The organism is Gemella sp. 27098_8_92, from assembly GCF_041433685.1.
In the GTDB taxonomy this organism is placed as follows: Bacteria; Bacillota; Bacilli; order Staphylococcales; family Gemellaceae; genus Gemella.
Genome location: NZ_JAPWBZ010000003.1, coordinates 173,014 through 224,552 on the forward strand (window position 1 = coordinate 173,014; position 51,539 = coordinate 224,552).

The 51,539-nt window shown below is 30.0% G+C and carries 45 protein-coding genes, 2 pseudogenes, 1 riboswitch and 1 other annotated feature (1 of these 49 running past the window's edge); of the genes and pseudogenes, 12 read left to right on the top strand and 35 right to left on the bottom strand.

Going from position 1 to position 51,539, the window contains the following annotated elements; genetic code table 11:
- Positions 1-635, top strand: the 3' portion of a protein-coding gene (locus O3802_RS03190) for a UTRA domain-containing protein (protein ID WP_371458274.1). It extends 73 nt beyond the left edge of the window; the window shows 635 of its 708 coding nt (coding positions 74-708); its start codon lies off the left edge, out of view; its stop codon occupies positions 633-635.
- Between the two features lie 88 nt (positions 636-723).
- On the opposite strand, the gene O3802_RS03195 is transcribed toward O3802_RS03190, so the two are convergent.
- The 7 genes from O3802_RS03195 to O3802_RS03225 all read right to left on the bottom strand — a co-directional run bounded on the left by O3802_RS03195 (position 724) and on the right by O3802_RS03225 (position 11,087).
- Positions 724-2,073, bottom strand: coding sequence for a glucose-6-phosphate isomerase (locus tag O3802_RS03195; RefSeq protein WP_371458275.1), 1,350 nt, complete (start codon positions 2,071-2,073; stop codon positions 724-726).
- Positions 2,074-2,095: 22 nt separating this feature from the next.
- Positions 2,096-3,079, bottom strand: coding sequence for a gluconeogenesis factor YvcK family protein (locus tag O3802_RS03200; protein ID WP_004632717.1), 984 nt, complete (start codon positions 3,077-3,079; stop codon positions 2,096-2,098).
- Positions 3,080-3,082: 3 nt separating this feature from the next.
- Positions 3,083-3,943, bottom strand: coding sequence for an RNase adapter RapZ (rapZ, locus tag O3802_RS03205; RefSeq protein WP_371458276.1), 861 nt, complete (start codon positions 3,941-3,943; stop codon positions 3,083-3,085).
- A 179-nt stretch (positions 3,944-4,122) separates the two neighbouring features.
- Positions 4,123-6,552, bottom strand: coding sequence for a transglycosylase domain-containing protein (locus O3802_RS03210; protein ID WP_371458277.1), 2,430 nt, complete (start codon positions 6,550-6,552; stop codon positions 4,123-4,125).
- Between the two features lie 324 nt (positions 6,553-6,876).
- Positions 6,877-9,513 (bottom strand): pyruvate, phosphate dikinase, encoded by a 2,637-nt coding sequence (gene ppdK / locus O3802_RS03215; protein WP_371458278.1) that lies wholly within the window; start codon positions 9,511-9,513, stop codon positions 6,877-6,879.
- A 142-nt stretch (positions 9,514-9,655) separates the two neighbouring features.
- A complete protein-coding gene (locus O3802_RS03220) occupies positions 9,656-10,465 on the bottom strand; it encodes a pyruvate, water dikinase regulatory protein (RefSeq protein ID WP_281665382.1) in 810 nt (269 codons plus the stop codon).
- A 1-nt stretch (position 10,466) separates the two neighbouring features.
- Positions 10,467-11,087, bottom strand: coding sequence for a CBS domain-containing protein (locus tag O3802_RS03225; protein WP_371458279.1), 621 nt, complete (start codon positions 11,085-11,087; stop codon positions 10,467-10,469).
- Positions 11,088-11,326: 239 nt separating this feature from the next.
- On the opposite strand from O3802_RS03225, the gene O3802_RS03230 reads away from it, so the two are divergent.
- Together O3802_RS03230 and O3802_RS03235 are read left to right on the top strand one after the other, a co-directional pair.
- Positions 11,327-11,929, top strand: coding sequence for a hypothetical protein (locus O3802_RS03230; protein WP_371458280.1), 603 nt, complete (start codon positions 11,327-11,329; stop codon positions 11,927-11,929).
- Between the two features lie 12 nt (positions 11,930-11,941).
- Positions 11,942-12,079, top strand: coding sequence for an LPXTG cell wall anchor domain-containing protein (locus O3802_RS03235; RefSeq protein WP_040461483.1), 138 nt, complete (start codon positions 11,942-11,944; stop codon positions 12,077-12,079).
- Positions 12,080-12,140: 61 nt separating this feature from the next.
- Here the strand turns inward: O3802_RS03235 and O3802_RS03240 are convergent, their stop codons facing one another.
- The 21 genes from O3802_RS03240 to thiD all read right to left on the bottom strand — a co-directional run bounded on the left by O3802_RS03240 (position 12,141) and on the right by thiD (position 35,604).
- The gene (locus O3802_RS03240) at positions 12,141-14,783 is read right to left on the bottom strand and encodes a valine--tRNA ligase (protein ID WP_371458281.1); all 2,643 of its coding nucleotides are present in this window, start codon (positions 14,781-14,783) and stop codon (positions 12,141-12,143) included.
- Between the two features lie 107 nt (positions 14,784-14,890).
- Positions 14,891-15,107 (bottom strand) — a binding site (T-box leader).
- A gap of 134 nt (positions 15,108-15,241) precedes the next feature.
- Complete coding sequence (locus O3802_RS03245) at positions 15,242-16,669, bottom strand: alanine/glycine:cation symporter family protein (RefSeq protein WP_371458282.1); 1,428 nt, start codon at positions 16,667-16,669, stop codon at positions 15,242-15,244.
- Positions 16,670-16,923: 254 nt separating this feature from the next.
- Positions 16,924-17,700 (bottom strand): hypothetical protein, encoded by a 777-nt coding sequence (locus O3802_RS03250; RefSeq protein WP_371458283.1) that lies wholly within the window; start codon positions 17,698-17,700, stop codon positions 16,924-16,926.
- 121 nt (positions 17,701-17,821) lie between these two features.
- A complete protein-coding gene (rlmH, locus tag O3802_RS03255) occupies positions 17,822-18,298 on the bottom strand; it encodes a 23S rRNA (pseudouridine(1915)-N(3))-methyltransferase RlmH (RefSeq protein WP_371458284.1) in 477 nt (158 codons plus the stop codon).
- A gap of 50 nt (positions 18,299-18,348) precedes the next feature.
- Complete coding sequence (locus O3802_RS03260) at positions 18,349-19,161, bottom strand: Cof-type HAD-IIB family hydrolase (RefSeq protein WP_371458285.1); 813 nt, start codon at positions 19,159-19,161, stop codon at positions 18,349-18,351.
- Positions 19,162-19,548: 387 nt separating this feature from the next.
- A complete protein-coding gene (locus O3802_RS03265; protein WP_371458286.1) occupies positions 19,549-20,523 on the bottom strand; it encodes a CPBP family intramembrane glutamic endopeptidase in 975 nt (324 codons plus the stop codon).
- 73 nt (positions 20,524-20,596) lie between these two features.
- Entirely contained in the window at positions 20,597-20,782 is a 186-nt protein-coding gene (locus O3802_RS03270; RefSeq protein ID WP_371458287.1) for a hypothetical protein, read from the bottom strand.
- A 1,612-nt stretch (positions 20,783-22,394) separates the two neighbouring features.
- Positions 22,395-22,685 carry a hypothetical protein gene (locus tag O3802_RS03275; RefSeq protein WP_371458288.1) on the bottom strand — a complete coding sequence of 97 codons (291 nt, stop codon included), beginning with the start codon at positions 22,683-22,685 and terminating at the stop codon, positions 22,395-22,397.
- Positions 22,686-22,945: 260 nt separating this feature from the next.
- The gene (locus tag O3802_RS03280; RefSeq protein WP_371458289.1) at positions 22,946-24,637 is read right to left on the bottom strand and encodes a bacterial Ig-like domain-containing protein; all 1,692 of its coding nucleotides are present in this window, start codon (positions 24,635-24,637) and stop codon (positions 22,946-22,948) included.
- Between the two features lie 280 nt (positions 24,638-24,917).
- Positions 24,918-25,250, bottom strand: coding sequence for a hypothetical protein (locus O3802_RS03285; protein ID WP_371458290.1), 333 nt, complete (start codon positions 25,248-25,250; stop codon positions 24,918-24,920).
- Positions 25,251-26,200: 950 nt separating this feature from the next.
- Complete coding sequence (locus O3802_RS03290) at positions 26,201-26,542, bottom strand: hypothetical protein (protein ID WP_371458291.1); 342 nt, start codon at positions 26,540-26,542, stop codon at positions 26,201-26,203.
- A gap of 318 nt (positions 26,543-26,860) precedes the next feature.
- Positions 26,861-27,154, bottom strand: coding sequence for a hypothetical protein (locus tag O3802_RS03295; RefSeq protein ID WP_371458292.1), 294 nt, complete (start codon positions 27,152-27,154; stop codon positions 26,861-26,863).
- A 290-nt stretch (positions 27,155-27,444) separates the two neighbouring features.
- Positions 27,445-27,930, bottom strand: coding sequence for an IS200/IS605 family transposase (tnpA, locus tag O3802_RS03300; RefSeq protein ID WP_371458293.1), 486 nt, complete (start codon positions 27,928-27,930; stop codon positions 27,445-27,447).
- Positions 27,931-28,307: 377 nt separating this feature from the next.
- Positions 28,308-29,084: a RadC family protein gene (radC, locus tag O3802_RS03305; protein ID WP_371458294.1), complete on the bottom strand. Its 777-nt coding sequence runs from the start codon at positions 29,082-29,084 to the stop codon at positions 28,308-28,310.
- Positions 29,078-29,806, bottom strand: a complete 729-nt coding sequence (locus O3802_RS03310) for a prepilin peptidase (RefSeq protein WP_371458295.1) — start codon at positions 29,804-29,806, stop codon at positions 29,078-29,080. The genes radC and O3802_RS03310 overlap by 7 nt, the downstream gene beginning before the upstream one ends.
- A 271-nt stretch (positions 29,807-30,077) precedes the next feature.
- On the bottom strand, positions 30,078-30,935 hold the full coding sequence (locus O3802_RS03315; RefSeq protein ID WP_371458296.1) for a MetQ/NlpA family ABC transporter substrate-binding protein: 858 nt from the start codon (positions 30,933-30,935) through the stop codon (positions 30,078-30,080).
- A 138-nt stretch (positions 30,936-31,073) separates the two neighbouring features.
- Positions 31,074-31,931, bottom strand: coding sequence for a MetQ/NlpA family ABC transporter substrate-binding protein (locus O3802_RS03320; protein WP_371458297.1), 858 nt, complete (start codon positions 31,929-31,931; stop codon positions 31,074-31,076).
- A 563-nt stretch (positions 31,932-32,494) separates the two neighbouring features.
- On the bottom strand, positions 32,495-33,265 hold the full coding sequence (locus tag O3802_RS03325; RefSeq protein WP_371458298.1) for an alpha/beta fold hydrolase: 771 nt from the start codon (positions 33,263-33,265) through the stop codon (positions 32,495-32,497).
- 91 nt (positions 33,266-33,356) lie between these two features.
- Positions 33,357-34,004 carry a thiamine phosphate synthase gene (thiE, locus tag O3802_RS03330; protein ID WP_371458299.1) on the bottom strand — a complete coding sequence of 216 codons (648 nt, stop codon included), beginning with the start codon at positions 34,002-34,004 and terminating at the stop codon, positions 33,357-33,359.
- The gene (thiM, locus tag O3802_RS03335; protein ID WP_371458300.1) at positions 33,997-34,785 is read right to left on the bottom strand and encodes a hydroxyethylthiazole kinase; all 789 of its coding nucleotides are present in this window, start codon (positions 34,783-34,785) and stop codon (positions 33,997-33,999) included. Before thiM ends, thiE begins: the two co-directional genes overlap by 8 nt.
- A 30-nt stretch (positions 34,786-34,815) precedes the next feature.
- On the bottom strand, positions 34,816-35,604 hold the full coding sequence (gene thiD, locus O3802_RS03340; protein WP_371458301.1) for a bifunctional hydroxymethylpyrimidine kinase/phosphomethylpyrimidine kinase: 789 nt from the start codon (positions 35,602-35,604) through the stop codon (positions 34,816-34,818).
- 145 nt (positions 35,605-35,749) lie between these two features.
- Positions 35,750-35,849: riboswitch (TPP riboswitch) on the bottom strand.
- Between the two features lie 211 nt (positions 35,850-36,060).
- Between thiD and O3802_RS03345 the strand changes: the two genes are divergently transcribed.
- The 5 genes from O3802_RS03345 to O3802_RS03365 all read left to right on the top strand — a co-directional run bounded on the left by O3802_RS03345 (position 36,061) and on the right by O3802_RS03365 (position 43,467).
- Entirely contained in the window at positions 36,061-39,165 is a 3,105-nt protein-coding gene (locus tag O3802_RS03345) for a hypothetical protein (protein WP_371458302.1), read from the top strand.
- Positions 39,166-39,329: 164 nt separating this feature from the next.
- Positions 39,330-40,652 (top strand): heme-binding Shp domain-containing protein, encoded by a 1,323-nt coding sequence (locus tag O3802_RS03350; protein WP_371458303.1) that lies wholly within the window; start codon positions 39,330-39,332, stop codon positions 40,650-40,652.
- A 3-nt stretch (positions 40,653-40,655) separates the two neighbouring features.
- Positions 40,656-41,609 carry a heme ABC transporter substrate-binding protein IsdE gene (gene isdE / locus O3802_RS03355; protein ID WP_371458304.1) on the top strand — a complete coding sequence of 318 codons (954 nt, stop codon included), beginning with the start codon at positions 40,656-40,658 and terminating at the stop codon, positions 41,607-41,609.
- A 118-nt stretch (positions 41,610-41,727) separates the two neighbouring features.
- Complete coding sequence (locus O3802_RS03360) at positions 41,728-42,702, top strand: FecCD family ABC transporter permease (protein ID WP_371458305.1); 975 nt, start codon at positions 41,728-41,730, stop codon at positions 42,700-42,702.
- Positions 42,703-43,467 (top strand): ABC transporter ATP-binding protein, encoded by a 765-nt coding sequence (locus O3802_RS03365; RefSeq protein ID WP_371458306.1) that lies wholly within the window; start codon positions 42,703-42,705, stop codon positions 43,465-43,467.
- 201 nt (positions 43,468-43,668) lie between these two features.
- On the opposite strand, the gene O3802_RS03370 is transcribed toward O3802_RS03365, so the two are convergent.
- Positions 43,669-43,806 carry a hypothetical protein gene (locus O3802_RS03370; RefSeq protein ID WP_197712498.1) on the bottom strand — a complete coding sequence of 46 codons (138 nt, stop codon included), beginning with the start codon at positions 43,804-43,806 and terminating at the stop codon, positions 43,669-43,671.
- A gap of 106 nt (positions 43,807-43,912) precedes the next feature.
- Between O3802_RS03370 and O3802_RS03375 the strand changes: the two are divergent.
- Positions 43,913-44,140, top strand: a pseudogene (locus tag O3802_RS03375) (transposase); the annotation flags it as partial.
- Between the two features lie 146 nt (positions 44,141-44,286).
- Here O3802_RS03375 and cadX read toward each other — a convergent pair.
- Both cadX and O3802_RS03385 read right to left on the bottom strand, forming a co-directional pair.
- The gene (gene cadX, locus O3802_RS03380) at positions 44,287-44,625 is read right to left on the bottom strand and encodes a Cd(II)/Zn(II)-sensing metalloregulatory transcriptional regulator CadX (RefSeq protein WP_003146735.1); all 339 of its coding nucleotides are present in this window, start codon (positions 44,623-44,625) and stop codon (positions 44,287-44,289) included.
- Positions 44,626-44,636: 11 nt separating this feature from the next.
- Positions 44,637-45,251, bottom strand: coding sequence for a CadD family cadmium resistance transporter (locus tag O3802_RS03385; protein WP_371458307.1), 615 nt, complete (start codon positions 45,249-45,251; stop codon positions 44,637-44,639).
- A 715-nt stretch (positions 45,252-45,966) separates the two neighbouring features.
- On the opposite strand from O3802_RS03385, the gene O3802_RS03390 reads away from it, so the two are divergent.
- The 3 genes and pseudogenes from O3802_RS03390 (at position 45,967) to O3802_RS03400 (ending at position 48,869) form a co-directional block, all read left to right on the top strand.
- Positions 45,967-47,688: a cation:proton antiporter gene (locus O3802_RS03390; protein ID WP_371458308.1), complete on the top strand. Its 1,722-nt coding sequence runs from the start codon at positions 45,967-45,969 to the stop codon at positions 47,686-47,688.
- Positions 47,689-48,172: 484 nt separating this feature from the next.
- A complete protein-coding gene (locus tag O3802_RS03395) occupies positions 48,173-48,478 on the top strand; it encodes a rhodanese-like domain-containing protein (protein ID WP_371458309.1) in 306 nt (101 codons plus the stop codon).
- 112 nt (positions 48,479-48,590) lie between these two features.
- A pseudogene (locus O3802_RS03400) lies at positions 48,591-48,869 on the top strand (rhodanese-like domain-containing protein).
- 127 nt (positions 48,870-48,996) lie between these two features.
- On the opposite strand, the gene O3802_RS03405 reads toward O3802_RS03400, so the two are convergent.
- From O3802_RS03405 to O3802_RS03420, 4 genes are all read right to left on the bottom strand, one after another.
- Positions 48,997-49,197, bottom strand: coding sequence for a metal-sensing transcriptional repressor (locus O3802_RS03405; protein WP_371458314.1), 201 nt, complete (start codon positions 49,195-49,197; stop codon positions 48,997-48,999).
- A gap of 200 nt (positions 49,198-49,397) precedes the next feature.
- A complete protein-coding gene (locus O3802_RS03410) occupies positions 49,398-50,426 on the bottom strand; it encodes a HAMP domain-containing sensor histidine kinase (RefSeq protein WP_371458310.1) in 1,029 nt (342 codons plus the stop codon).
- Positions 50,427-50,446: 20 nt separating this feature from the next.
- Positions 50,447-51,136, bottom strand: a complete 690-nt coding sequence (locus tag O3802_RS03415) for a response regulator transcription factor (RefSeq protein ID WP_371458311.1) — start codon at positions 51,134-51,136, stop codon at positions 50,447-50,449.
- An 82-nt stretch (positions 51,137-51,218) separates the two neighbouring features.
- Positions 51,219-51,539: LPXTG cell wall anchor domain-containing protein (locus O3802_RS03420; RefSeq protein ID WP_371458312.1), on the bottom strand; the 321-nt coding region annotated here is incomplete at its 5' end.

Here is a 51,539-nt window from a genome sequence, read left to right on the forward strand (position 1 = left end):
AATTACCTAGTGAAAATGACTTAGTAAGAGAATATGGTTATTCAAAAGATACAATAAGAAAAGCATTATCACTTTTAGAATTAGATGGATATATACAAAAAATAAAAGGAAAAAATTCTTTAATTCTAGGACATGGACGTATTAAAAACAATTATTTAGGAAATATTAAAACTTCAGCAGAATTAAATATAGATGGAAAATACGAAATAAAAACAAACCTTGAAAGCCTATATATAATTCAAGGTGATAGAAAAATTATGGATATCTTTGGAGCAAATGAAAGCAATGATTTTTATCGCGTCAGTCGAAGCAGAACAATTAATGGAGAACGACTTGAGTATGAAGTTTCATATTTTGATCGTTCATTAGTCCCTTTTTTAAATAAAGATATAGCGGAAAATTCAATTTATAAACATTTAGAAACCGAACTTGGTCTTAATATCACACATTCACGTCGTGAAATTTCATTCAGATATGCTACTGATGAAGAAAAACAACATATGGATCTTGGAAACTATGATATGGTTGCTGTTGTTGAAAGTATTACTTACTTATCGAATGGTAATATTCTTCAATACGGCGTTTTAAGTTACCGTCCAGATAAATTCACCTTTGTTACAATGGCGAAAAGGTAAGATAAAAAAATTAATTAAATACACCTCAGAGGTTAGAACTTTCTCTTATCTAACCCCTGAGGTGTGTTTTAAATTTATATATTAGCTTTTATTTTAATCTTTCTTCTAATTCTGCTTTTAATTCTTCAAATCCTGGTTTTCCTAGAAGTGCAAACATATTTTTCTTGTATGCTTCCACACCTGGTTGATCAAATGGATTTAATCCTTGCATATATCCAGAGATTCCTACTGCTTTTTCGAAGAAATATACTAAGTATCCAAATGTAAACTCACTCATATCTGGAAGTTCAACTACAAAGTTAGGTACTCCTCCATCTGTATGTGCAAGCAATGTACCTTCAAATGCTTTTGTATTAACAAAATCCATAGTTTTTCCTGCCAGGTAATTAAGTCCATCAAGATTATTTTCAGCTTCTTTAAGTTCAATATCCTTGTTTGGTGTTTTAACTTTTAAGATTGTTTCTAAAAGAATACGACGTCCTTCTTGAACATATTGTCCCATTGAGTGCAAGTCTGTTGAGAAACATACACTTGATGGATATAATGCTTTCCCATCTTTACCTTCAGACTCTCCATAAAGTTGTTTCCACCATTCATTAAAGTAAACCATTGACGGCTCATAAGAAACTAAGATTTCAATTAATTTTCCTTTTTGTTGTAAAATGTTACGCATTACTGCATATTGGTATGCGATGTTTTTGCTTAAATCTGGTGTAGAAAGTTCATCCTGTGCTAACTTAGCACCTGCCATCATTTTATCAATATCAACACCACTAACCGCGATTGGTAATAATCCAACAGCTGTAAGAACTGTAAAACGTCCTCCAACATCGTCAGGTACTACAAAAGTTTCATATCCTTCATCGTCAGCAAGTGATTTTAATGCCCCACGTGCTTTATCTGTTGTTGCATAAATTCTTTCGCGAGCTCCTTCTTTTCCATATTTTTCTTCAAGTAATTCTTTAAAAATACGAAAAGCTATTGCTGGTTCAGTAGTTGTCCCTGATTTTGAAATTACATTTACTGAAAAATCTTTTCCAGTAGTTTTTAGGTAATTCACTAATTCTTGTGTATAAGTTGAAGAAATTGTGTGACCTACAAAAAATACTTGAGGAGTTTTGCGATCTTTTTCATAGAAGTTGTAAAAACTATCATTTAACATTTCTATAGCTGCACGAGCTCCTAAATAAGATCCACCTATTCCGATAACAACAAACACATCAGAATTGTTTTGAATTTTTTTACTAGCTTCTTTAATACGCGCAAATTCCTCTTTATCATAATTAGTCGGTAATTCCAACCAACCTAAGAAATCATTTCCGATCCCTGTTTTGTTATGCAGCTGATTATGTGCAACTTTCACATAATCCTCCATATTTTTCACTTCTTGTTCATTAAAGAAATTTAACGCTTTCGAATAATCAAAATTTAAGTGCATTTTTGTTCTCCTTTGTTTGACTTTACCTTTTATTATAAATCATTGTTGGCTTGTCGTCTATAATATAATCATAAATTAATTCAGAAACTTTTTCTGCATTGTGTCTAATCACATTATTTTCAACGATTCCAACATCTCTATTTTCTATTAATTCAATTCCCAATTTATTTATTTCTTCATAATCAATTCGAACAGCTTCTTGTTTTTCTTTGTGATATTTTTCTAAAACTTTCGAATCGAACTCACGTGAATTAGCAATAACTATATCGAAAATATTTTCTTCAACATGTTTATTTATAGCCTTTATATGATCTGAAACAGTATAATTATCCGTTTCACCATGTTGTGTCATGACGTTGCAAACATATATCTTCTTAGCTTCACTCTCGCGTATTCTTTCTGATACATTAGAAATTACTAAATTTGGAATTATAGATGTATATAGACTACCTGGCCCCATGATAATATAATCCGCCTCTTCAATTGCTTTTAACACATCCTCATTAGGTCTGACTCTAGACGGGGTTATATAAACATGATCAATAATCCCACCGGCTTCAGTTATCGATGACTCACCACGAATAATTTCTCCAGTAGACAACACTGCATTAAGTGTTGCAATATCATTTGTTGTTGGTAATACCTTACCACGTACATTTAGTATTTTACTCATTACTTTTACCGCTGTTGTAAAATCACCATGAATATCCGTCATTGCGGCTAACATTAAGTTTCCTACTGGATGGCCTTTTACTTCTCCAGAGTCAAATCTATATTGAAACATCTTCTCCAAGTACGGCTCAACATCTGATAAAGCCGCTATAACATTCCTTATATCTCCAGGAGATGGAATATTCATATCACTTCTAATTTTTCCAGAACTTCCCCCATCATCTGCTACAGTAACTATTGCTGTTATATCCAGAGGATACTTCTTTAATCCTCTAAGAAGAACAGATAAGCCTGTTCCTCCACCTATAGTTACTACTTTTACTTTTGTTCTCATTTCCTACCTACCCTTGTCTATATCTCGATGTTCAAGATAAACTTTATATCCTAATTTCGAAATATCTTCATGTATTTTTCGAGCAATACTTACTGAGCGATGCTTCCCTCCAGTACAACCTATTGCAATCGCTACTTTATCTCGCCCTTCATACTGATACTTATCAATCATATAAACTATTAAATCTTTATATTTCTCATAAAATTCCTGTGTTATACTATCTGAAAAAACATAATCGAACACTTCTGCATCTTGTCCAGTTTTTTCACGAAGCTCATTTATATAAAATGGATTTTTTAAAAATCTAACATCCACTATGTTATCAGCATCAATGGGTAACCCATATTTATAACCGAAACTAGAGATCGTTATATGATAACTATCTTTCTTTTCTATTCCAAAATCTGCCAATATTTTTTGTTGCAAATCTTTTACTTTTAAATTAGTAGTATCATAAATATAATTTGCAATATCTTTAACTTCATCCATAACATGACGCTCTTGTTTTATTCCTTCAAGAAGACTAAACTCTGTCGATAATGGATGATTTTTTCTCGTTTCTTTATAACGATTAACCAAAACTTGATCTTCACTATCTAAAAAGATAATCTTTAAGTCAAAATATTCATTATGCTGAATTTTTTTAAATAACTCTTTTAAATCAACATGAAGATGCTTACTTCGAATATCTATACTAATAGCCGTTTTGTCTATCTCTTTTTCTTCAATTATACGTAAAAAATCCTCAACTAAAAGTCCAGGTAGATTATCTGTACAAAAATATCCTTGACTTTCAAAAATACTTAACGCTGTATTCTTACCTGCTCCACTTATTCCTGTAATTATTACTAATTTTTTTTTCATAGCTTCACATCCATCTTATAATATATCTGCATCATTCAACAATTTGATGTATTTTCTAGATAATCATCAAATTCTAATTTCTATTGTACACTAAAAAAAAACTTTTGTGTAGTATTTTCAAAATTAAAAAAGATTAACTCTATCACATATTATATATAATAGAGCTAATCTCTTATCCTTTATCCATTATTTGAATTATTGTTATTTCTGTTTGATCTATTATTAGAAGCGGTATTTCCACTATTATTTGAGTTGTTATTTCTATTGTTCGTCGTGTTAGAATCATTATCATCGTTATCTGAATTATTATTCTCAGAACGATTTCTTTCTTCTTGCGCTCTTCTTTGCTGCTCTTCTATTTGACGGCGTTCACTATCTGAAATAACCCTTACACCACCATCTATTGAACCAACATTTCCTGGAACATTAAATCCTCTAGGCGGATGAATACGAACTATATTTTGCATATTCAATCTATATAACATTTGTGTTCTTTGTGTATCTTGTTGTGTCATAAATTTAGTTGGTCCATCTATAGCATCAAACCCTTGCCATACAGCTAAAGTATAATTACTCGTGTATCCTATTGTCCAAGAATCTTTTGAATAGTTATTTATATCAAAGCCATATTTTTGTGCTTCAGCTTCTCCAAAAGTTGTAGTTCCTGTTTTAACCGCCATATCTGCTCCACTTATACGTGCATAAGCTGCTATCCCATTAACTACGTTACGTAACATTGATGTCATTATGTAGGCAGTAGATTCTTTTATAACTCTCTTTCTGTCATCAGTACTAAAACTTTTTATTTCAGTACCTTCACTATCATAGACCTTTTTAATAGCTTTTGGTGTTGCATAATACCCACCATTACTAAATGGTACATATGCTGCTGCCATTTGAAGTGGTGAATAACCATCACTACTTCCTCCTATCGGCGTTGTTATAGAATCATCTTTTACTTCCATACCTACATTAGCTGCATATTGCTTAACTCTTTCAAATCCAACTTGCTGATATGCTTTAATCGCTGGTATATTATATGACCATGTTAATGCATTATTCATCGTAATATTACCATGGTATTGTCTATCCCAGTTTTGAATTTGAGTGCCAGGTATTGCTTTATCTTCTATTGTTTGCCCTGATCCCCAATTTAAGTACTCAATAGCTGGTCCATAAGCCAAAATTGGTTTAATTGATGATCCAGCTTGTAACTTCGCTTGCGTTGCTATATTATATCCATGGAAAGTCTGATTTTTCCCACCATATAAAGCCGCAATTCCACTATTTTCATTATTTAAAACAACCATCGATACATTACTTGCCTGTTTTATACCTACTAAATTACTACTCATACTTGTACTTAATGAATCTTGGATTTTCGGATCGAAATTAGTGTAAATCTTAAGTCCTAAGTTTAGCACGTCTCCTTCATAATCCTTATATTCTTTACTATTCTTAAGTTCTCTAACTATTTCATTCATATATGAAGTGTATTTACTATCAAACTCACTAGAAAGAATAACACGTTCATTTTCATTTCTTTTCACTATACCTGCAAGTACATCTGTGTTTTTAGCAGCAGTTGCTTCTTGTTCAGTAATTTTCCCGTGGTATTGCATTAAATAAAGTACTGTATCACGACGTGTTTTAGCCGCTTCTGCATTATCATATGGATTATAAGTATTAGGATATTGAGGTAATCCGGCAAGTAATGCCATTTGTGGCAATGTTAATTGACTTAATTCTTTACCATAGTAATACTTCGCTGCTGTTTTCAATCCATAAACACCATCTGAATAATAAATTCTATTTACATACATAGTAAAAATAGACTCTTTATCATAATTTTGTTCTAATTTATAAGCTAAGTATGCTTCCTGAACTTTACGTTTTACACTCTTATTATCATCTAGAAACGTTCTTTTAATAAGCTGCTGTGAAATTGTAGATCCCCCTTGAGAACCAAAACCACTCGTAAGATTAGAAAAGACAGCTTTTACTAATCGACGATAGTCTACTGCTCCATGTTCGAAGAATCTATTATCCTCCGTTGCTAATATTGCCTCCTGCATTTTTTCAGGAATATCAGATGTTTCTAAATTTTCACCAACTTGATTACCAAGTTTAGCTACCTCATTGTTATTTACATCATAAACAACTGTTCTACTATTGTTATCTAATATTTTCGAATCAAAAGCTGGCGCTTGATAAATCCAAAATACACATAGTAAAAATATTGAAATGATAGCAATACTTGCGGCATATAAACCATATCTCAAAATTTTTAGCCATAGTCCTTTTTTTCCGTTATTGAAATTTGGTTTACTTATTCTTCCTGGTGGTAGGGGTCTTCTTCCGTTAGGATTACCTCCTCTTCCTCCTGAGCCTTGTTGCCCTTGAGGTGAATTTGATGATATTTGCTGACCACTTTTAGATCTTTGAGCTCGTCTTCTCATCATTTCCTCATTTATTGCTCGCCTTTGTTGTTCATTTGTTTTTGAACTACTAATATTTTTTCTAGATATATATCCACCTGGCATAACGGTTTTTTTCTCTGTTGAATGCTTATCTCTTCTAGATAAACGCTCATTATTATTTTCTACCATAGCATATCCTTTCTTTACATAATATTTAAACTTTCTATTTCTTAACTTTTACTTTCATTTTGAAAATAAAATTCAATAATACTAAATTAATTTTAATGTATATTTTAAAAAAAATCAATTTACTTAACTAAATATTATTAATATTTACAATTATTTAATCTATTTGTAACATAATTACATCTTAATAATATCATATGCTCATATGAAAAATAAGTTACCAATTAGCACTTATCTATTAAATTATATTTATTTTACCTTATATTAAACTTAAAAAAGCGACTTTGAAAATTATAATTCAAAGTCGCCCTTACTAAGTTCATTTAATTATTTTGTTGAAGAAGCTTCTACATCACCTATTGCTGCTTTAGCTGCCGCTATACGCGCAATTATCACACGATATGGAGAACAAGATACATAACCTAAACCTAGTTTAGAACATAGAAGAATTGATTTTTCATCTCCTCCGTGCTCTCCACAAATTCCAAGTTTAATAGCTGGTTTTGTCTCACGAGCTTTTCGAACCGCAAGTTGCATCAACTCTAATACTCCACTCTCATCTAAATGAACAAAAGGATCAGATTCTAGAATATTTTTCTTTTTATAAATATCAATAAATTTCTCTGCATCATCTCTAGAGTAACCGAAAGTAAGTTGAGTTAAGTCATTTGTACCAAAACTGAAGAAATCTGCATGTTTAGCAATCTTATCCGCAATTAAACATGCGCGTGGTATTTCTATCATGGTACCGACTTTATAAGTGAATTCTGTTTTGTATAAGTGAATTTCTTTTTCAACTAACTCTACTATTTGTTCTCGAAGTACAGCCAATTCTTTTTCTAATCCAACTAACGGAATCATAATTTCAACATTAACATCTACACCCTCTTTTTTAGCTCTTATTGCTGCTGAACTAATCGCTTTAGCTTGCATCAGATAAATTTCTGGATATGTAACACCTAAACGGCATCCACGATGTCCCATCATCGGGTTAAATTCTGCAATGCTAGCTACTTTAGACTTCAATTGAGACACTGTTACATTTAGCTCTTCTGCAATAACTTCTATTGTTTTATCATCTTTTGGTAAAAATTCATGTAAAGGTGGATCTAACAGACGAATATTAACTGATTTTCCATTAGCTGCCTTGAATATTTTATAGAAATCTTCACTTTGAATAGGTTGTAATCTTTCTAAGAATTTTACCCTTTCAGCTGTATCAGCTGCTAAAATCATTTTTCTTACTAGGCTAATTCTATCTTCTTCAAAGAACATATGTTCCGTTCTACAAAGTCCTATACCTTCAGCTCCGAACTCAAAAGCAACTTTAGCATCAATTTCATTATCTGCATTTGCAAAAACGCTCATTTGACGAATTTCATCTGCCCAACTTAATAATTTTTTAAATCTAGAACTAAATGTTGCATCTACCTTTTCCACTTCACCAAGATAAACTTTACCACTACTTCCATCAACAGAAATTGTATCACCTTCACGTAAAACTAAATCAGAAATTCTTAGAGTTTTTTCTTTATAGTCAATAATCATGTTTTGACAACCACAAACACAACATTTACCCATTCCACGCGCTACTACAGCAGCATGCGATGTCATTCCTCCCCTAAGTGTAACTATCGCTTCCGAGCTAACCATTCCTTCAATATCTTCTGGTGAAGTCTCTTCGCGTACTAATACTACAGCTTCTGTTTTTGCAGCCTCTACCGCTTCTTCTGCAGAAAAGTATATTTTACCTACCGCAGCTCCAGGAGATGCAGCCAGACCTTGAGTAAGTTCTTTAGCTCCTTTTAAGCTTTTCTCTTCAAATGTTGCATGTAGAAGTTTATTGATTTCCTCAGTTCCTACTCTTAAAATAGCTTCTTCCTTGCTTATAATACCTTCTTCTACCAAAGATACCGCTACTTCAACAACCGCATTAGGTGTTCTTTTAGCATTACGAGTTTGAAGTATATATAATTTCCCATCTTCAATTGTGAACTCGATATCTTGCATATCTTTATAATGTCTTTCCAGTTTTTTAGAGATATCAACAAATTCTTTATAAAGATGTGGCATATCTTCTTCTAAGATACTAATATTTTTAGGTGTTCTGATTCCTGCTACTACATCTTCCCCTTGAGCGTTTATCAAGTATTCACCAAAAAGTTTATCCTCACCTGTTACTGGGTTTCTACTGAATGATACCCCAGTCCCACAGTTGTCTCCCATGTTTCCAAATACCATTGCTTGAATATTAACAGCTGTCCCTAATTTGTCACTGATATTATGCAATCTACGATATACTTTTGCTCTATTATTATTCCAAGATTTGAATACCGCTTCAACAGCAAGCATAAGTTGTTCTTTTACACTCATTGGGAAGTCACGGCCTACTTCTTTTTTGTAAATAGCTTTGAATTCTTCCACTACTTTGAATAAGTCTTTTTCATTCATGTCACTATCTTGAGCATAACCATTTTCTTCTTTAACACGTGTTAAGACTTCTTCAAATTTATATTTTTCAACATTCATAACAACATCAGAAAACATTTGAATAAAGCGGCGGTAACTATCGTATGCAAAGCGATAATTATTATTCTTTTTCGCCAAAACTATTGTAGTTTCATCATTTAATCCTAAATTTAAAATTGTGTCCATCATCCCTGGCATTGAGAATACCGCACCACTACGTACAGACACCAATAATGGATTTTCTAGACTTCCTAGTTTTTTCCCAATTTCTTTTTCTAATATTTCTAATTGGTCGTTTATTTGTTTTAAAATTTCAGGTTTTATTCTTTCCCCATTTTCATAATAACTGTTACAGCTTTCTGTTGTAATAGTAAATCCAGGAGGTACATTTATCCCTAAACTCTTCATTTCCGCAAGGTTTGCACCTTTTCCCCCTAATAAAGATCTCATATCTTTATTACCTTCACTGAAATTATAAACATATTTCTTTGTCATTGTATTTTCCCCCACAAAATTGTTTGTATATTTTTAAAACTTTTATAATTTTTATTGTTAGTGTATTTAAATCAAAAGATACTATATCTTTTATTTAAATACTTCTATAACATCCGTTAATTAAAATAATTAATTATTTTGTTTAAACCTCTAGTCCTCTTTCTCTCATAATTCCAATAATTATTTCTGCTGTTTCCTCTATTGCTTTATTATGAACATCAATTACAGGACATCCAATTTTTTCCATAATCTCCAGTGCATATTCTAACTCTTCAAAGATTCTCATCTCATCTGTATAATCTGTTCCTTGGTCAACCCCAAGAGCTTTTAATCGTTCTTCCCTTAACTTATTAAGCTGTTCAACAGAATTAGTTAGTCCAACAATTTTACGCTTAACTTCATATAGTTCTTCTGGTAAAATTAAATCTCGAACTATAGGAACGTTCATAACTTTGATGTTTCTATTTGCTAAATATAAACTAAGTGGTGTTTTTGAAGTGCGCGATACTCCCAAAATTATCACATCTGCCTCCCTAAACCCATTTATATCCTTACCGTCATCATATTTTACAGCAAACTCTAATGCATCTACCCTTTTAAAATACTCCGTTCCCATTTTTCGAATTAATCCTGGATTATTCTCTGATTTTACTTTTAATTTTTCTTCAAAAATATCCAACATATCGCTTAATAAATCGATAACTTTGATATTTCTTTCTTCTGCAAGCTCTCTTGCATATTTTGCAAGCTCTTTGTCTACTAACGTTTGAACTACTACATCTCCCTCAGCTATATTAGTCATAATAGAGTCTATTTTTTCCTTCGTACAAACATTAGAGTTTTTTAGAACTTTATACTTAACTTGTCCATATGAGAACTGAACTAATGCAGCATCCACTACATCTTTTGCAGTATTCCCTATGGAATCTGAAATTATGTGTACAGTTAGCATATTATCCCTCCAGTATCTCTAGTAATAATTTTATCAATGTAGTTTTTGAAACTTTACCTACGATTATTCTATTACCATTGTCATCCTCCCTAACAACCGGTAAACAATCAATCTCATGCAAAATAATCTTTCTCAATGCATCACTTACTAATTCATCCTCATAAATATAAATTACATTAGGAACGCGTGTCATAGCAAGTGCTATAGGTAATGAATCAGCATCAGCATTTCTCGCTAGTTTCAACATATCTTTTCTAGAAGTAACACCAACTAAATGATTCTCTTCATTAACTATAAAAATAGTACCTACATCGTAAATAAATAACTTCGATAATACTTCTGAATAACTTGCTGTACTTTTAGCTGTTATAGCTATCCCCATTATTTCTTTAACAGATTTCCTTTTTACTTCTTCCCTTTGCTCCCCTGGTGAAAAGTTATAATTATAATAGTATCCGACATTAGGCTTTGCTTCTAACACTTCTAACATCCCTAAAACTGCTAAATTATTTCTAAGTGTAGATTTACCTAAAGACAGTTTTTCCGCAATTTCATCACTAGTAATTGGTTCAAACTCTTTTACTATTTCAATTATAGCTTTATGTCTGTCGGTTAATTTCATTGTTCCTCCTTTATTACGTTTTACAACTATAATTATATAATATATTACACATTATTTCAAGACTAAAAAATAAATAATGTGTAATATATACTTTTTTAAAATATAATATGACAATAAAATGCTATACTTATATTATTCAAAATAAATAAAATACACCTTCTTAACTATTATTTGTAAAACTTAATTTATATTTAAAGCTATATATGATATAATAGAATAAAAAAGTAACGAGGTGTATTATGTCAAAATTATCAAAACTTTTAATAATTGGTTCTGGAATCGCAGTAGCTAACTATTACACTAAAAACTCAGAAAAACTAGAAGAACATTTTAACTTTATAAAGAAAAAAGCAAAAGATTCATACGGTTATACTAGATGTATGATTCGTTATGCAGAAAAAAATGGAATTGTTGAAGCTGCTGATTATTTATGTAAAGATGCCATTAAAGTTGCTAATCGTACAAAAAATAAGCTAACAGAAACTTACAACGATGCTGTTTACTATGGAAAAAAGTTATCTGACAACGCATGTGAAATAAAAGAACACGCTAGTAATATCCGTGAGTATTCTGCCGAATTCAAGGAAAATCTAGGCTCTGCTAAAAAAGTTGCTGAAGAAATCAAACCGAATATTTCTAATTTTGTTGAAACTGCAAAACAAAAAGTTAATTCAATAAAAGAAAAAGTGGAAGATATTAAAGAAGAATTAGAAGAAAATAAAGTTAAAGAAAAAATTCAAACTTTCTCTGAGAATGCGGAAAAGAAAATAGACGAAGTTAAAGAAAAAATAGAAACTGAACTTTTAAAAGAAAGCTCTGAAACAGAAAACAACGAACAATAGTGAGGTGTATTTATGAATTTATTATCTATTGATACATTACCTAATACCGGTGAAGTAGTTAAAAATTATGGAGCGTATATCGGTATTGCTATTATTCTCCTAATTATAATCTTCCTTTTTTGGAAAAAGAAAAACAACAAAGATGAATAAACTTATCTATAAAATAAAAATCCTTAAACTTAAAAATCATAGTTTAAGGATTTTTATTTTATTATTTTAAATTATCTAATGCACTAATACGTTCTTTAACACTATCATATTGTTCTTGATATGCTACTTGTTTTTCTTTTTCTTTAGCTACAACGGCTTCTGGAGCAGAACCAACAAATTTTTCATTAGAAAGTTTTTTGTTTACTCTATCTAATTCTTGTTGTAATTTCTCTAGTTCCTTTCCTAGACGTTCTTTTTCTTTATCTACATCGATTAAATCACTTAATGAAACGTAGATTTCAGCACCTGGTAAAATACGACTAATATCAGTTTCGCTTGCTTCTACTTCACGTTCAATAATAAGTTCGCTAGGACGTGCAAATTTTTCTAGGTATGCACTTCCACTTAATAATACTTCTTTTACGTTTTCTTGTGCGTATTTAATCTTAATAGGTATTTCGCGTGACATAGGTGCATTAACTTCACTACGGATATTACGTACTGCTGTAATTACATCTTGGATAAATTGCATATCTTCAGTTTCATTTTCAAATACTAAGCTTGCATCAACTTTAGCAAATTCGCTAGTTACAATACTATCTCCTGTGTGAGGAATGTGTTGCCAGATTTCTTCAGTTACGAATGGCATAAACGGATGTAACATTTTTAGAGAAGCATCAAGTACATATACTAAAATAGATTTAGTAGTTTTCTTAGTAGCTTCATCTTCACCATTTAATGAAATCTTAGCAATTTCAATATACCATGAACAGAATTCTTCCCATACGAAATTATATAAAATGCGGCTTGCTTCACCGAATTCATATTTTTCAAATAATCTTTCGAAGTCTTCAATAGTTTTAGCAAGTTTTGTTAAGATATATTTATCAGCTAGTGTTTTTTCTCCTGATAAATCTATATCGCTGTATTCGAAACCTTCAAGATTCATAATTACAAAACGAGAAGCATTCCAGATTTTATTGATATAGTTCCAACTTGCTTCAATTTTTTCAGTTGAGTAACGTAAATCTTGTCCTGGTGTTGAGTTCGTAGCTAAGAAGTAACGCAAGCTATCGGCTCCGTATTGTTCAATTACTTCCATCGGATCTACACCATTACCAAGAGACTTACTCATCTTACGGCCTTGTTCATCACGAACTAAACCGTGGATTAAACAATCTTCAAATGGACGAGTTCCTGTAAATTCTAATCCTTGGAATACCATACGAGCAACCCAGAAGAAGATAATATCGTATCCAGTTACTAGACAGCTGTTTGGATAGTAACGTTTGAAATCTTCACTTTCTAAATCTGGCCATCCTAATGTTGAGAATGGGAATAATGCTGAAGAGTACCAAGTATCAAGAACATCTTCATCTTGAACATAGTTTTCGATATCTTTTGGTGGATTTACATCAACATAAACTTCACCAGTTTCTTTGTGATACCAAGCTGGAATACGATGTCCCCACCATAATTGACGAGAAATACACCAGTCTTGAATATTTTCCATCCATGTATTTAATGTATGCTCAAAACGTGGTGGATAAAAATTAACTTTTCCATCTTCATCTTTTTGATTTTCTAAAACTTTATCAGCAAGAGGTTTCATATCAACAAACCATTGTTTAGAAAGATATGGCTCAACAACCGCACCACTACGTTCTGAATGCCCTACTGAGTGAAGATGTTTTTCAATTTTGAAACAAACTCCACTTTCTTGCAAGTCTGCAATAAGTGCTTTTCGACATTCAAAACGATCCATACCATTATATTTGTCTGCATGCTCGTTCATTACAGCACCTTCATCCATAACGATAATACGTGGTAAGTTATGTCGTTCACCTACTTCAAAGTCATTTGGATCGTGCGCTGGAGTAATCTTAACAACGCCACTTCCAAAATCTTTTTCAACATATTCATCTGCAACAACTGGAATTTCTTTATTTGTCACTGGTAGAAGAACTGTTTTACCAATGTATTTTTGATATCTCTCATCTTCAGGATGAACCGCAACAGCAGTATCTCCAAATAGAGTTTCTGGACGTGTAGTTGCTACTTCTAAATAATCTCCACTTTCGTCAGCTAAGAAATATTTAAGATGATAAAATGCACCTTCTACATCTTTATGAATTACTTCAATATTAGATAACGCAGTTCTTTGAACTGGATCCCAGTTAATAATTTTTTCTCCGCGATAAATAGTTCCATTATTATAATGGTCTACAAAGATTTTTGTTACAGCTTTGTTTAATCCTTCATCAAGGGTAAATCTTTCACGAGAATAATCAAGACCCAATCCTAATTTTGCCCATTGCGCACGAATATAACCTGCATATTCTTCTTTCCATTCCCACGCACGCTCTAAGAATTTTTCACGACCTAAGTCATAACGTGAAACTCCTTCTTCACGCATTTTTGCTTCTACTTTCGCTTGAGTCGAAATACCAGCATGGTCCATCCCTGGAAGATAAAGTACATCAAATCCTTTTAGACGTTTGTAACGCGTTAACATATCTTGTAATGTTGTATCCCATGCATGTCCAATATGTAATTTCCCAGTTACGTTTGGTGGTGGAATTACTATTGTATATGGATTTTTATTACTTTTATTGTCGGCTTTAAAAACTTCTTTTTCTAACCACCAATTGTAACGATTTTGTTCAACTTCGGTCGGATTATATTTTGTAGACATTTCAGTCATAGCTTTTCCTCCTAATTATTAAATATTTTTTATTTCTCACTTTATTTACTATCTTTATCTGTGGTTTTTGCATTGATTTTTAGATAAAAAAATAACCCTCATCCTAACATAAGGACGAAAGTCTCCGTGGTACCACCTTTATTCTAATTATAATTAGCACTTAATAAGATTAACGCTCTAACCACGTTTAAAGCTACTTACTTTCACTCTAAATGCTCACCGTCTACTTCAAAGTCCTGCCTAGGAGAAATCTCTCAACCACTGATTTCTTTTCTGTATCCTACGGTACGCAAGAACTTCTACTTATCGGCTCATCGCATATATTTTATAATTAAAATACGTTTAATATAATATCACAATTCACAAAAGAATGCAAGGAATATATCACCTGCCTATGCTAAACATTTAGATATTTTTCAAAAAACCAGCCTACTATTTCTAATAGACTGGTAATTTTATTAATCTTCTTTTTTATTTTTCCACGCAGTTGCGTTGTCAATTTTTATTGGCAAATTATCTAAATAAAATTCTGGATCTTTTCCTTGTTTATGTTGTTTAACATAATCTTTCAATACAACATAAACTACACCAGAAAGCCCAATAATAGCTATCAAGTTTAGTAAACTCATAATACCCATTGTTACATCAGCAAGACCCCAAACTAGATCTAAGTTCATTACACTTCCGATATATACAAATATGCACACAATAACACGATATACATTTACCGCCCATTTTTTAGGTAGTAAATATTGGATATTTGTTTCGCCATAGTAGTAGTTTCCAATAACTGAACTATATCCAAATAAAAAGATTGCTACGATTAAGAAAACAGTACCTATACTTCCAATTTGTGAAGTAAGCGCAGCTTGTGTAAGTCTAATACCTTGTAAGCTACCTTTCCCATACTCTATACCTGGATATAACAGAATTAAAAATGCTGTTGCTGTACAAACCAAACAAGTATCAAAATATACTCCAAGTGTTTGAATAAAACCTTGTTTAGCAGGATGAGTACTATCAGCTGTTGCTGCTGCGTTTGGTGTAGAACCAAGACCCGCTTCGTTAGTAAACATTCCTCGTTTTACCCCAAGTAAAATTGAAGTTCCCATACCAATTACACCACCACCAACTTGTTCAAGACCAAATGCTGATTTTATAATTTGTCCAAGTAATCCTGGAATCTTATCAAAATTAATAATCATAATTATAAAAACTATAAATAAGTAAATAACGGCCATAATAGGCACTAACCATTGAGTAATTTTTACAACTTTTGTCACTCCGCCAAAAATAACAAAAACTGTAAGTACTAAAAGTGCAATACCTGCAACTTTAGAATTAATATTATAAATCTCTAATGATTGAGCTATAGTATTTGTCTGTACTGAGTTGAATGCAATACCATAAGTTATTGAAATAACAATCGCGAACAGTACACCCATCCATTTTTGACCAAGACCTTTTTCCATGTAATATGCTGGTCCCCCACGATAAACACCTTTTCTATCGCGCACTTTATATACTTGGGCAAGCGTAGATTCCGCAAAAGATGATGCTCCTCCAAAAAGCGCAACAATCCACATCCAAAATACTGAACCGGGACCACCCAGCGCTATCGCAATAGCAACACCAGCAATAGTCCCTGTCCCTACACGCGATGCAGCAGAAATAGTAAAAGCTTGGAATGCTGATACTCCTTTTTGTTCTCCATCTTTTCCTACTTTTGGCTTTTCAGAAATTAATCTGAACATTTCTTTTATGTAAGTAAATTGAACAAATTTCGTACTAAATGTAAAATAAATACCTGTAACAATTACTAATCCGATTAAAAAATATGACCACATAAAGTCATTCAGACTAGTAAGTAAATCCATTATATTCATAATAACGTCTCCTTAAAATACTAAAGTAAAGCTAATAATTATAAATTATATTTATTAACTTTATTATTATACTTGAATATACTTTATTATATAAATATATGTTATATTTTCTAACATTCTTTATTAGAGATATTAATACTTTTAAGAAATACATTAGTTTATATTATCCTCTATAACAAATAAGTACGTATTATGAAAGTTTTTATAATAAAAAATCTTTCAAGATCCAATACACCTTGAAAGACTTTCTATTTCTATATATAGTTTATTTCATTAACTTGATTTCCTTTTTGAACACCATTAGAATGTATAAATCTTTTATTATCTTTATTCAGAACAGCTAATCTACGACCTCTTTGCTGTAAAATCGTATTTATCTCATCACTACTTAATAAATTATAATCTAATTTTTCTTGTATGATATATTCTCCACTCTTAACTTTGTGCCGCATATTAGATGCAGCTGTAAGATACGTTACTATAAAAATAATTGATATAATAAAAGTCGTAATATTTAACATAGCCCCTATTGTATCTACTTCATTACTCCCTACTAATGCACTGTCGCTTTCAAATATATCTTTTAACAATTTTATTTCAGTAACTACTATAGTTAATGCTAAGATGATTTTCTGAAACTTTGTTTCAAAAATAGGATAATATAAAGTTATTGGGATAACAACATTTGTCATAATTGAAACTATTCCTAATACTAGCAATGCAGCTACTGATAATAAAAGTGCATAAATATTAATTCCCATTAAATCATCAACTAGAATAATATATATAACTACACTCATTATTATCATTAAAGCGAATATAAGCGTTCCTGCATAAAGAACTCCCCAATTTTTCTTCCATACTCGCCCTTTATATTCTTTATAGACAAGATATGTATTGTAGAAAGGAATAAATGCTAAACTAGTTTTAATCCCAAACATATCAAACATTATCATTGAAAAACATACGGATATAGTATAAAAAATTAAAATCACTACAATGAAAAATATTACAAATAATCCACTTAACATAATAAACGCCTCCTTTATAATTAACTATCATAAAAGTCATCTAATACATCAACAAATATTCTCCTCTATCTTTATTATACCAGATAATCTTTACTATTAATATTAATTATATTATAGCCAACTACTTATGATAACTAGCTCCTGTTATTATGCGATATGCACGGTATACCTGCTCAAGTAAAATTACTCTCATCATTTGGTGTGGGAATGTCATCTTACTAAAAGATAGTGCATAATCGCTACGTTTTTTCACTTCATTAGATAGGCCGTAGCTCCCACCAATTACAAGAACAACATCACTGTTTCCTGTTAGCATAAGGTTATTAATTTTTTCTGCAAAATCTTCACTTGATAGATTTTTTCCGAGAATCTCTAACGTAATAACATATTGATTATCTTTAATTTTCGAAAGAATATTTTTCCCCTCTTTGTCCATAGCAATAGCAATCTCCGATGAATTTTCCACCTTTACTTTTTCATCGTTTATTTCTATTGTATTTAATTTTATATATGCTCCTAATCGCTTTTCATATTCTTTTATCGCATCACGATAAAATTTTTCCTTTACTTTTCCAACACATATTAATGTTACTTTCATTTTTTCCTCTTTCTAAAAGAAAGGGCGATACTTTGTATCGTCCGTCTATCTTAATTTTCATTATTTAAAATAAATTTTTCAATCGCATAAGCAAAGCCATCTTCATCATTACTCTTTGATATAAAGTTCGCCGCTTCTTTTAAAACTGGGTTAGCATTATCTACTGCAACGCCCATACCAGCAAACTCTATCATACTTAAATCATTAAGTCCATCTCCAAGAGCCATTACATTGTTTTTAGTTAAGCCTAGTTTTTTACATAGTGCGTCTAGTGAGTCCCCTTTAGAAATACCTTTGTCGTTAACTTCTATGAAAAATGGTTTTGAAGTCGCTACTTCATACTCATCACCTAACTCTTTTTGGAGTTTTTCTTTAACAGCTTGTGCTTCGTCAGGATGTTTTAATATAATTACCTTAGCCGCACCTTCTTTTATGTGCTCTTTCATATTTTCAGCAATTATAAGTTTTGCTCCTACCAACCCTACTTCTACGCGTGCATATTCATTATCACGATTTGTTAACACATCACCATTTTGATAGGTTAGAATATCACAATCGTTTTCCAGTGCTATATCTATTAAAAATTTAATTCTTTCCGGTGATAAGAATTTTTCATAAACAACTTCTCCAGTTTTTAGATTAGCTATTCTTGCTCCGTTATATGATAGTAGATAATTGTCATAACTATCTAGTTTTAAATCTTCAACTATCTTCATCATACCAAAATCTGGTCTTCCTGAAGCTAGAATAACTTTTATATCTTGCTCTTTACATTTTTCTATTACTTCTCTATTTTTTTTAGAAATTTCGTTTCTACTATTTACTAGCGTATCGTCTATATCTGTAACAATCAGTTTTATCATACAATTATCTCCTTTTTTTATTTAGGGGTGTGCAAAGGGGGTTTAGGGTGTGCAGCGGAACAGTTCTATTGGATAATAAATTATCTCAATAGAATACGCTTGCCACTATTTTGTGGACAAGCTAGTTCCCTTACTAACTCCGTAGCGATATTTTTCGTTTATCGCTACTTCGTGTCGCACTTTTCAACGATTTTTCTAAGCCCCTTTATAATAGCCTTTCTGTTTAATCTTTCTTATTATACCACAAACTTCGTGTTTCGCTCTACAGATAAAAAAGCCAGATTATATTTCTATAACCTGACCATTTTTGAAGTGAACTTCTACATTTTTCTTTAAATCTAAATCAAAATCTTTAAAGTTTGACATACTCTACTTTATTTGAATACTCTACACTATACTTTCATTTTCTACTTTCCCACTATATTCTTTAGTAAAGAGATATGTACTAAAAATTATAGTTAAAATTAATATAACTACAGTGAACTTCATTATTTGTGAATTATTCATTATACTCTCATAAGTCCAAACAATTTTATCTGACGTATATAAACTTGCAGTACCCATTGAATTATTTATAGCATGAATAATTGCGGTAGCCCAAACATTTTTTGTTTTCATATATACATATCCCATCATAATAGCTAGACTTATAATAAAAATAAACCTAACTATGTATCCAAAAATATCTAGTACAAATAAGTCCTTTTGCCATATTATTTCTATTGGAAAATGCCAAAGTTCCCATATTATTCCAAGTAATATTACTCCTATTCTCTTTCCAAATCTTATTTGTAAAATTTCTTGTAAATACCCTCTCCAGCCATATTCTTCTCCAAAAAGAGATGAAACGGCTCCAACAGAAAAAATGATACCCGCAAAAAATTTTCCTAACGATAAAATATTAAATCCACTAACAATAAGTGTAGCTATTGAATATATTATAAAAATTGGAAAAACTAGCTTTCTGCATTTACTTATATTGTTATTTATATACATATTCCCACTAGAAGGATTAAAAATAGACACCGCAATTAGCCATAAACTTATTATAAGAGATGTTATAGCAACTAATATTTCCATAACATCGCTATTTAAAATAGCAAAATAAGTCAACAGCACTTCAATAAATGTTATAGTAAATCCTAACATAATTATATAATTTTGTTTTTTTAATTTTTCTTTCTCGAAAAAATATAACCCTAAAGACACACCTAAAGCAGGCATATAACAATAAATCATACTTATGGAAACAGAATCAAATATTTCCCTTTGTTTTTCCATATACAAAAATAAATATGGTAAAATTATTATAGTCGCAAAAAATACTATCAATTTGTATTTCTCTGTCTTCTTCATTTTCATTGTTTTCACCCCTTTAATATAAATAAGGAGGTGAGGATACCCCCACATCTCCACCTATCTAGAGTATTCATTTTTATGTGAAATTTCCATTTACTTGTAAAGAGTTTAAAATTTTTTGTGTTACCAACAAGGTAATCGGTGGGGATATCCCTGAAATTATCACAGAAATAATCAAAATAAGAATATATTTTCTATCATAAGCATTAACTTCTTTTATTATCCAAAATAAGTTTTTGAATATGATACTTTCTTTTTTCATATTATCCCCCTATTATAAGTACTTCTACTGTAGAAAAACTTTTCATCTGTTATCTTCATTATACTCTTTTTATTTAAAGTAGTCAAGAAATCATATGAAAATAAATTTATCTTTTAAATAATTCTAAATAATATTTTTTTATATTATCTATAGCTTTTTATATTGATTAAGAAAATATTATAGTATATATATCTGAAAAATTAAAATTCACTTATTATTAACCGTAATTTTTAAATTTATTTATTTATTTTATTTTGCATATATTTTTGTATAACTTTATTTTAACTTTATAACTTTTATGAAGCTTGCAAAATTACACACTCCTTAACCTTTTATATTTTTTCAATAAAATAAAATACTAATACCACTTATTTTAAAAGCGAAAAAATTTAAATAAATAATAGAATTAACACAAGATAAATACCTTTTGAAATCAAGAAATTAAGAAAATTTTAAATACAATGATTAAAATGGATAGGAAAACAATTTAAGTATAATGTGTTGACATAAAGCGAATTCCTCTTTTTAAAAGCGATAGTACCTTTCTTACTTTACATTCCATTTCTCTTACTAAATGTTAGTGATTCCCAACAATAGTATATTCTCTTTCAATATAACTTGATATAACTGGAAACATATTTTGAATTAACAATATACTTTCTTTTCTATATATCCAACTTTGCTATATGTAAAATATCACAATTTTTCTCTGATTTTATTTGTCTGTCTATTATAAACCGATATTTTTATTCTACTTGATATGGGAATAATCCAATAAATACCTGTTTTGTATCTTCAACATAGTAATAATGCAACCTATTCCCTTCTTTATTTTCTTTTAAATAAGGTCATTTACCTTGTTAAAAAAATATCTTTTATAATATAAAATCCTATTTTCTTCATTTCAGTTACCACTCAATATAGAAAAATCCCTCGCTTTATGCGAAGGATAAACTTTCAACCCAACCATTTATATACCGCATATCGATCAGTGATATCTTTAATGCGTATGCTGTAACATTAAGTATTTATTTTTATCAACAACAAAGCACATACGTTTCTAGTCTTGCAAACTATAGAATTAAATTAGCAAATAAATAGACAAAACTCATTTTCATGCTATACCTTTAATCTATTTTACAGAACAAACCCTTTAACGATTACTAACTTTTTAACGTTTTTATTTTCAACTATTACATATCAAACTACATCGTTACATCAAAAATCTCACTCTAACTCCCATCTTCTTTATTTCAAACTATTTGGATATTTTATTGTATTATCCACTTCATTCCTATTTCTGTAACAACTAATTTTATCATACAAAAACTCCTTTTTTTTATCACTATGCATTGTACGTTTGCAAAAGCAACTCTAATCTTAACGAACAAAGTGAGGAAAAGATTATTAGTTGCCACTGCCAAACGATTTATTCTATCCTTGATTTAATCATATTCTACAAATCTGTTTAGTCCCAGTTTACTCAATATATTATATCAGATAACCTTAATCTCTCATAGTAAAAAAGAAAAAATCATATCAGATTGATATGACTTCTCCTTTTTTTTAAAATAAATTTCTACACTTTTTCCCTTATGAATTATTATCTTTTCTACTTAAATAAATAACTTAAACCTAGAAATAAAACTACTATCCCTCCAATAAAAATTATATATCCTATTATTTTTAAACCTTTATCATACTTCATCTTAACTTCTATATCTTCTTGGATACGTTTCAACTCTTCTTCAGTCATTCCTGCTAATAAATTATAGCTTTTTTTTAATAAAAAAAGATACGATGTATATATAAAGAATATACCTAATAAAATACAAGTTACCATCGCCCAAATATTGATATCCCCTATAAAAAAATATGATACAAAATTAACCACTCCTACCATTGCCGTTAAATAAATATATTTTTTTTAGTCATTAGTTATCACCCACTTAATTATATCTTAAGAATATATATGTAAAGGCCTTAAATTATACTTCTGAGACACTAACTCTTTTTTCATTTTTTCAGCAGATTCTTCTAGTATAAAGGCCCTTTGTTAAATGCGGCGCATGAGGAGATAGTACTGAGAAATGCCAAGCAGCCTAAAGCTACTCAGCATTTTATAAAGTTATTTTCTCATTCTCCACATTTGATGTAGAATCTTTATTTTTCTCGACGATATTTAACTATTAGAGTCATCAATAATAGAGCTACTCCTCCAAGAATAGCATAATTATCATTTGGTATACCTGTATTTGATAATTTTTTAGAGTCTCTTATATCTTTTGTATCTTTCGTGTCTTTTGATTTATCTTTATCTCCTGGATTTGAAGAACCCACTACCGTTATTTTTGCAGTTTTTGTTATAGTTTGGCTATTATCACCTTTAATATTATAGGCATATTTTACCATATATTCCCCTGGTTTTGTTGTATCGACATTATGTGTAACCATTATTTCGTCTTTAGGAATATCACGTTCATTTTTAGGTGAATCTGCAATTGTTTTACTATAAATCAAATTATCAAATTTTGACCAACTATCTCCAACATTTAATTTTAGGTCTTTTGTATCTAATACTTTATGTAATTCTACATAATATTTTGATAGTAGTACTCCTGATTTAGGATCAACTTTACCTGGTATAACCTTTGTTCCATCAGCAGTGTAAATATCTTGTTTACCATGCATAGCATAATGATATTCTAATTTTACCCCTAACTCATCAGTGGCCATTAATGAGAATCCTTCATCTTTTATAGCATTGAATACTCTATTTAATTTAATACTATATTGACTTCCACTATAAACAACCCCATTTTTTTCTTCTTGCTCTAGTTTTGATTTATCAGAACCTACAGGGATGTGTCTAAACATTTCATAATATAAATCACTTTCAGAAACACCAGGTAACATTTTTTGAACTTTTTCTTCAACTTGAACATATTTTTTGGTCCCATCTGGTTCTACAGTATGATATGTCCCAATGTACTTACCAAAGGTATTTTCTTTTACAGTATACATAAAATTCTGGAACACTAATGTTGCACTACTAGTTATTTTTTTATTATTTATAGTTATCTCATTGATTGTTTCTATAATATTATTTTTATTGTTTTCAGCAACAGAAAAGTCCCTTACTGTTGCCAATGGTGCATTAATTATTATTGATTTTGAAGGGTCTAAGTTTCCTTTAAATGATACGGCTGTAACACCAGACCAACTAAAACCTGATAATGAATTTAATTCTTGGAATGTATAGAAAGTATTATTATATTTATATTTAACTTCTATTTTCGTATCATCGAAATCACCCGAAATAATATTTCCTGATACGCGACTAGCATCTATTTGAACATCTCCACTTTTGGCAAATGTAATTTCTTGATCAATTTGTTTAACTTCATTACTTGTATTTGTTGTCTTACTTATTGATGTTAATTCTGAATATAATTTTGTATCAACAACATCTCCATTAGCATAAGTTAGAGGGATAGCTTTATATAGTACATCCCAAGGTTTTTCATAAGAAAGTCCTGATGACTCAACTTGATTAGTTTCTTTATTAATAACTGTATATTTTGATGAGAATTGTATACCATCATTTAACATTGGAACATTTGGAGTTGTGTTATTAAAATTATTGGCATAGATTGCATGTCTAACACTTTTATCTAACTGAGCATTATTTTCAGCAGTAATTGAACTACTGTTAGAATAATTTGCAATAGCTTTTTCTGTATATACATTGTTTGACACTAAAGGTAGTAATATTACTCCTGCTGTCAAAAAAGCTCCCACTGTCAGTTTTTTGTGCGAAAATTTATATGACTCTCTTAATACTCTTTTTTTCATTTTTATCCTCCTAAGTTAACTATAAAATTTAATTACTAGTATTCATTAAGATAAGAAATATGCAAATAGTTATATTATATTATTAAATATCTATTAGTTACTATTTATTTTCTTATAGAATATAATAACACTAAATCATATATTTATCAAATTAGTCTAATATATTTTTTAGTAATAAACTACACTAATATTATATATACTTATACTATATATTTCAAATACCGCCTTTAAATCATATATATTTTTTGTTAACTTTTTTAATACTGTTAATTTATCTCATTTATTTCATTACATTGTACTTATAAATAAGATAAATTAAAAATAAAGCACCTACTAAAATAGTAACTCCAATCACTTGAGTTATTCTCTCATATTTTTTTAATTTTTCTGGATCTCTTTGTATTTCTACAGCTTGTTCTTCTGTCATTCCAGCTAAAAGATTTATACTTTTTTTTACTATTGTAACATAAGCTGCATGCAATAAACTAATCAATACTATTAACATACTGATCGTCATCCATAATTTACTATCCAACATAGATCCTATAACCATTGCCCCAATCCACAATATACTTTCTATTATACTAAGTATCATAAAATTTTTTCTACTCATATATTACACCTCTCATTTCATAATTTTTTTGTATATACTAATAATCAAAAGTATTTATATGAGAATAAATTGAATAGGTTAGTATCCTACTGGCAAATCTAGCCGCATATGTGTAAAACTCTTTTTACTGATATTCTCTATTTCCTCCATTATTAATTTCAAATACTTAGATTATTTAAAGATATTTTATAACTAGTTTTAAATTACCTCGTCACTTTTATTAGTATTATGATACAGCTAAAAATCACAGTCAAGGTAAGAAAAAACACACTAAAATTCGATAAATTTTCAAATGCTTTTTACGCTTATTTTTCTAAAAAATAAAAAAATAAAACTGACTCAAAAATATACTTTTTTTGAAATCAGTTTTTTTAATTATCACCCGTTGTTTAATCTTACATTAAAATACCCTTATTTGATAAAATTTTGCCCTTCTAAGGCGTCTCAGAATATTTTTAGCAATTTTTTTTTATCAATTCCAGGTTTAAAACGTTCAGAATAAATTTAAATTGTATAATTTACTTATTACACATTAAAGTATAAATAAAATTCTCCATATCATTGATAAAAAAGCATTTTTTATGTTTTTATATTATACTTTTTTCATTCTCTCCCCTTATTAGTTAGTTGGAGGTTATTGATTTTTGCCAAAGGCAAAAATCGCCCACATCAGGTCAGTAAAAAGCTTCCTGTGTGTGGCTTAACACCATACTCGAAACTTTTTACTGACCTCTTAGGCATTTTTAAATATCATTTAACCAATATGCTAATTTATAGTATATATAATAGCATATTTTTCCTACTTTATTGAGCTTTTCCAATTCTTTCTCTTTTTTTGACTACGAAGCAGAAGAAAAATTTAAGTTCTATTCTGCTTCTCATATAATTTTAAAGCGAAAAAATCACCCTTTTAATTTGTTTCTTTTTCTTGCTCAGCTCCGGAAAGAATTCTATTCTTCTCTGTACTCTATTTTGTCAATATCCAAAACTGACGCTGGATTTGCTGTTCTATATTTTAAAATACGGTCTTTATACTCAGAATTTTCTACTTCTTTCATATCGAAAGTTAATCTATGACGGTCTTCTTCGTCAACTGTAACTGTAATTTTAGAACCTATTTCATATTCAGCCAAAACACGTCCTCTAAACAATAATAAAGCTCTTTTTACTCCTTTTATTCTCCCTAAACTAATTCGCCATGCTCCATTTGCTCGCTCTATTAACCCCTCTTTATTTCCAAATGGAATAGTGCGATCAGTATCACTAAGTTTTAAAATCAACAATTTATTCATTGTTTTTCTCCTTTCAAGAATTATATTTATTTCATATTATATCACACCTATCTAAAATTGTCAATAAATATATTTTTTCTATGTAAGATGGATTATCTTACCTAAGAGAAATTCATGAAAATATTTTAACACCAATGTTTATTCAAAATAGAGAAAGACGACATTTTTAAAAAATGTCATCTTTCTCTACTTTATTAATTTTTTGTTTTATTTTTCTTCTGCTTCGACTTTTTATTTTAAAGCAAAAAAATCGCCTGCTTATTTTATTTTCTTTTTTTGCTCACTCCGGAAAAAATTAATTAATTCTTTTCAATATTTTTATTCAATATATTCATAATATTCATTTAATAAACCTATTATTTCTTGTTTTATAATCTCCTCTTTTTCTTTTCTACTCATATAACTATGTCCATGTTCTAAAATATTAAAAGAACTATCTATTTGTTTGTCACCCAATAATACTAAATAAACAGCTTGATCTCCTATAACATCTATATCTCCCTCCGTTATTGAAACCATTAAATCTTCTTGCCTACCTTCACAATTACAAAAAACAAGAGCTTCTCCTAATTCCCAATCTATACTTATTTCAACATCATTAATACTTAACATTGTTTTTTCCCCTTTTAAATTTTATTCATTGTTTATTTCAAGATTTATCTTTATTTCATATTATATCATACCTATCTAACATTTTCAATAGGTATTTTTTTTCTGTATAAGATAAACTGTCTTACCTGAAAAGAATCTGTGGAAAAATTTTAATACTAATGTTTATTAAATAAGGACCACCCCTGAAACGGGGTGGTTTCCTCTGGGGGGGTATAACCCTTTGTTACTAACACGCATCTCAAGGCACTAGCTTTCACATCCGTTCAAGCCCTATTATATTTTGACGCCCGCTACCCATTAAACGGATTTATTTTATTTTTCTTATTTCCAAATGGATTTGTATATTCTTTTGTTATCAGTTTATCCATCACAATATCATGCGCTTCTTGTTCTCTTATGTATTTTTTTATCGTACTTTCATTCAATCCTACTGTACTCACATAATATCCTTCTACCCAAAACTTTTTATTCCCATACTTATATTTTAAATTTGAATGCATATCAAATATCATCAACGAACTTTTTCCTTTCAAATATCCCATTATACTTGATACACTATATTTTGGTGGTATTGACAACAGCAAGTGTATATGATCTGGCATTATATGTCCTTCTATTATTTCTACTCCTTTATACTTACATAACCTTTGTATTATATTTACTATATCTCGTTTGTATTGATTATATTCTATTTTTCGTCTATACTTAGGTGTAAATACAATATGGTATTTACATAACCACTTTGTATGCGATAAACTATTATGTTTATTTGCCATATAAAAAACATCCTTTCTTTTTTTAGAGCTTGAACTACTCTTATTTTATCAAGAAAGGATGTTTTTTCAATTGTTTAACTTTTATCTCGCACCCGCATAGCGGGTGGTTTTTTGTTTCGGAGACTCCGCCCACTCAACTGGCTAAAGCCATTAATAGAAAAAGATGACTTTGTCATCTTTGATATGTACCCCTTTTACTGGACAAATCAGTGGAAGGGGTACATATCATAATAGGTTTTTTCAATCTATTATAAAGCTTACCTAACTGCTTCAGATTAGATTGTAACACTACACAGATTGACTATATTTTTGGGTGATTCTTATTCATTTTTATCTTTCTTTTCTACACCTATACACTTTATAAATTATCTTAATATTTAAAAGTTATTAACTATCTTATATTTCTTCAAAATAAATTGAAGTTGTTCCCTCGTAACTTCTTTACTTTTATAATCAATATTCTCTAAATTAAAATAATTTAAAACTTTTCTTATACTTACATATCCTTCTTTAGCTACTACAATATGATCTAGCATTTCTATTCCTACTACATCCCCAACTTCCAGCAAATTAATTGTAGTAAGCAAATCTTCTATTGAAGGTGTAGGATCTCCACTTGGGTGATTATGTATACAAACGATACTTGCTGCACTATTTTTTATTGCATTTTTGAAAACTTCTCGAGGATGTACTACCGACATTGCCAAGCTTCCTTTAAATACCTCTCTTTTTTCTAAGATTTTCCCTTTAGTATCTATATCTAAAACAATAAAAAATTCTTGTGTTAAATTTTCTAAGGATGATTTTAAAAAACTTGCTATGACTTCCGGACTATTGCACTTTATATCCGGTATATCAGTTGAATAAATGCGCCGTGCAAACTCAATATTTGCCAAAATATGAATCGCCTTTTCCTCACCTATTCCTTTGTGTTTTGCAAGTTCATTAAACGTTGTTTCTCGTAATTTTGTTATACCCCCAACATCTTCTAATATTGATGAAGCTAACTCAATAACATTTTTATTTTTTGTTCCTGTTCTAAGTAAAATAGCTAAAACTTCCTTATCACTTAAAGAAAATGCGCCATATTTTTTCAACTTTTCGCGTGGTCTATCTTCTTTACAAAATTCTTTTATCGTATATCCTTTTACCATAATATACCCTCCCTTATTAAAAGTATGCTGAAATAACCCATTGCTATAAATGGTACTAATGGAATTTTTGTCCCTCGTTTTACTTTCTTAAAAACAAGTATCCCTAATGCAAAAAATCCTGCATACAAAAATGTAAAAGCAAATAAATATATCCCTTCAAAAAAATTTAGATTAAGTACTAAAACGCAAAAAACTTTTATGTCTCCATAACCTAGACTTCCTCGTGCAATAAAGTATAAAACATGATAGATTACAACTAATAGTGACCATTCAAAAATATCAAAAAAATGAAAATTAAAGATTAATAATCCTATATTCAATAACAAAAAAATATAAAATAACTCATCTACTACTTCTAAACATCTAACATCTTCTATCGCTATAAATATTAGATATATTAGAATGCTAATATAAAATAAATTTAGAAAAATAAAATACTTATTAAAAATAAAATAAAAAATTAAAACAATTAATGTGAAAAATTCATATAAAAAGATATCAAAAGGTATCCTACTTTTGCAGTAACTACATCGTCCCCTCTTAAATAAGTAACTTGCTATTGGAATTAAATCTAGAAAACTCAATTCTTTTTTACAAGTCGAACATCGACTACGCCTAGTTAAAAAACTTCTTTTTTCTTCACTATCGACTAGACATTTAGTTGCACTAGCAAAAATAAGGCCTAAAATTAAAACTGTAACGTTATTAATATAAACTTGCAATTATATCACTCCCTATTTTAAAACTCCCTACACTTTTATTTTATCATATACAATAGCAGTATTCTACCTTATTTTATTTTTCTACTATTATAATATATACTTATTTTTAAACAATAAAAAAGAGCAACCCGAAAATCATGATTTCAAATCAATTTTTCCGAGTCACTCGTTAAAGTTTATTTAAGATATTAACATACTTATATCTAAATATAGGTATATTTATTTTTTGGAATTTGCTTTCTATACGAACCTATAGTTTTCCTAACTAACCTTATTTAACAGGCAATACTGCTCCATTCCATTTTTCTTTAATGAATTTTTGAGTGTCTTCTGATCTTAATGCTGCTAAGATTTTCTTAACAACTAGTTTATCTTTATCACCTTGGCGAACTGCTAAAATATTTCCATATGGGTTATCATCTGTAGCTTTTTCTACTAAAATTGGTTCTGTTGCCGCATTTAGTCCTGCATCAACTGCAAAGTTAGCATTGATTGATACTAAATCACCTTCTCCATTTTGGTAGAATTGAGTCATTAATGCTGGATCATTTTCATAACTGAATTTTAAGTTTTTAGGGTTTTCTACTACATCATCAAAAGTAGCATTAACTGGGTCTACTCCGTCTTTAATTTTAACTAAACCTTCTGCTGAAAGAAGTTTAAGAACTCTTCCCCATTCAGCTTTGTTATTACTTACTAATACTTTCGCTCCATCTTTAAGATCTTTAACATTTTTAACTTTTTTAGAGTAAAGACCGATTGGCTCTAAGTGAACTGCACCAGCGTCCTCAATTTTATAACCATTTTCTTTTATAGCGTTTTTCAAGAATGGTACGTGTTGGAAATAGTTAATATCTATTTCTTTATCATTTAAAGTTTTATTTGGAATATAGTAGTCTTGGTATGTAATGATATCTAATTTAATACCTTCTTTTTCAAGTTGTGGTGCAACATGCTCTAATAATACTGCGTGTGGAACATTAGATGCTCCTACTTTTACAGTTACAGGATTTTTTGGATCTAATTTTTCAACATCAATTCCTTTTTTTTCTTCCTTCGATGCACTAGAGCATCCGATTAATACAAATCCAAGCACAAAGCTTGTTACTAATAATAACAATTTTTTCATTATCATTTTCTCCTTTTATTTTTTATTTTATCTTTTACAAAAAGATTACTTGATATGAACTAATTATCGCACTAAAACGCGATTGTATTGTTCAAACTTTTGAACTTTTAAATTATAGTTTAGATTTTATAATTTACTCTATTTAACAGGTAATACTGCTCCGTTCCATTTTTCTTTAATGAATTTTTGAGTGTCTTCTGATCTTAATGCTGCTAAGATTTTCTTAACAACTAGTTTATCTTTATCACCTTGGCGAACTGCTAAAATATTTCCATAAGGATTGTCGTCAGTAGCTTTTTCCACTAAGATTGGTTCAGTTGCTGCATTTAACCCTGCATCAACTGCAAAGTTAGCATTGATTGATACTAAATCACCTTCTCCATTTTGGTAGAATTGAGTCATTAATGCTGGATCATTTTCATAACTGAATTTTAAGTTTTTAGGGTTTTCTACTACATCATCAAAAGTAGCATTAACTGGGTCTACTCCGTCTTTAATTTTAACTAAACCTTCTGCTGAAAGAAGTTTAAGAACTCTTCCCCATTCAGCTTTGTTATTACTTACTAATACTTTCGCTCCATCTTTAAGATCTTTAACATTTTTAACTTTTTTAGAGTAAAGTCCGATTGGCTCTAAGTGAACTGCACCAGCGTCCTCAATTTTATAACCATTTTCTTTTATAGCGTTTTTCAAGAATGGTACGTGTTGGAAATAGTTAATATCTATTTCTTTGTCATTTAAAGTTTTATTTGGAATATAGTAATCTTGATATGTAATGATATCTAGTTTAATACCTTCTTTTTCTAGTTGTGGTGCAACATGCTCTAATAATACTGCGTGTGGAACATTAGATGCTCCTACTTTTACAGTTACAGGATTTTTTGGATCTAACTTTTCAACATCAATTCCTTTTTTCTCTTCTTTTGATGCACTAGAGCATCCGATTAATACAAATCCAAGTACAAAGCTTGTTATTAATAATAATAGTTTTTTCATTATCATTTTCTCCTTTTATTGTTTAGATTATAATTTTTTGTTCAAGCTTAAGTAAAATAAAAACGCCCTTATCCTCCTAAGAGAATAAGGGCGAAACTAATTTCACGGTACCACCTTACTTTTTCGTAAATTACGAACTCATTTCACTACAATGGATACGTCTAGAATTATCCAGAATAATGTGCGTTTGTAACGTAACGCCTACGAAAAAAGCTTGTGTTTTAAAACTCACTTTTTTTACCATTCAAACCATTTTCTCATATCATCTGCATTGTGTGCTTTCACCTACTCACACTCTCTGTAAAAGTTCGTATATGATACTTATTTGAATATCGGTAATTTTTGAACTTGAGTAGATAATAACATTTATTTTTTTTTATGTCAACACTTTTTATAAAAAATTTTTTTTATTTTTTTGAGTTTTACTTTTTAGGAATCGTTTACAAGTTACAACTGTATGTGTATAGAGGACAAAAAAAGAAAATAAAATTAAAACTGTTAAAAAGAGCTTTCAATTATTTTTAGTAAGCACTATTCTTTTGTAACAGTTTTTAATTTTTATATTAATTTTTTAATGAATTCTCCTCTAACCAAGTATCTATTATTTTTACAGTAACATCTCTAAATTTTGGTGCTTCGTACATATGATCTGAACCTTGTATGATTTCTAGTTTAGAATTCTTATATCTTTTTGCAGTTGCTCTAGCAATGTTCGGACTAACCATGCGATCATCAGTTCCTGTGATTACAAGCACTGGTTCATGTATTTTATTAAAATCAACATAAGCTCCTTTTTGTTTATCTAAAAAAGGTAGTGCCATTTGGAAATATGTGAATCCTGATTCTGGAACTAGTTTAGCAAACTCTAGCTCCTTGTCTTTTGGATCTTGATTATTCATGCAATAATCGCAAAATGCATGTTTATACGGTGGCATAGGTTTTTTCCAAAATCCCCATCGTAAGAAATGTTTATAGAAACAAATTACCATACTCGGATAAAAAGCAAATATTCCTGCAGCAGGAGCTGTTCCCATTAATATAAGTCCAGAAACCTTTGTTTTAACAGCAACAAGTTGTGCTATTAATCCACCTAAGGAATGACCTAATACTAAAGGTGGTTCATCTAAACTCTCTACTAATTTTACAATATCATCTGTATATTCTCCTAAACTTACACGTCCCACTTTTTGTTCTACTTCTTCATAAGGTAAATCATGATAACGTAATGAAGGAGTATGAACACACAGTCCTAATTCCTCTAATTTATGTTTGAACTCTCCCCAAACACTCCCGTCACACCATGTACCATGAATTAATACTATATCCTTCATCATTTTATTCCTCACTTAGCGAAATTATTTCTACACCAATTATACTTAAAAACACTTTGTTTTGCAAATTCTAATAAAACTATACACTCTTCTCTTATTCTACATAAATTTTATATTCATTAATCATTTGCTCTACTGTCTGTTTTATATGCTCTGAGTAAGAAATTGCTGAAATAATAGATACTCCTTCTACTCCGATAGCTGCTATACTTCTAATATCTTCTTTTGTTATCCCCCCTATTGCAACTATTGGTATATTAGGAACTAATTTACGCATTTTTTTTATCCCTTTATATCCTATAGCTCCTCCAGCATCATTTTTTGAAATAGTACTATGAACAGGACCAACCCCTATATAATCTACAAATTCTATCTTAGACTTTCTTAGTTCCTCTTCATTTCCAACTGATAAACCTATTATTTTGTTTGGGAGTAACTTTCTAATTTTTTCAACATCTGCATCTTCCTGACCAACATGCACCCCATCTGCATCAAGTTTTATCGCAAGTTCTATGTCATCATTTATAATAAACGGTACTTGATAAATTTTGCATAATTCTTGGATTTTTTTTGCTAATTCTTCTTTTTGGAAACCTACAAGTGCACCGTCTCCTTTTTCTCGAAATTGAAAACTTGTTATTCCTCCACGAAGTGCTTCTTCCACTACTTGTTCTAAGTTTTTATTATTACATGTTGTCGTTCCACATATAAAATATAGCTTTAATATTTCTTTATTAAACATATTCTTCTACCTTTTTATATTTTTCAATATCACTATCCGAAACTGTGTATAAAGCATTAATAAATTCTTCTTTAAAAGTTCCTGGTAAAGTCGCACGTGGTTGTTTTTCTGCCATTTCACCTGCTATATTATAAGCTAGCATTGCAGTCTCTAGATTTTTCATCATATCATTATTCAAACCTACAAAGCTGGCAACAACTGCGCCCAACAAGCAACCCGTTCCTATTACTTTTGGCATCATAGCACTACCATTTTTTATCAATTTTACTTTTCCATCCACTGCTATTGCGTCAATTTCACCCGTAACTACTATTGGGATATTTAACTCCTTATTAGCTTTCAAAGCTAATGCTCCTACATCTTCTACTGTGGCACTATCTACACCTTTAGAAGCAACATTCCCTCCTATAAGAGCTGCTATTTCTCCTGCATTTCCTCTTATAGCAGATAATTTATAATTAGTAATTAAATCTTGGGCTACCTTTTTTCTATATTCTCCAGCTCCACAAGCAACTGGATCCAATACAGCTGGTACATTGTACTCTTCTGCAATTTTCAATGCATCTTGATATAACTTCCAATTTTTATCTGTCAACGTCCCTATATTTATTAAAAGTCCGCCTGCATATCTTAGTAAATCTACCAAATCTTTTTTATATTCACTCATAGCTGGTGAAGCACCTAATGCTACCAACCCATTGGCAGTAAAGTTTTTAACTACATCATTTGTTATACAAATAACCAACGGATTCTTTTCTTTTAATAATCTTAAGTTACTCATCCTTATTCTCCTTTATATAATTATTTATTTCTAATCCTTATATGCAAAATGGTTTACCGGTCCATTTCCATGCCCTAATTCAGGAGTATATTTAATAGCCTCTGTTATAAATTTTTTCCCTATTATTACTGCCTCTTCTATACTTTTTCCTTTAGCTAGTTCTGCTGTAATTACTGCTGAAAGTGTACAGCCTGTCCCATGTGTATGCTTTGTTTGAAATTTCTCACTCGTGAATACTTTCTTTGTACCATCTTTTATATACAAATAATCGGTAGCTGTTTCTAAATGACCACCCTTTATAAGAACAGATTCACTACCAAATTCATTTAAAATAATTTTCCCTGCTCTATCTATATCTTCTTCAGTCACCACATTGAAACCGACTATTTCTTGAGTTTCTGGAATATTAGGTGTAACAATTGTCGCTTTAGATAATAATTTTTGCTCTAAAGCATCTTGTGCCTTCTCATCAATTAATCTATCTCCACTCGTTGCTATCATTACTGGATCTAGTACATAAGGAATCTCATTTGTTAAATACTTTTCTATTACTTCCATATGCTCTAATGTTGGAATCATCCCCGTTTTTAAGGCATGCGGGGTAATATCATCAAAAACACTTTTTAGTTGTGCATCAAATATTTCCAAATCTAAATTACAGATTTTTTGAACTCCAAGGGTATTTTGTGCCACAACACTTGTAATAGCAGCCATTCCATAAACTCCCCTTGCTTGAAAACTTTTCAAATCTGCCATGACTCCTGCTCCACCGCTCGGGTCTGTTCCTGCAATAGTTAATGCAATTGGTAATTTACTCATAACTTACATCTCCCCTCACTAACTTTTTCATAAATTTACCTCCTTAAATGTATTTATAAAAAATTAATAATCAAAACTTAACAACAAAAAATCCCAAATGACAACACTTGGGATTTCTATGAATTTTTATATTATGCATAATTACCATATTTTAATTTCACATTCCCTACGCAAGCATTATCTAGTTCAGGTCAAAGGGTCTTACAAAAAAGTAATCTCAGCTTAAAGCACCCCTAGTGGTTTATTATTAAATTATATTTCCATCATATCAAAGAAAAAATAATAAGTCAATAAATTGAGAAAACGCCTTCTCTATAACTTAATAAGCATTTATAACAATAGTAAAAGTTATTACTTTTTTAATAAGTGATAATGATTATTGTTTACAAACACTAATATTTGTCGTATAATAGTTATTAATGATAATCACTTTCAAATAAAGGAGACATATTAACTATGAAAAAAAATAACTTGTTAAAAGTTCTTTCAGCTGCAGCAATAGTTTCTACGTTGTCAACAGCTGGGCTAATTAACACACAACACGAGCAAACAGCATATGCAGCTAATGAAGTGACCTCTAAACCTATTGATGTTCCTTCTACGTTGCAACATTATTATGAAAATCGTCCATCTATGGGGAACGGTGCTTTACACAAAGTAACAGTTCAAAAAGTTGGAGATCAATACAAGTATACTGTTATTTGGAAAGATCTTACTTTTGCAGGTAAAAATGATGGTGTTTCTAAATTCTGGGTAGAAGGAAAACAAGTAGAATTAACTCCTACATCTATAGACGGGCTTGTTAATCCAAGAATTGCTGAATTTACACTGCCTGAATTAAAATCAAAAATAGAAGTCGAAGTTTTTGTTCAAGTAATGGAAGACCTTTCGCCTGGTGGTGGACGCCAAAAAGCCTACTTACAATTAGATGTTACAAAAGCTAAGGAAGAATTTAATAAATCTACTAAACCAGCAGAGGGAACAAATCCTGCTGTTACTCCTGGAGAAAAGCCTGCTAAACCAACAACACCACCTACACAAGGTCTTGTTGACCACGTAGCCGATAGTAGTATTGTTCCAAAAGAATTTCCAGCTACTGCTAAAGGTAGTTTTAAACAAGCTGGTTCAGATACAAAAGACTCAGCATATAATGCTGCCTTAGATTCTGACGTTAAGATAGAAAAAGTTGGCGATAAATATAAATATACTTTTAAAATACATCCTGGAACATTTTCTATGGGTGGGAATGCTATGAACTTTGAATTAGAAGAAATTCTTTATAAAGATAAAGTTCTAGATACTAAAGTGCTAGATGCAGAGAAAAAAATTAAAGAAGTAACTCTAACAACTAGTGAATTATTTGATAAAATTCAATTAAAAGGCTCTACTACATATCCAGGAATGGGTAAAATGACTCACCCAATGACTTTCGCCTTAAATTTCAATAAAAAGAATGATTTATCTGATTACAATATATCTACGGATAAAAATATTTACCCAGATGTGCCATATACTAAAGAATTGAAAAAACAACTTCCTATAACAGTCCAAGGTCATTTTAGAAATGCTATTGATAATAAAGAAGAATCTCTTTACAATGCTGCTTTAGACCATGATGTTAAAGTAGAAAAAGTCGGAGAAAAATATCATTATACTATAAGAGTTAAACCTGGAGTGGCATCAGTTGGTGGAGAACTATATGCTTTTGAATTGTCTTATCTTCAATACAAAGATGTTACTTTGCCTGAGAAAAAACTTACACCTTCTGGAAAAATTAGAGAAATCACTATAGTAGCTGATAAACTATTACAAAAAATTCAACTTACTGGTGCTAATGTTTATCCAGGACAAAAAAATCCTACAAAACATGACACTACATTAGAGTTGTACTATGAAACTGCTAGAGATTTTGTAGAAAAACCTGTTGTTGAAGAAAAACCTACAGTGCCTACTAAACCATCTAAGCCTACACCTCCAACTAAACCAGAAGAAAACAAAAAACCAGAAGCACCTGCAGTTCCTGATCATGAAGTAGTATATGACAAAGTACCTAATACTTTACCTACTACCGTTAAAGGTGAGCTTAAATATCAAAAAGATAATTCTCAATTATCTACATACGCTAATTTATTTGAAAAAGATGTTACTATAGAAAAAGTTGGCGATAAATATAAATATACTTTTAAAGTTAAAGAAGCAAAAGGAAATACATTTGTTACAAAAATGACAAATTTCCAATTTTCTAAAATTGTTCATAACGGTACTGAAGCTACAATAACAAATCTAGAAAAAAATCAAAAAGAAGTATCATTTACAACAGATAAATTATTAGATAAAATCCAATTAAAAGCTACAGTCGTTTCTAAACAAAATAAAGGGGGGAACGAGGTTGATGTAACACTAGACCTTAATTTCCCAAATTCTCCTGCCGTATTCTTAACTGAAGGTAGAGGAGTTGAAAGTTCAAAAGATGGTGCTTATGTAACTTTCTCTGATAATGATAACTCTACTCCTGTTAAAGTAACTATTCCTGTAGCAGGATTAGATAAATCTGTAAAAGAGTTAGCGGTAGAACCAAAAGAAGTACCTGGAATTGATAAAAAAGATAATAGTATTTTCGATATCCACTTCCTTACTAAAAACGGAGAAGTTAAACAAATAAAACAAGCTGCCAAAGTATTAATACCTGTAGATAGAGAAGTCGTAGAAGCTTATCATATTAATGAAGATGGTAGTAACAAAGAACCTCTTAAATTTGAAAATAAAGTTATTGATGGTAAAAAATATGTAGAAGTTGAGGCAAAACACTTTAGTCTAGTTGGAATTAAATTTGCTACAAATAATAACAATGGAAACAACGGAGATAACGGAAACAACGGAGATAACGGAAACAACGGAAATAACGGAAATAACGGAAATAACGGAAACAACGGAAATAACGGAAACAACGGAAACAACGGAGATAACGGAGATAACAGAAAAACTATTAAGAATACTGCTACTATATTTAAAGGTGTAACTGCTAAACTTATGCACGCTCACCAACCTGGTAAACTTTCTATGGGTAATGCAGCTCTTGATCGTGTACAAGTTTACGAACAAAATGGGGTTTATCACTATGTTGTTTACTTTAAAGATATAAAATTCCTTGGTCAAACAGATGGTATTACTAAGTTTTGGGTTAATGGAACTGAATATCCATTGTATAAAACAGGTGGAGCTAACAATGAAGTTCGAGCTCACTTCACTAGTAAACAAAAATTAACTCAAGTTTCTGTATCTGTATTTGTTCAAACTATGGAAAACATTATGCCTGGTGGTGGTAAACAAAATGCTATCTTAACTTTTAACTGGTCTAATGTTACAGAAGAAAAAGAAGAAGTTCCTACTATACCTGGAGGTACACCTGTTGGTGATAGTGGGGCTGATACTGGTACCGGTACTTTAAATCCAAATGGTAAACGTCTAGCAAGAACTGGATTAGAGTCAACAAGCTCTATCTTTGCTGGTATTATCACACTAGCTAGTGCTGTATTCCTTGGAAGAAAAAGACAAAAATAAAATAACAATTTGAGGTTGATAATAACCCGCTCTTTATCAGCGTTCATCCATATTATCAACAATAAAGCGGGACGATAAGTTTTTCGTCTCGCTTTTTTTAAATATTTTATAGACACTATCTAATATTTCTATAAAATTAAATAAATGAAAGAGAGATTTTTAATATGAAAAGAATATTTAAATTTGTTGTAATAATTTTTGCAACTCTTGCTTTTATATTTTCTTCTTCTAAAATTAACACTATCGAAATTGCAAAAGCTGATGGGAAAAAAGTTTATAATGTTCCTATCGAATTATGGCATTCTGAAAATAGCGGTAGACTTTCTATGGGGAATAATGCCTTAGCTACTACTGCCTCTGTTACTGAATATGAAAATGGAACATCTAATATTACTGTTCAATTTGTTCCAATGGATTTTAATAATTTACATGGGCATTTACTATCACTTGACGTCTACTCTACGCCAATATTTTCCGGTTCGTTAAGCGCCGCATCAGTTACAAGTACTTATAATGATACAAATCTTAATGGTGGAACAAGTACCTACCCTAGTACTCTAAACTTTAACTACTCTGCAATAAAGCCAGATAAAATTGGTGTTAGAGTCGCAGTTGATGCTATGAATCAAATTATGGGAGGCGATGCTTCTCAAGACGCTATCTTGAAGTTTAATTGGAGTGCTGCAACCCTTGTTTCAGGATCAGAAGATAATAAAAAAAATGATAACAAAAAAGAAGAAGAAGAAGAAAACAAAACCTCTGACAATAATGATAAAGACAAAGCCCCTGATGGATTTGTCGCTAAAAAATTAGAAGATTACTTTAAAGATATAAATAAAACTAAAAAAGTTGGAACTTATAATCTTGATATTACCGGTTCTTATTTAAACCCATTAACAGGAATCACTGCTGATGGTGGAACAAAAAATGCTTCTATCGGTGAAGGTATGGTTCAAGGGGTTATAGCACCTATCAATTCTGGAGGAAATCTAGATGAAGCTATGAGCAACCAAAAGGCTGGTGGAGAAAAACGTTGGGCTAAAGCACAACTTCAACGTACAAAAGATGGTAAACTATATGCTACTGTGCGTATTCATCTTATGAATTGGATTGAGCGTAGTAAAGAGCAAGGTCCGTTCATTAAGGTATTACAAAGTAATGGAGAATTTAAACAAGTTGCAGCTACTGAGACTAAAGTTAATATCGAGCAATATAAAGATAGTTATGTAGATTATCGCTTTGAAGTTCCTAATGAAAATTTCCTTGCTATGGCGCAGATGTACGTTAAACCTATGAATCGTCCAGTAAGATTTTTTATAGAAGTTAATACTGATACAATCAAAGAAGGAAACATTGATATGGATGTTCTTAAAGAAAAAAATTATACTCCATACTATATTGGTGGAACTATTGGTGTGCTTATTTTAGTTGGTGGAGCTTATATTTTAAAAAGAAATAAAAAAATTTCTAATAATACTGAGGAATAACTTATGAAAAAAAAATTAAACCTAATATTTATTCTTCTCACTAGTTTAATTATTCTTCTTAGTGCTTGTTCTAATAATAATTCTGGAAATACTACTGGAACAGATGCTTCACAAGCAGATAAAGCATTTAGTGAAACAATCGATTTAACTGGCGTTAATAAAGATAAAAAGTCAGAAGAAGAAAATGGCAAACGTATTGTTATGGATTCTGTAGCACTTAGCAGCATAGCTGATAAATTAGATATTAAACTAGCTGGTGTTCCTACAAGTAAACTAGGAAAAATGCCCGCCCGTTATAACAATATTATCCAAATCGGTCTACCTATGAATCCTAATATGGAAGTAATAAAATCTATAAAACCAAGCATGGTCTATGCTCCTGATAATCTATCAGATTGGCTTAAAGAAGGTTTTGATAAAAATGATATCCCTTATAAGTTTGTTAATTTACGTAGTGTAGATGGCTTATACAAAGTAACAGAAGACTTGGCAAATGAATTTAATAAAAAAGAAATTTATAATAGACTCAAACAAGAACGCCAACTTTTTGATAATCAATTTTCTAAAAAACTAGAAGGTAAAAAGAAACCTAAGGTTTTAATCTTAATGGGCTTACCTGGTAGTTACGTAGCAGCAGGTGAAAAGTCTTATGTAGGAAATCTTGTAAAACTTGCTGGTGGGGAAAATATTATAAAATCTAATGAAGAATTTAGTCAACTAAATCTAGAAACTGCTCTTGCTGAACAACCTGATTTTATTTTACGTACTGCTCACGCTATGCCTGATGAGGTTATGGATATGTTTAAAAAAGAGTTTTCTTCTAATAAAAGTTGGCAACACTTTAATGCTGTAAAAAATAATAAAGTAATCGATCTTGATAACAAAATTTTTGGTATGACTGCTGGTTTTGATTATAATGACGGATTAAACTTCTTATATGATACTTTTTATAAATAATTAAAATTAGGGAAAAACATTGACTATAATACTAACGTTGATATATCAGTGCTTTTCCTTAACTTATAAAATTGTTTTACCTTAATAAAACTTTAACTATATTGGAAAGGAAAAAACTATGTTAAAAGATAAAAAAATTATTTCTTTTGTCATTATCACTTCATTACTTATATTTACTATTTTTATTTCTGCAAATAGTGGTAGCATTAAAGCCAATTTTTCTGAACTTATTGTTGGAATTTTTTCTAAAGAGTACGCTAATGTGAATGCTATCATCGATGTCCGCTTTCCAAGAATTATTATTACTATTCTTGTAGGTGCTGCTCTTGGAATAAGTGGGCTGCTTTTACAAACTGTTTTAAAAAATCCATTAGTTGATCCTAGTCTTATTGGTGTTTCTAGTGGGGCTGCTCTATTTATGTATTTTGGTATTGGTTTATTTCCAAATTTAATTATCTTTAAATCTATTTTTTCTATTATCGGAGGAATGCTAGGTTTTGCAATAATTTATTTTCTAGCTGGTAAGACAAAAAATAATATAAAGATAATTTTAATTGGTATAGCCATTAGCTACTTTTTTACTGGTATTCTAAACTTCCTACAATATTTAAATCAAAGTAATTCTTCCACCTCACTTTCTTTTAAAACTTCATCACTGGGAACAAAGAATTGGGAAGATGTTAAGTTACTAGTAATCTGGCTTCCTATATTGTTTGTAGCAAGCTTCCTTTTGGCTAAACTATGTAATATATTTACTCTAGATGATAATATTATCTCATCACTTGGAGTAAACATTAATAGAGTTAGACTACTTATTTCATTCGTTGCTGTAGCTCTAGCGTCTATTGCAACAACGGTTGCTGGTGTTCTCGTTTTTCTTGCATTAATAACCCCTCATATTGCCAAAATAATTATCGGTAGAAATCACATATTTACCATTCCATTTACTGGATTATTAGGTGCTTTTATTCTTTTACTATTTGACACGTTAGGTCGTGTCGCATTTAATCCAGTGGAAATACCTGCTGAACTTATTATGATGATAGTTGGTGGCCCAGCCTTTATTATTCTTGTGAAAAGAGGTGTAAATTAGATGGAAAATATTATCGAAATAAAGAATCTATCTTTTAAATACAATACTACTAAAGCTATCTTTAGTGATTTGAACTTAACTATAAAAAAAGGAGAAATAACTACTTTTTTAGGCAAAAATGGTTGTGGCAAGAGTACTTTAATAAAACTATTATCAAAAAATATCACTAATTATACCGGTAATATTTTTTTAGAAAATAAAGAATTAAAAAGCTATTCTCTAAAAGAGTTAGCGACAAAACTTTCAATAGTTTATCAAAATAATATTACTCCACAGGAAATTACAGTCTTTGATATGGTTAGTTTTGCACGATTACCTTATCAAAATATATTCTTCTATAAACAAACAAAAGAAGATATAGAAAAAATAAATTTTGCCTTAAAAGAAACAGACCTAATAGACTATAAGAATACTATAGTATCAGAGCTTTCTGGTGGTCAATTACAACGTGTTTATATTGCAATGTGTCTAGCCCAAGATACTGAAATAATTATCTTAGATGAACCAACAACATTTCTTGATATAAAATATCAAAAATCTATTATGAAACTTGTGAAACGACTTAATCAAGAGCTACATCTTACAATCATTATGGTTCTTCATGATATCAATCAAGCCATAACATATAGTGATAACATAGTAGCACTACTTGATGGAGAAATAATAAAAAATGATAAAGCTCACACATTGCTTGATGAAGAATTACTTAATAAAATATACGATACAGCTATTAAAATAGAAGATGGAAAAGTGATTAGTTGGTAAATTTACTAACAATGTATGAAAAAATTAAATCAATCGCTATGTCTAAGTATTAATATTTAGATGTGGCGATAATTTTATATCTGTAAAGGTTGTTAATGTTATTTCAGCAATCTTTAAATACTGTTATATCAACGTTTATGAGAATTTACCCTTCAAATGGTAGAGCGAAAGCTAGAGTAGTTAATAAGTTAATTCAGCAATCTAATCTAAATAAATGCTGACTACTTCTAGCTTTCTTTGAGGTGCTAACTCTGCGCAAGTATCCGTAGTAGTTAACATTGACTTATGCCCCATTCTGACTTGGAGTTCTTTCCAATTTGTACCTACATTAAGCAACATTGAATCATGAGTGTGTCGGAACAAATGGAAACCATAATCTGGTGATCCTAGACTTACTAATTGAAAATGATAAAATAAAAATGTACAAATAGGTTATAATAGTGCATATTATCAGTTTCACTACCAGATTTGGCACAGCATTTATTCGACAAACCTCATTGAGTCTCTTAATAAAGAAATCAAACGTCAAACGAAAAAGAAGGTTTTTCCTAACGAGGAGTCTCTGGAACGTTACCTAGTTACTTTGTTTGAAGATTATAATTTCAAGCAAAGTCAACGAATCCATAAAGGGTTTGGCCAACGTTATGACACACTCGAAAGCTTATTTGATTAATACTCCGTAACTCTATTTGAGCGTTTACACATACTTATTGACAGTATCAACATGATACGAGTAGGTATTTCTTGTGAGTAAATTTCATCAAAAAATTTCATAGATAAGTCGTATATATAATCATAGTAAAGTAGTAAAAATAGTTGTTATCCTAGTTGATTAAAAAAATCTCTGATTTCCTCATCTTTTATAAAATAATATATAATTTTCCCCTCTCTTCTAGTGTCCAAGATGTTTTCATTGGCTAGTTTACGAAGATGGTGGGATGCAGATGCCATACTGAGATCTAGTAAACAGGCTATATCACAGACACAGAGTTCTTCAACAGCAAGGAGGTAAAAGATGATATTTATCTGTTTATTATCGGTAAACTTTGTTAAAATGCGAAGTGATTTTTGGACTTTTTCCTTTTCAAGGTAGTTCATTGCGGTTGTAACATTTTGTTGATTTATAATATTCACTTGGCAGATACTATCTTTTTTCATAATATTTTCTCCTAGCCTAACATAGTCCATAGCATGTCAAGACTGTTATTTTCAATCAGGATATATATCCCCAATCCTAAATAAACAACGGCAATAAACCATCTGCTATATTTTTCCAAAGTTTCTCCAACAGATGGGACTTGTACCAATTTTTGGGCAGAAAAAACCAAGAGATAAATCATGACTAGAAATGTAAGTAAAGCCACTATCAAATCCACTAAATTTAATGTAATAAAATATGGGACAAAGATACCAATATTGTCGGCACCGCAACTTGCAAAAGTAATCATAGCGACTAGAAAAATCAGGTTTTTATTATCTTTGCGCAACCCTTCTTTGGCAATAGCTTCTCCATCAGAATCTCCTAAAAGCAAAACTTTGAGACCTAAGAAAATTGGAATCAAACCGAGCAAACCTAAAATCTCTTTACTAGGAATATAATGTAAGACAAACGCAAAAAGTAAACTTAGCAATATTAGACTAACAGAGCCTAGAAATTGTCCTAAATAGATGTTAATGATGTCTTTTCTGCTTTTTCTTTTGGCAAAAAATAACATTAGGATAATAAGTAAGTCTACGGCTGTCCCAGAATACAGGATTATTGAAGTAACAACATTTTGAATCATAAAACACCTCATTCAAATATATTTTTGAATATATTGTAACATTGAACTTTGTAGATGTCAACTTCAACTTCACCAAAATATAGATAAGAGTTAGTGTACCAAATATTAAAAAGTCCTGCCATCGAAATGATAGCAGGACTTAACTTCAATATCCAACTGATATATTTATCTAAAAAAGGTAGAGTTTTTATTGATTTATAGTACGATGTAATGAGTTTCAAAAAATCAAAAATCAATTAAAATCAATATTTTGACATCTATTGACGTGTACTGAAGCTATTACCTAACCTCTAAAAAATAACAAATAACACCTCTTCTAAAACTATCAAAATTAATGTTTTACAATATTCATTAGTAACTTCATTAAAATTGTATAATCGTTGATTTTAATATTAAATAATTGTAAAATACATTGGTACAAATAATAATAATAATAAAATAATCACAAAGGAGTTTTTTATGGAATTACTAACTACCCTAGGTATATTTGTCATAATTGTAATACTTGGTTCATTTTTAAATAATCTTTTTCCACGTATTCCCGCAGCCTTATTCCAAATAATACTTGGTGCTGCGGTAACATTTATTCCTAACCTCCCACTTCATTTTGAGTTTAAATCAGAAATGTTTATGATGTTAGTTATCGCTCCCTTATTATTTACTGACGGGTTCAACTCGTTCTTAAAGAATATCTGACAAACGACCAATTATATATATGGCAATATTTTTAGTTCTTGTGATGGTAATTGTTGTCGGTAGCATAATTCATTTATTGCTTCCAATGATTCCATGGGCAGCATGTTTTGTTTTAGCTGCTATCTTATCACCTACAGATGCTGTTGCTGTTAAATCAATAACTAAAGGAATGAGATTACCTAAAGGACTTATGGCTATATTAGAAGGTGAATCACTTCTTAATGATGCTTCTGTGCTTGTATCATTTAATATAGCTCTAGCAGCCGTTCTTACTAACACATTTTCTGTCACGAATGCTAGTTATAAATTTTTAGTAGTTGCAGGAGGTGTAGCGATCTTTGGACTTATTATTGGGATAGCATTCTCTTATATTAAATTTATATTCTCAACAAAGTTTGCTGACGAATTTAATATTTTAGTTATTTTTCAATTAATAACACCAGTTATAGCATTCTATCTTGCAGAACATATTGGTGTCTCTGGTATCGTAGCTGTAGTAATTGCAGCTCTAGTTTACAACTACCAAAGAAAACTTCACTTACTTACTGTTGTAAGTAGTGATGCTGCAGTAACTATAGACAGTACTCAACAAATTACGAGTTATGTACTAAATGGTTTCGTATTTACCTTTTTAGGATATTTACTCCCTGAGATATATCATACTATATTTAACAATAGAGAGATTGATATTGTATATGGATTCATAATTTCATTAGTTATTTTTTTAGGTCTAATGATAGTCAGATTGACCTTTGTATATTTCAACTACATATCATTCCAACCTCATCTTTTCACTACTGCTAGAAAAACAGCGAAAATAATATTAAATAGAAAATTTGACAAAGGTAACTATTCTAGATTTAGTTACTCATTAATTACTAGTTTATGTGGTATTCATGGTACAGTAACACTTGCTACAGCACTTATGATTCTGGTTATAACTGCCACTGGGGATAACTTCCCACTTAGAAATACCATCTTATTTATTGCAAGTAATGTCGTTTTATTAAGTATTATTATCGGTACAATCGCCCTTCCTCTTGTTGTTAAAGATGAGGATGAAGAAAAAGAATATAATCAATACTCTCTTCGTGAGAAAATCCTAGAAGGGACACTTGAAGAATTAAAACAGCGTGATATTTCTAAAAAATCTATTGAAGAAAAAGTTGCTTATGCTTTTGAAATAAAAAGTTTACACGAATTAAAAACATATTTCAGAAATATGCAAACTGGAGAATTTAAGAATACAAAAGGAGCTCTAGCATTACACAAAAAAATAATGAAAGCTCAAGATAAAGCCCTTCCTGAAATTCTTAAAGATAATCCAAACATTGAGCAAATTTTAGAAATTTCTAAACTTATGCAACTTAGAAAATCTTTATTGTTCACATATTCGATACCAAAAAACTTATTACTTAATTTAAGAATATATATAAAAGAATCCAATCTAAAACGCCGTTTAATACGTCATTTTGTTGCTGAAGATTTAACTCCTGAATTTTATGAGAAAATTAAAGAAAAAGTTCCAAATAGAAGAAAAGAGAACTTTGCGAGTAAATTAAATGAAATTAAACAAAGAGCCGAATCTTCTTCGAATCAAATTCAAGCTATAATTGATTGCTCTCCTACTATAAGAGACGCACTTCTTAAGATAGCTTATGATGTCATTGAAGAAAAATGTTCGAATGAAAATACTGCAGAATTTGTTAAAAATGTATATAGATATTACTTATTTACTTAATTTGAAGTATTTTTAGAAGACATAGATTTTGAAGAAGAACTTAAAGAGCTTCAAATGGAATCAGTTCGACTTTTAAAATATAGAGTATTAACTATGAGAAAATTAAACTATATTTCTCTAGAAGATTCTTACACAGCTCTTCGCAACTTGAACTTTAGTGAATCAATGATTTTCCCTCGTGAGACTGAAGAAGAATAAAATATAAAAAAGCTGACCTCAACTTAGATTATTATCAAAACTCTGAGGTACGTTTTATTTTTTTAAAAACTAATTATCCATAAAACATAAAAGAATTATATTTACATCTTTTTTATGATATTTTTCAAAATCTTTTCAAAGTATAATTAATTCTCTTCTTACTTTCTCTAAAAATTTTTTGTAGGACTATTATTATCTTATTACTTTATAATAAATCATCATCCTTGACAAAGATTTCAATTAATATTTTAATATACCCTATAAGGGTATATAGGAGGTAAACAAAATGTTTTTTTTATTCACAAAAATTGACAGTATTTCTACTACTGAATCAGAAAATAAATTAAAGGAAAATATTCAATTAATTGACGTAAGAACACCTGGTGAATTTAGAAGAGGCCATATAAAAAACGCAAAAAATATTCCACTAAATGAAATCGGCAACTTCACTCCAATAGCTGACAAAAAAATATATGTAATTTGTCACTCTGGAGCAAGAAGTAAACTTGCCACAAAGAAACTTAAAGAAAGAGGTTTCGATGTTGTTAATGTTCAAGGTGGAATGCATGCATGGCGAGGTAAAATAGTTTAAAATCAGACTATAAATAATTTAACTCTGTTAAAAACATAACAATTTATCAGACTAATACAGTAGTTAAATTTAGTAATATTGAAAGGAATCAACTATGAAAAATAATATTTCAATGAAAGATTTTTATGAAAAGTATAATAATGAGGAACTTACAATTCTCGATGTAAGAGAAAATCACGAATATGCAGCTGGTCATATACCTTCTGCTCAAAATTTTTCTTTAAGTAGTCTTGGTATAGAATTCACTAAATTAGATAAAAATTAAAAATACTATGTAATATGTCAAGCAGGTGGACGTTCAGCTAGGGCATATGATTTTCTAGAGGCTCAAGGATTCGATATAATAAATATCGAAGGTGGTATGAATAATTGGCCTGAAGAAAAAAAATAAAATATTAAACAATAAAAACAACCAAATTTTACTATATTGAAATTCTCTGTAATACAAAATTAATACATCATCAAAAAACTTGTTCCTAAGATTAGTTAGAAACAAGGCTTTTTATTATTTCTTTAAACTATTTACTCTTTACTATATATTTTATAGCTTTTTCTATTTTTTCTTTCTGTTCAAAGGGATTTTCTAAAGGATTATTAATACATTCCATAAGATTCTCTGTTATTAGTAACTCAATAACACGATCAACGCTTGAACGAACTGCACTTAATTGAGTTATTATATCAATACAATCTCTCTCTTCTTCTATCATTTTTTGAATCCCTCTTAGTTACCCTTCTGAGCGCTTAAGACGTGTAATATACTTTGAATTTGCCATATTTATTTTCCTCAGTAAATTTTTTTTAATTATACCTTGAATAATTTATTTTGTCAAAACTTTGAAAATCCTGAAAATCTAATTTCTCTTGTTATTTCCAAAAAATCAAATCAATTAAAATACATTATTATATACTCGGTATATTAACAATTAATTTTCAAAGTAAATTTACTACCCTTTCCATACTCACTTTCTACTAATATGTCTCCATTTATTTGTAAGGCTAACTGTTTCGCTATTGCCAAACCTAATCCATAACCACCAGTTTTCATATTTCTTGATGCTTCAACACGATATAATCTTTTAAAAATATTATCAATCTCTTCTTCTTTTATACCACAACCTTCATCAATTACAGAAATAGATAATTCTTGATTTTGTATTTCAGCAACTATTTCTATTTTTGTACCACTTGGTGAATATTTAAATGCATTACCTATCAAATTTACGATAATTCTTTGTATTTTATTGTAATTACTTACTATTTTAGCATTCTCAGGAATAACTTTAATAAAAATATCTCTATTTTCCTTTTCTGCTCGCAACTTAAACTCTGACATACAGTCAATCAATAATTTGTCTAAAAATATTGTTTTATTTTTATCATCTTCACTAGTATCTTTTACACTTAAAGTTAAATAATTTAATTCTTCAACAAGTTTATTCAATCTTGTTGTTTGACGACAAATTGTTTCTAGATAATATTTATATTCTTCTCCTTTTATTATTCCGTCTAACATTCCTTCTGCCGTTGATTGAATTGAAGTTATAGGAGTTTTAATATCATGTGATAATTGGGCTATCATAAGGGATTTTTCTTTTTCACTTTCTTCCAATGATTCAAAACTTTCTTTTAAATGTTTTGCCATTTCATTGAATGATAACGATAATTCTCTAAACTCAGTAGGACCTTCTACAGGATTACTAATATCAAAATTTTTCTCACTTATACTAATCGTTTGTCTCTTTAGAACACGTAATGACTTAAATACACCTTTTAATAATATAATGCTAATTGTAGCTCCAATTAGCCCCGCAATTATTGTAATCACAACTATAAAATATGTATCTTTTTTTTCAATTAACATTAAATTTGAAGCCCAAAAAACAGCCATAATAGTTATTAAAAATGATAAAATATATCCAACAATAATATAATCTCTTAATTTCATACTATATTTCCTTTCCATTTTTAAACTTGTTTTTCCATTTTGTATCCTAGACCCCATACAGTTTTTATACTTGGTGTTTTTTTTGTCGAATGTTTCGTTAAAATTCTTCTTAAAGAGTGTATATGCACATTTAGCGTATTTGCATCTTCTACATATTCATCTTGCCAAATTTTTTCATACAATTCTGTTTTAGAAAAAACACGATCCGGATTATTAGCCAGTAGCCATAATAATTCAAAAGATTTCACGGTTAGTTCTAATTGTCTATCATTTACCATAGCAATTCTACTACTATAGTTAATTTCTAAATCACCTAGAGTTAAAATATTTTCACTACTATTTTTTTCAATTCTACGTAGTATATTTTTAACTCTTAAAACTAATTCTCTTGGACTAAATGGTTTTACTATATAATCATCTGCTCCCAAACTTAAAGCGTAGATTTTATCTGGCTCTGTTATTTTCGCTGTTATGAATAAAAATGGTTGTTCCTCATCTAAATACTGTACTTCGCTGATTAAATCATAGCCATCCATATTTGGCATCATTATATCTGTAATTATTAAAGAATATTTATTTTTCTTGTATTTCTCTAAAGCTTCTTTACCATCATTAGCGATATCAACATCATATCCACCTTGCTCTAAATATCGTTTATTTATCTCCGTTATTTCTATTTCATCATCTACTAATAAAATTTTATTAACCATATTTAACTCCTCTTATCAAAATAGTACTATACAATAAAAGTATAGCACTATTTCGATAAAATCTACAAGTTTATTTTATTTATTAATTATTTTTTCTTCTGAATCCTAATAGACCTAAGAAGCTTGCAATGATTAATCCTAGTATTCCAGTATTTGATGAATTTGTTGAACTCATTGTTCCTTCAGGTGCCGCACTTGTTTTTGGTAGCATACCTTTTTTCATCATTCCATTACTCATATGAGTATTCATAGTCATATTATCTTGCGTAATATCTTTATCCATATGAGAATCCATAGTCATATTTTCTGGCATCATATCTTCACCTGGTTTCATATCCATTTGCTTAGTTTCTTTATGTAGATTTATAGTTACTTCTTTTGTTGCTACTACGTTTGTTAGATC

Coding starts and splice junctions, on each gene's coding strand:
- rlmH (WP_371458284.1), bottom strand. CDS start 18,298: ATGAAAGTAACATTAATATGTGTTGGAAAAGTAAAGGAAAAATTTTAT.
- O3802_RS03290 (WP_371458291.1), bottom strand. CDS start 26,542: ATGAATAAATTGTTGATTTTAAAACTTAGTGATACTGATCGCACTATT.
- O3802_RS03370 (WP_197712498.1), bottom strand. CDS start 43,806: ATGTTGCTTAATGTAGGTACAAATTGGAAAGAACTCCAAGTCAGAATG.
- thiE (WP_371458299.1), bottom strand. CDS start 34,004: ATGTTTAATAAAGAAATATTAAAGCTATATTTTATATGTGGAACGACA.
- O3802_RS03285 (WP_371458290.1), bottom strand. CDS start 25,250: ATGAGTAGAAAAAATTTTATGATACTTAGTATAATAGAAAGTATATTG.
- O3802_RS03230 (WP_371458280.1), top strand. CDS start 11,327: ATGTCAAAATTATCAAAACTTTTAATAATTGGTTCTGGAATCGCAGTA.
- O3802_RS03295 (WP_371458292.1), bottom strand. CDS start 27,154: ATGTTAAGTATTAATGATGTTGAAATAAGTATAGATTGGGAATTAGGA.
- thiM (WP_371458300.1), bottom strand. CDS start 34,785: ATGAGTAACTTAAGATTATTAAAAGAAAAGAATCCGTTGGTTATTTGT.
- O3802_RS03385 (WP_371458307.1), bottom strand. CDS start 45,251: ATGATTCAAAATGTTGTTACTTCAATAATCCTGTATTCTGGGACAGCC.
- O3802_RS03245 (WP_371458282.1), bottom strand. CDS start 16,669: ATGAATATAATGGATTTACTTACTAGTCTGAATGACTTTATGTGGTCA.
- ppdK (WP_371458278.1), bottom strand. CDS start 9,513: ATGACAAAGAAATATGTTTATAATTTCAGTGAAGGTAATAAAGATATG.
- rapZ (WP_371458276.1), bottom strand. CDS start 3,943: ATGAAAAAAAAATTAGTAATAATTACAGGAATAAGTGGAGCAGGTAAG.
- O3802_RS03195 (WP_371458275.1), bottom strand. CDS start 2,073: ATGCACTTAAATTTTGATTATTCGAAAGCGTTAAATTTCTTTAATGAA.
- isdE (WP_371458304.1), top strand. CDS start 40,656: ATGAAAAAAAAATTAAACCTAATATTTATTCTTCTCACTAGTTTAATT.
- thiD (WP_371458301.1), bottom strand. CDS start 35,604: ATGAGTAAATTACCAATTGCATTAACTATTGCAGGAACAGACCCGAGC.
- radC (WP_371458294.1), bottom strand. CDS start 29,084: ATGGTAAAAGGATATACGATAAAAGAATTTTGTAAAGAAGATAGACCA.
- O3802_RS03360 (WP_371458305.1), top strand. CDS start 41,728: ATGTTAAAAGATAAAAAAATTATTTCTTTTGTCATTATCACTTCATTA.
- O3802_RS03350 (WP_371458303.1), top strand. CDS start 39,330: ATGAAAAGAATATTTAAATTTGTTGTAATAATTTTTGCAACTCTTGCT.
- O3802_RS03240 (WP_371458281.1), bottom strand. CDS start 14,783: ATGACTGAAATGTCTACAAAATATAATCCGACCGAAGTTGAACAAAAT.
- O3802_RS03315 (WP_371458296.1), bottom strand. CDS start 30,935: ATGAAAAAATTGTTATTATTAGTAACAAGCTTTGTGCTTGGATTTGTA.
- O3802_RS03415 (WP_371458311.1), bottom strand. CDS start 51,136: ATGGTTAATAAAATTTTATTAGTAGATGATGAAATAGAAATAACGGAG.
- O3802_RS03410 (WP_371458310.1), bottom strand. CDS start 50,426: ATGAAATTAAGAGATTATATTATTGTTGGATATATTTTATCATTTTTA.
- cadX (WP_003146735.1), bottom strand. CDS start 44,625: ATGAAAAAAGATAGTATCTGCCAAGTGAATATTATAAATCAACAAAAT.
- O3802_RS03320 (WP_371458297.1), bottom strand. CDS start 31,931: ATGAAAAAACTATTATTATTAATAACAAGCTTTGTACTTGGATTTGTA.
- O3802_RS03390 (WP_371458308.1), top strand. CDS start 45,967: ATGGCAATATTTTTAGTTCTTGTGATGGTAATTGTTGTCGGTAGCATA.
- O3802_RS03395 (WP_371458309.1), top strand. CDS start 48,173: ATGTTTTTTTTATTCACAAAAATTGACAGTATTTCTACTACTGAATCA.
- O3802_RS03345 (WP_371458302.1), top strand. CDS start 36,061: ATGAAAAAAAATAACTTGTTAAAAGTTCTTTCAGCTGCAGCAATAGTT.
- O3802_RS03270 (WP_371458287.1), bottom strand. CDS start 20,782: ATGAAAAAAGAAAGTATCATATTCAAAAACTTATTTTGGATAATAAAA.
- O3802_RS03250 (WP_371458283.1), bottom strand. CDS start 17,700: ATGTTAAGTGGATTATTTGTAATATTTTTCATTGTAGTGATTTTAATT.
- O3802_RS03210 (WP_371458277.1), bottom strand. CDS start 6,552: ATGGTAGAAAATAATAATGAGCGTTTATCTAGAAGAGATAAGCATTCA.
- tnpA (WP_371458293.1), bottom strand. CDS start 27,930: ATGGCAAATAAACATAATAGTTTATCGCATACAAAGTGGTTATGTAAA.
- O3802_RS03225 (WP_371458279.1), bottom strand. CDS start 11,087: ATGAAATTAACCGACAGACATAAAGCTATAATTGAAATAGTAAAAGAG.
- O3802_RS03265 (WP_371458286.1), bottom strand. CDS start 20,523: ATGAAAATGAAGAAGACAGAGAAATACAAATTGATAGTATTTTTTGCG.
- O3802_RS03365 (WP_371458306.1), top strand. CDS start 42,703: ATGGAAAATATTATCGAAATAAAGAATCTATCTTTTAAATACAATACT.
- O3802_RS03275 (WP_371458288.1), bottom strand. CDS start 22,685: ATGGTAGGAGTGGTTAATTTTGTATCATATTTTTTTATAGGGGATATC.
- O3802_RS03200 (WP_004632717.1), bottom strand. CDS start 3,079: ATGAGAACAAAAGTAAAAGTAGTAACTATAGGTGGAGGAACAGGCTTA.
- O3802_RS03280 (WP_371458289.1), bottom strand. CDS start 24,637: ATGAAAAAAAGAGTATTAAGAGAGTCATATAAATTTTCGCACAAAAAA.
- O3802_RS03325 (WP_371458298.1), bottom strand. CDS start 33,265: ATGATGAAGGATATAGTATTAATTCATGGTACATGGTGTGACGGGAGT.
- O3802_RS03235 (WP_040461483.1), top strand. CDS start 11,942: ATGAATTTATTATCTATTGATACATTACCTAATACCGGTGAAGTAGTT.
- O3802_RS03260 (WP_371458285.1), bottom strand. CDS start 19,161: ATGATAAAACTGATTGTTACAGATATAGACGATACGCTAGTAAATAGT.
- O3802_RS03220 (WP_281665382.1), bottom strand. CDS start 10,465: ATGCTAACTGTACACATAATTTCAGATTCCATAGGGAATACTGCAAAA.